Origin of the sequence: Eubacterium sp. ER2, assembly GCF_000765215.1 — a bacterium.
Taxonomy (GTDB): domain Bacteria; phylum Bacillota; class Clostridia; order Lachnospirales; family Lachnospiraceae; genus Claveliimonas; species Claveliimonas intestinigallinarum.
In genome coordinates this window covers 1-56,617 of record NZ_JPJE01000025.1, presented here as the reverse complement: position 1 = coordinate 56,617, position 56,617 = coordinate 1, and the positions used below count along the sequence as shown (strand labels likewise).

The window sequence follows — 56,617 nt, the reverse complement described above, 5'->3', positions numbered from 1 at the left end:
ATCTTACACAAACTTAACACACCGGCAAAGGTTCCCTGTTGAATTATAAAAAAAAATGCGTTATAATAGCTTCGGTTTCGTAGAGCTGATTACTCTACGAAAAAAGCCATTGCCTGACAGATGAAGAGTTACTCTTCACCGGCCAGGCAATGGCTTTTTGCTTTAGTACAGCACCTGAAGTCTGCCCATATTCTCCCGCTTGCGCTCCATGGAGGAGTGGACATACCTGTTCAGGGTGATATTTACGTTGGCATGCCCCAGGATCTCGCTGAGCGTCTTCACATCAAATCCACTCTCAATGCACCGGGTGGCAAAGGTGTGCCGGAGGGCATGGTAGTTGATGTCCGGCATGTGACATTCTCTCAGGTATCGCTTAAACACATTTTCCATTGTCCTGGGCTCTATGAACCGATCCGGCCGCCCGGTAAGGACATAGGCGTTGTCCGGTACATCTTCTGAAAGAGCGAGAAGCCTTCCAAAAAGCGGCTGCGGGATGGGGATGTCCCGCAGGGATTTACCGCTCTTTGGAGCTGTCACTATGATCTTGGTCCTTTTCCCGCCGGGCGCCTCCGGATCCTGGATGCGCTGCATGGTAAGCCGCACCTGGATCACCGCCTCCTCATAGCGGATGTGCTCCCGCCTGAGGGCGCAGACCTCCCCGATCCGCAGCCCCATGTAGAGGCTGAGAAGAACCCCTGTCTTTAAAAGCCCCTCATCCTGGAAGAGAAAGGCTCCCAGCGCTCTCTGCTCCTCCCTGTCCAGTATCCGGATCTGTCCCTCCCTCTGGCGCAGCCGTATCAGCTCAAACCGGCAGGGAATCTCATAGCCCAGCTGCACGGCAAAGCCGCATACCTCCTTCAGGACCGCCAGTATATCCTTCACGGTCTTCTCGGTCAGGCCGCCCCTGTGATCCTTGCGCCCTTCCAGCAGCTTGCTCCGGACAAAGTGGTCCACCCGCTCTGTGGAGATCTCTGTGACATACAGTTCTCCAAGCTCCGGTAAAATGTGATTTTTAAGCAGGTTCCCGTACTTGATGTAGGAGGATTCCTTGATCCTCTTCCTGACATTTTCCAGCCAGAAGGCCGCTATGTGGGCCAGCTCCTGTCGGCGCAGCGCGCACATGTCTCTTTTGTTCTCCATTGATCTAACCGTCCTCTCGTTTTTGTAAAAATTATATCGGACGGTTTAGCGGGATTCTATTCCGTGTGTCTCTGTACGTTTTCAGCCCCGTTTTTCAATCATCCGCCTCTATCCAATTTTCTATCCAGATAGAGTTCAGAAGATCATTTGCCCCGTAGCCCAGCCGCAGCCTGTGCCCGTACTCTTCTCCCAAAAGGTGATAGGTATATTCTGTCTCATAATCTCCCAGCTCATTTATCTCATCCGGTCTCCCGTATTGCTCTGTCATCTGTTCTTTCCCGGACCAGGACAGGATCAGCTCTCCGGGAAGGAACACATCGATCCCCTCGTATTCCAGATTGTCATTGCTCAGGGAAATCACATCTGCCATGCAGTCCTGCGCAGGGGCCTCGTGGTCCGCCGTATTGCGGACAAATACTGTGATGGTCTGTCCGCTGTCGTTGACAAGGTGGATCAGGGGATGGTCTTCAAAGCGGCTCTCCCAGGGGGCGAAAATAGATGCGACCATTGTATTTGCCTCCTCCTGACTCACAAAATTCCAGCCCTTCTCCCGCAGCCTGCTGACTGCCACGGGCACTGTAAACACATCCTGTCCGATCTGGATCTGAAAGCTTTCAGGGTTGTCCGAGAGCTCCGGGCTGATCCTGTCCTGATAGGCCGCTCGGTCAAGATTTTCCTTGTAATCCAGTTCCATCACCACATCTGTGTGGGGAAGATAGTCAATTTTCATGATCACTCCCGGATTTTCCTCCAGCAGCTCTTTTCCTTGCCTGTACGTGGATCTGTTTACCTGAAAACGCACCTCTTTTCCCTCTGCGCTGATCCCTTCCACATAGTAATGATCTGTGTCTTCACCAGTGCTCACATCATAGCTGAGCTGGCGCACATAGGCGCCTTCCGGCGCCATCAGATAGGGAATGTCTCGTATAGGTGCCTGCAGCAGCCAGATCACCAGAAGCAGGCACACCGCCACTCCCAGGGCCATGAGGGCGGTGCGGACTATGCTCCGTCCCTTCTGCTTGTTTGCGTTCATCCCCCGAACAACAATGTACGCCGCTGCGGACAGAGCCGCAAAGGATACTCCCAGCCTCCAGGCCCAGGTGGAAATGTAACCGGAAATTCCCTCTTTTCCTCCCAGGAACCCCGAGACACCTGTGGAAAGTCCTGCTGCCAGGCACACGACGGTTATGATCAGTGCGATCAGGGCAACCGGGTGCTCTCTCATAAATCTGCTGTCTTTGTGCATAATAACCCTCCTGTCTGCTCTCATTATAGCAAGCAAACAGGAGGGTTATTGTTAAATCTGGGTAAATACTGTCTGTAGCTTCAGGCTGTTCTCTCCTAATCTCCATACAGAGCCTCTTCCATTGAATATTTTTGACACATGTGCCAAATTTATTAATTACAATATACTGTCAAGCAGTACTTTATGCCTGGAAGTATAAAAAAGGCAGAGCCACGCCCTGCCTGAAAATCTCTTTGTCTGTAGCCTGACCCGGCCCTTCCATCTACTCCGCCGAGTCATTGACCACCTGTATGCAGTTGTCCGCCAGCCACTCCTGCACGATCTGCTGGAGCACCATGTCCTTCAGGTCATCCTCTGAGGCCGCCTGCTTCAGCGCGTCCACATCCTCAAAGCCGTAGGACTCTGCCAGCTCCTGGAAATGCTCCTCGTACTCCTCATCTGTAGGCGTCAGCTTCTCCTTATCCGCGATGGCCTCGGCGACATACTTCTGCTTGATAGACTGCTGAGCTGCCTCCTCCGCCTGCTTTTCAAAGCTGGCCACATCCGTGTTCATCTGGCTTGAGATAAAGTCCTCGTAGGTCATGCCGTAGGACTCTGCCGCGTCCTTGTACTGCTGAATGAGCTGATCCTTGATCTCGTTCACCTCATCCTCCGGATACTTCTCTACCTCTGCCTTCTCAAGAACCGCGTCCCAGGCCTCTGCCTGCAGGCTGTAGTCGTAGTTGTCCTTTGCGGACTCCTCCAGAGTTTTCTTGACTTCCTCTCTGTACTCGTCCACTGTCGTTGACTCATCAGACACGGTCTTCACAAAGTCATCGTTTACCTCGGGAAGGGTGCTGATAGAGTTGACTGTGATGGTAAATGTCACCGGCTTGCCGGAGAAATCCGGGTTTCTAGTATAGGGATCCGGAAACTGACCATTCCAGTCAAAGGTCTCTCCCACATTGTGCCCGATAATGCTGTCCTCAAATCCATCGATAAACTGGCCGGAGCCGATGGTCAGATCATAGCCCTGACCGGAGCCGCCGTCGAACTCCTGTCCGTCCATCTTGCCCACAAAGTCAATGTTGGCAATGTCTCCCTCCTGGACAGGGCGGTCTGTCACCTCCTGGGCATTCTGCTGCTGAACAGAGGCTATATAGTTGTCAATATCCTCGTCTGTCACTTCCTCCTGATCTGCCACCTTGTCCACTTCTATCCCTTTGTAGCCGCCGACAGTCACATAGTCATTTGACGCCTGGTTGCTGCCGGAGCATCCTACCAGCGCGGCGGAGCATACCAGCATGCCGGCCAGTAAAAGCGCTGCTTTTCTTTTCATGTCTACACCTCTTAATCGTTTATGATTTCTTCCGTACCCTGTCTTTCATCTTTACCGGATACTCGTATCAGTATAGCACATCCCGCTTTTGAATAAAAGTAAGTTTATGCTTTTTTCATTGTCTTTCCCCGCAAAAGGCCAAATCTCTCCAAGAAAAACATTGCGCAACCCCCTAAACAATGTTAAAATATACTGTGCGATTATTACATAGTGAGGAGGTTTCCCCGTGAATACATTGACGATTGTTTTGTTAGTAATTCTGGTCGTTTTGATCATTGCGTGTATCGTGCTGTACTTCCTCGGCAGAAAGGCGGAGAGGAGACAGGCTGAGCAGCAGGAGCAGCTGGACGCCGCGGCACAGACAGTTACCATGCTTATCATTGACAAGCGTACCATGCGCCTGAGAGACGCAGGCTTTCCTTCCATCGTGCTGGAAAACACACCCAAGTATCTGCGCCGGTCCAAGGTGCCGGTTGTGAAGGCAAAGGTTGGGCCAAAGATCATGACGCTGATGTGCGACTCAAAGGTGTATCCCCTGATTCCCGTGAAAAAGGAAGTCAAGGCAACCGTGAGCGGCATCTATATCACAGCGGTGAGAGGCCTGCGCGGTCCTCTGGAAGCGCCCCCGAAGAAGAAGGGCTTTATCGCTAGGCTTCGGGACAAAATATAGTACGTATCATGTATAATGAGGCAAAAAAACTCCAGGCTGAAAGGCCTGGAGTTTTTTTCTGGTTTTATATCTGCTCCGGGGCAGAACCCTGCGCCGGCTGTGCCGGCTGCACCGGGCGGATGGTCACATCTATCTCACAGTCAGACAGGGGCTCGCTGTTGATGTCCAGGGCGTAGCTGATGTGTACGTCGATCCTGTCCTCTGACACCTCGGTGGTGATATCTCTCGTGTGGATGCCCACCATCATTTCCCCGTAAGGCGTCTCGTAGGCGGTCATGTTCATCCTGCCCTTCTCAAACACCATCCGGGCGTTGGCGATCCCGCTTTTGCGCACCTCGAACAGGCTGTCGCCTATGATCTTGATCGTATTTTTGACCGTGCCGGGCACGCCCTCCACAACCTCGTCGTAGAGTACGTAGTGCCTGTCATTCTTCAGATAATAGGCGGCCGGAGTGATGATCTCCACCGGCTCGCCCTCCCCGTTCTCCTCCCCTGCACCGAAGTGGAGTCCGGAAATACTGATCAATACATCCTTTGTCATTTACAGTGCCAGCTCTCTCGCGATCTCATACTGATAAGCAGGAATCTGTTTCTGCATATTCAGCGCCTCGTTGATATCAAAGTCCACATACTCGCCGCCTTTGTATCCAACTACGCGGTTGCTCTTGCCCTCAATCAGAAGATCTACCGCCTTCGCGCCCATGATGGAAGCGTACACACGGTCCTTACATGTGGGGCTTCCGCCGCGCTGCATGTGTCCCAGGATGGTGGCTCTTGTCTCCATGCCTGTGGCCGCCTCAATTCTCTTGGCCAGCTCAATGGAGCCGCCGATTCCCTCCGCGTTGATGATGATATAGTTCTTCTTTCCACGCTTTCTGCACTCCTGGATGTCCGCGATGATCGCGGCCTCATCAAAGTCGTGCTCCTCGGGAAGAAGGATCCTCTCAGCGCCGTTGGCGATACCGCACCACAGGGCCAGCCATCCGGCGTCTCTTCCCATAACCTCGATGATGGAGCATCTCTCGTGGGATGTGGAAGTATCTCTTACCTTGTCAATAGCCTCCATAGCTGTGTTTACAGCTGTGTCAAATCCAATCGTATATTCTGTACAGGCGATGTCCAGGTCGATGGTTCCCGGGATACCGATGGTGTTGATCCCCAGGTTTGCCAGCTTCTGAGCGCCCGCGAAGGAGCCGTCTCCTCCGATGACTACCAGGCCGTCAATGCCGTATTTCTTACAGATAGCCGCAGCCTTCTGCTGTCCCTCCTCTGTGCGCATCTCCTCACAGCGGGCTGTCTGCAGAATGGTGCCTCCTCTCTGGATCGTGTCGGATACATCTCTCGCAGTCAGGTCTATGATCTCTTCATCCAGAAGTCCCTGATATCCCTTGCGGATACCCCTTACCTTTAAGCCTTTCCCTAAAGCTGTCCTCACTACCGCACGGATCGCAGCGTTCATTCCAGGGGCGTCACCGCCGCTTGTCAAAACTCCGATCGTACGAATTACCTTCTTCTCTGCCATGATTTTTCCTCCATTTGTCGTGTATTCATAATCTGGATCTTTCTCTTATTCTTTACCATTCTACATTATCTACCTTATGCTTTCAATGGGTTTTTCTACAACTTTTACACAACTTTCTCCGAAATAATTCGTCAATCTGCTCAGTATTCCAGGCTCAATATAAATATTTTTTCCGGCCGGAAGACGCTTCACCGCCTTCTCCGCCCGGCAGTAAATAACCACCGAGTCGTCCCCGTCGGAGGCCCGGAGCATGTCAAAGAGATGCTCTTCGTCCTCCATGTAAGAGGCTTTGTCCTTATACTGGATCCACAGCTCCTTCTTCGTCTGCTCAAAAGGCACCACGCTCTCGCAGATGAGCTTGCTGGGGGCGTCGTCCTCCTCGGACACTCTGCCCCGGATAAACACCTTGTCATCCTGCCCCAGCATCCGCTGGTATTTCTCGTAATCCCGGGGAAATACGACGATCTCCACCGTGCCCGCCAGATCCTCCAGAGTTAGGAAGGCCATCATCTTATTGTTTTTCGTGTGCTTGATGGTCTTTGCCGTGATCATGCCGCCCACTGTCTCCCTGGCGCCGTCCCGGACCTTGGAGCGGCCGGTAGAGTCATCGATCTGAAAGTCCAGGGTGGTTCTGGAAATATTTTTCTTCCACTTCTCCTCGTAGTCCTCCAGGGGATGGCCGGTCAGATACACGCCACTGACCTCCTTCTCAAAGGCCAGCTTTGTCTCCTTGTCATACTCGCCCACGTCCGGGAGGGGAATGTCAAACTCCTTCTTCTGCTCATCATCCACCAGGTCAAAAAGGGACATCTGACCGGTCATGGAGTATTTTCTCTCCTGGTTCACCTGGTCCAGGATCTGCACGTAGATGGCCATGAACTGCCGCCTTGTGCCTCCCAGCCCGTCAAAGGCCCCCGCCTTGATGAAGTTCTCGATGGTGCGCCTGTTCACGTCCTTTCCAGACATTCTCTCGATGAAATCCTTCAGGCTGCGGAAGAGGCCGTTTTGTTCCCTCTCCTCGATGATGGAGTGGATCACCGGCTTCCCGATGCTCTTGATAGCTGCCAGGCCATACCGGATATTGCCTCCGTCCACAGAGAAATTGCCCTCGCCCTTGTTGATGTCAGGGGGCAGGATGTCAATGCCCATCTGGCGGCAGCTGTAAATATATTCTGCCACCTTGGATGGATTTTCAATCACGGATGTCATGAGAGCCGCCATAAATTCCACCGGGTAGTAGTACTTCAGCCAGGCGGTCTGGTAGGAGACCACCGCGTAGGCCGCCGCGTGGGACTTGTTGAAGGCGTATTTTGCGAAATCAATCATCTCGTCGTAAATCTTGTTGGCCGTCTTCTCATCTATGCCATTGTTCACACAGCCGGGCACTCCCTCCTCCGGGTTGCCATAGACAAAGTTCTGCCGCTCCTTCTGCATCACATCTCCCTTTTTCTTGGACATGGCGCGGCGCAGAAGGTCGCTTCGTCCCAGGGTGTAGCCGGCCAGATCCCGGACGATCTGCATAACCTGCTCCTGGTAGACAATGCACCCGTAGGTGGGTGCCAGGATCGGCTCCAGCTGGGGGCAGTCGTAGGTGATCAGCTCCGGGTTGTTTTTTCCCCTGATATACTGGGGGATAAAGTCCATGGGGCCGGGCCGGTACAGGGAAATCCCGGCAATGATATCCTCCAGACTCTGGGGCTTCAGCTCCTTCATGAAGCTCTTCATCCCGGTGCTCTCAAGCTGGAACACGCCGTCTGTCTTTCCCGTGCCGATGGAGTCCAGCACCTCCTTGTCATTGTAGTCGATGCTGTGTATATCAATCTCTTTTCCTGTGCTCTTCTGGGCCAGCTCCACCGCGTTCTGGATCACCGTCAGGGTCCGAAGGCCCAGGAAATCCATTTTCAGAAGCCCCAGCTCCTCCAGGGTGGTCATGGTAAACTGGGTGGTCACGGAGCCGTCAGAGCCAAGAGACAGGGGCACGTACTCGTCCACCGCCTTCTGGCTGATGACCACGCCGGCCGCGTGCATGGAGGTGTGCCTTGGCAGTCCCTCCAGCCTCTTGGACATGTCCACAAGCTCCCGCACCTGGCTGTCCTCCTCGTACAGCTTCTTCAGCTCCGGATTCATGGCAAGGGCCTTGTCCAGGGTGATGTTCAGCTCTGTGGGAACCATTTTCGCAATGGTGTCCACAAAGGCGTAGGGCAGATCCATGACCCTGCCCACATCCCTAAGGACGCCCCGGGCCGCCAGAGTACCGAAGGTGACGATCTGCACCACCCGGTCAGGGCCGTACTTGCGCACCACATAGTCGATGACCTCCTGCCTTCTCTCAAAGCAGAAGTCCACGTCAATATCCGGCATGGACACACGTTCCGGGTTGAGGAACCTCTCAAAGAGGAGCTGGTACCGGATGGGATCGATGCTGGTGATGCCCAGGCAGTAGGCCACAATGCTGCCGGCAGCGGACCCACGGCCGGGTCCCACCATAATGTCGTTGTCCCTGGCGTATTTGATAAAGTCCCACACAATGAGGAAATAGTCCACATAGCCCATGTCGTGGATGACGGACAGCTCGTATTTCAGCCGCTCCTTCAGCTCCTCTGTGACAGGGCTGTACCTCTCCTCCAGCCCTTTGTGGCACAGTTCATTTAAGTATTCCCAGGAGGTGTATCCCTCCGGCACATCGTACTTGGGCAGCTTGGTCACGCCGAACTCGATCTCCACATTGCACCGGTCCGCGATCTTCTGGGTGTTCTCCAGAGCCTCCAGGGCGTAGGGGAAGAGTTCCCTCATCTCCTCCTCGGACTTGATGTAGTACTGGCCGCCCTCGTAGCGCATCCGGTCCTCGTCCGCCAGCTTTTTTCCTGTCTGGAGGCAGAGGAGGATATCGTGGGGCTTCACGTCGTCCGCATAGGTGTAATGGACGTCGTTGGTAGCCACCAGCTGGATCCCCGTCTCCCGGCTCATGCGCACAAGAGCCTGGTTCACCATCTGCTGCTGGGACATGCCGTGATCCTGGAGCTCCAGGAAAAAATTGCCCTTTCCAAAGATTTTCTCATACCGCAGGGCCGCCTCCTTGGCCTCCTCATAGAGTCCCTGCACGATATTTCTGGCCACTTCCCCCGCCAGGCAGGCGCTGAGGGCGATAATCCCCTCGTGAAACTCCTGAAGGAGCTCCATGTCCACCCTGGGCTTGTAGTAGTAGCCCTCCGTAAATCCCCGGGAGACCAGCTTCATCAGGTTATGGTAGCCGGTGTCATTTTCCGCCAGCAGCACAAGGTGGTAGTACCTGCTCTCGCTGTTGCCTCTGGCCTCCTTGTCAAAGCGGGAGCCGGGGGCCACATACACCTCGCACCCAAGCACCGGCTTGATTCCAGCCGCCTTGGCCGCCTTGTAAAAGTCGATCACGCCGTACATGACGCCGTGGTCCGTGATGGCCACGCTGTCCATGCCCAGCTCCTTCACCCGGGAGATACATTCCTTTATTTTATTGGATCCGTCCAGCAGACTGTACTCTGTGTGGACGTGCAGATGCGCAAAACTCATATAAAAAGCCTCCCTTTCAGACGTGGTACTTGGAAATATTGTACTACGTTTGAAAGGGAGGCGCAAGAATTCTGTGTTTCACTACCCGTTGATCATAAAGCTTACCAGTCTGTCAATATCCTCTTTCTCGTATGCGATGATCTCCAGCTCCGGGATCTCGCCGTTGGAGAATATGTTGGCCATGGACACGTACTGAGACAGCTTGGACTTCAGATTCAGTCTGTCTCCCTCACCTGTCACCAGCTCCACTCTTCCCTTGCAGTCGTCAACGACCTTAAAAAACTTATCGATATCGGTAATATTCTGTACTTTCATGCTCTTTGTTCCTTTCTCTCAGATTCATATATGGGTACTGCCCGCAAGCGGACACCCCTGCTCACTCACCATTATAACCTCATCTCACCGGATTGCAATGGTTTTTTCTCGGATCTCGATTTTTCCCTCCTTGAGCAGGCGTCCCACCGCCCTCTTGAAGGCGTTCTTGCCAAAGCCGAACTCCGCCCGGATCAGCTCCGGATCCGCCTTGTCCGTGAAGGGGAGCTCCCCGCCGTTTGCCAACAGCTTTTCCATGACAGCCTCCGCGTCCCTGTCCATCTGGATAAAGGCCTTCTCCCGCAGGCTTAAGTCCAGCTTGCCGTCAGGCTTCACGTCCGTCACACGGGCCTCGACGCGGTCTCCCACTTTATATTTTCCCGCGGCCTCCCTCTTGGGGATGAGGGCGCAGTACCGGTCGTCCACAGCCACGAAAAGGCCGAAGTTCAGGCTCTTCTCGTAGATGATGCCAGTGACTCTGTCATCCTTTTTGTAGGGGGATCTCTTCTCCAGCTTATCGTACACCTTCATAGTGGCGCACAGCCTTCCGCTCTTGTCCACATAGAGACTGACAAGACAGGCGTCCCCCTTCCTCACCTTTGCCGTCTGCTGCTTAAAGGGGAGAAAGAGATCCTTCTCCAGCCCCCAGTCCAGAAAGGCCCCGATGGGAGCGGTATCCTTTACCGTCAGCAGCTTCACCTCACCGAGCTGGATCTTCGGTTCATGAGTGGTGGCAATGATCCGGTCCTGTGAGTCCCGGTAGAGAAATACCTCTATCTTGTCTCCCAGCCGGGTTCCTGCGGGCACCTGCTTTCTGGGAAGCAGCACCCTTTCCTCATCTGTCCCCAGATACACGCCGAACTCCGTCTGCTTCACCACAGTCAGCGTCTGTTTTTTCCCTAATTCTTTTTCTAACATCTCTTTTCTCCTGTCAGCTCCACAACTGCGTACGGCTTTCCCTCCGCACTGCACAGCTCCACAACTGTCCTTTCTTCTTCCCTTGCCGTCCTGGGACAGATCATGTCCCCCAGCACAGCTGATCTTTTGTATTCTACCCGCACCTGCCTCACAAGCATCTCCTCACGCAGCGCCTCCAGGGCCATCTGCACATACTGGCAGTTGTTGACATGCTCGTTTGTGTCAATGTGATATTTACGCACCGGGAACGCGCTTCCCTCCTCCAGCTTTTGTGGGAGCCGGATCTTCCTCGGCGCGTACTCCATCTCCAGAGGCGCCTCCGTGCCGTATTTTTCTATATCCTCCGGCTGGGGCTTCACCGGGCGCCCCTTCTCCAGATCCATAAAGGCCCAGATGGAGTTGGCGCAGGCTGCCCTCTCCCCCTTCTCGTCCCACATGCAGAAATTTCTGTAGCCGTACAGGCCGTTGAACTCCGTGGCCCAGGTGGCCACCCGGATGCGCTCGCCGATCCTTGGATACCGGTCCACAACGATCTGCCAGGATGTGAGCACCCAGGCTCTCTTCTTCTCTTTCAGATAGTCGATCCCAAGGCCCACATCCTCTGAGTGGAAAATACTGCAGTCCTGAAAATAATTGATGATCCCCGGAAGGGTAATGGTCTCGTGGTGGTCTGCCTCACTGAACCTCACCCTGCTGTCAAATGCATACATATTACTCGTCCTCTCCCTGTGCTATGTAGCTCTTTTCTGTAGTGATCACGCACTGATATCTGTGGTCGATCTGCTGGAGTGCTTTTCTCACCTTTTTTGTCAGTTCCTTTTCTTCTTCCTTCGTGTAGCGGTAGGGAACCACCATGTCGAAGATCACATTGGCTCTCTCCTTTCCCTCCACCACCCGAAGGTCATGGATGGAGACCTCCGGATCGATACTGCTCACCGTCTCCTGCACCTGCCTCTTCACGAGCAGGATCTTCTCGTCCTTCGTCTCCACCGGATCCATATGGATGACGAGGAAGACGCCCAGCTCTCTCACTGCGTCCCTCTCGATGCGGTCAATGATCTCATGGGAGGTCTCTATGTCCACATCGTTGGGCACCTCGGCGTGGATGGAAGCCATGTTCCGTCCGGGGCCGTAGTTATGTACGATCAGGTCATGGCTTCCCACGATCCCGTCATAGCTCTCCACAAAGCCGGATATCTTCTTGTAGTCCGCCGGGTCGATGGCCTCCCCCAGGAGGGGCTTCAGGGTATCCCGGGCAATGCCGATGCCGGCCCACATGACGACAAGGGACACGCACAGTCCGATGAAGCCGTCAATGTTCCACCCTGTAAAGCTGAAGAACAGGAGGGAAAAGACCGTGGCCGACGTGGTGATGACATCCCCGATGGCGTCCGCCGCCGTGGCCAGCATCACCTTGGAGTCGATCCGTTTTCCCAGCTTCCTGTTAAAGAAGCTCATCCACAGCTTGACGCAGATGGACAGCAGCAGGATCAGCACGGACACCATGCTGAACTCCATGTGCTGGGGCTCCCGTATCCTGCCGATGGCGTCCTTGAAAAAGGTAAAGCCCACTTCAATGACAAGGAAGGAGACTACCAGAGCCGTTATGTACTCCATCCGCCCGTGGCCGAAGGGGTGTTCGCTGTCCGCCGGCTTTCCCGCCATCTTCACGCCGATCAGGCCGATAACCGATGAGGCCGCGTCGGACAGGTTGTTGAAGGCGTCCGCTGTGACGGAGATGCTGTGCATCAGAAGGCCGATCACAGCCTTGGCCGCAAATAGCAGCACATTGCAGAAGATGCCCACCACCGACGCCAGCGTGCCATACTGGGTGCGGACGGACACCTTCTCTGTCTGCTCATAGTCTTTTACAAAATGTCTGATCAAAAATTCTGTCATGTCTTTTTCCTCTCAAGTATGCTCTTTTGTGCGCCGCGTCTGTCCCGCGATCCAAAGGTCTGCCGCTCTAGTCCCGGTCTCCGAAGAAGAACCATCTGATCCTGAAATCTGAGTACGCCGTGATCATGTCGTACTCGTCTTCCCCCAGGACGCGGCCCAGCTCCTCCTTCTCCTCCTCGGGCACATGGGCTGTCACCGCATCCGTAAAGCAGAGAGACGGGTAGAGGCAGCACCACCAGTTGTGCCCCTGTCCCGCTCCGATGAGGATCCGAAGCGCCGTGTACTCCCCAGCCGGAAAGGTAACGTCCCCGTAGGTCTTCTCCGGGAAATAATCCCGGACAAGCTCAGCCCGGACAGGGTCAGAGCACCCCTCCTCCCGGAGCCTCTCCTCCGCGGTCTGCTCCAGGCTGTCCAGGTTCTCCCGGACCCAGGAGCAGGTCTCCTCCAGGTCCGCATCCAGGGGCATGGCCTCTTCCATGTAAGCAAGGAGCGCCTCCTTCACCTCCAGCTTCCTCTGCTGATCCTCCGGGCTGTCGCTGTCAGCCAGCACGTGGAAGCGGAGCACCTCCCGGCTCAGCTCCTGTCCCGCTCTCCGGGCCCTGGCCTCCACCAGCATCCCCCTCTGCACAAGAAGGAGCCCTGTCAGCAGAGCCCCGCATATGAGGGCAATGCCAAGACAGATGGCCTCCTTCTTTCTTCTATTCCGGTTCCTGTTTCTCATACTATGTACCTCCTGACTGTCCCCTCGGGGATCTATCAGGAGTCTTCACAGTTTTTTTGGTCTTTATGCAGGGCTCCTCTATTTTTTCGTCCGGATGGTATCCATCACGGCCTCCACCTGATTGTCCACGTGCTGGCACACCACCTGCACCGCCCGGTCCTTCTGGCCGCTCTCAATGGTCTCGATGATCTCCTCGTGCTCGTCGATGAGCTGCTGATGGAAATCCGACCGCTTCAGATACTCCACTCTGTACCGGTACATCTGCTCTCTCAGGTTATTCAGGAGCTGGATCAGCTTCTGATTGTCTGTAGCCATGTAGATGACGTCGTGAAACTTCACGTCTGCCTCTGCAATGCGGGTGATATCCCCGTCCTTCAAGGACTCCTTAAACTCCTCCGCGGCATCCTTCAGATCCTGGATCTGCTCGTCTGTGATCTTCTCGCACACCAGCTCCACTGCCAGCTCCTCCAGAGCCCGGCGCACCTCCAGCACATCCCGCAGGCTCTTCTCTGTGATCTCGGCCACCTCAGCCCCCTTCCTGGGGATCATCAGCACAAGTCCCTCCAGCTCCAGCTTCCGGATGGCCTCGCGGATGGGGGTCCGGCTGACCCCCAGCTTGTTGGCGAGCTGGATCTCCATGAGCCTTTCCCCGGGCTTGAGCTCCCCCCGCAAAATGGCCTGCCGCAGTGTGTTGAATACCACGTCCCGCAGCGGCAGGTACTCATTCATACTGACTTCAAAATTCGGTTCCTTCATTTATTTCCTCCTGACATTGTGTACATTTGTGACATAGGCCTGCTTCACAGGCGTCTGTCTCTTCAGTCTGGCCGCCGCTGCCCTGGCCCTGCCCCGGGAAGTAAAGATCCCGAATACAGTGGGGCCGCTTCCGCTCATCATGGCGTTCAGGGCGCCGGCCCCGATCATCACGTCCTTGATCCTTTGCAGCACCGGATGCTCCTCCAGCATGACCTGCTCCAGCACATTTCCCATGCTGCCGGCCACCTGCTGCAGATCCCCCTCCTGAAGTCCCGCAAGGATCCCGTCGATATCCGGATGGCTCTTAATGCCCTCTCTGTCAATCTTCTCGTACACGGTCCTGGTGGACGCCGAGAGGGGCGGCTTGGCGATCAACACGTAGCATTTGGGCAGAGGGGGAAGGGGCGTCAGGATCTCACCGATCCCCTCCGCAAGGACTGTCCCCCGCATAATGCAGTAGGGCACATCTGCCCCCAGCGTCACGCCTCTCTCCTTCAGTCCCTCCTCGGAGAGTCCCAGGCCAAACATCCGGTTCATGCCGAAAAGCACCGCCGCCGCGTTGGAGCTTCCCCCCGCCATTCCGGCCGCCACCGGGATGTGCTTCTCCAGGGTGATCCGGATCCCCTCCCGGATCCCAAACTCGCCGCGCAGGAGCTCCGCCGCCTTGTAGGCGATATTGTTTTCATTGACCGGCAGATAGGACAGATTTGTAGAAATTTCAATGCCCGGCTCCCGCGTCTTCTCCAGGGTCACACGGTCGTAGAGATAGACCGTCTGCATGACCATCCTGACATCGTGGTAGCCGTTTTCCCTCCGGCCCAGAATGTCAAGTCCCAGATTGATCTTCCCCAGTGCTTTCAACTCCAGTTTATCCATTGTACTCTCCTTGTATCTTGTATACAGTGTACTTACAGTATACCCATGTTTGCCTTAAAAATCAATAACCTCTCTCCCGCTCTCAGGGTCCCGTCCTTCAGGTCGTTGACCTCCCTTATGCCATCCTCCGTAGTGTTGTACCGCCGTGCCAGATCCCACAGCGTATCCCCTTCCTTCACAATATAGCCCACGATGCCGGGCGCGTTTTCCAGCTCCTTCGGATCCACCGGCTGCTCGCTCACATCCAGGATGTTCTCCACTTTCTCGGGCCTTCGCAGGAATACCTGGAAGGACAGGGCCGCCTTTACCTCCGCCTCCCCGCTTCCCAGCAGGCTGACAGAGAGCTGCTCCAGGCTGCCCTCTATGTCGCAGCGCATCTCATCCGACGCGCCGCCGCACTCGATGGAGTGGGAGAAGGGCACCATGCCCTGCCAGATTCCAAAGGGCTGCTCGTCGTCCGCCCGCACGTAGAGGAAGGTGACGTTCAGCACCCCCTCCGCAAGGATCTCCCCGCCCTGCATCTGGGCCGGCTCCATCTGCAGAAAGCCGCTGCTGTGGCAGATCTGGAGCGTCCCCTCCCGGATCTCCGGCAGGCTCAGCTGCTCCGTCAGCCTGCACTTTGAGTGATTCTGCATGACCAGGCTCTCCAGAGCCGTCTCCTCCCGCTCGGGAATCAGCCGCCGCCCCGGCGCGTACAGATCCTCCAGGATCCGGATCTTCTCCTCCCGGTAGACGCAACAGCGCACCTCCAGGGACGCCTCCACCCCGAAGATGCGCACCTCCCCGTCCTCGTCCAGCCTGGCCTCGATGCTGTCCTCCCCCAGGGCGGCGTACACGCAGTGGTACATCTCCTCCTCCGCCCCGTCGCAAGACAGCCGCCCCTCGAAGGGCACGCTCTGCTCCACCCACTCAGTCTTCATATTCTGGGACTCGTAGAGGCAGAAGATCTGCAGCTCTCCCCGCAGCACAAGGCCTCCTTCCTCCAGCCTGGTATCCAGCTTCCTAAGGGCGCTCTCCCCCAGGAGGAGGCTGCCGATGTTCTCCTTGGCCGCGGGCAGGTGAATCTCCTCCTTGATGCGGTACACATCCTTCTGCACGCCGCACAGCTCCAAGATCTCCTTCTCCGAGAACTTTTTGTAGAGAGGAGACTCATCCTCCATGTCCGTGGTGATCTGCTCCTCAGACACCCCCTCAGACCCGATCTCCAGTTCCACGGAGGCCTTCAGGTTCATTTTCCGGGAATTGATCAGGGTCACGCTGACCTCCGCCATAGCTCCCCTGGCAAAAAGCTGGTCCTGGGGCTCCTCCTCCATGTAGACCATCTCCTCAAAGGGCAGCCTGCCAGCCAGAGAGGAGAGCTGATCCGCCCCTCCCTCTGTCTCGTAGAGGATCTGGTAGGCCAGCCTGCCTGTCACTCTGGCGTAGTGCTCCGCCGGGCGTATCTCGTCCACATGGATCTGACCGCTGCTGTACACCACCCGGGAGGCGTCGTATTTGGCCTCCGGTATGTTGATATCCTCATCTACATAAAACTGATCTGTCACACCAGGTCCGATCCGGCCTGCCCGGACCGTCTTTTTGATCTGCTCCATTTTGCTCCTCCTTACATTTCCCACAAAATTCTTTTTTCCGTATAGCCTGTCGCCAATGCCGTCCAGGGGCAGTCCGCCTCCTGCGCCACCTCCTCCCCCTCATCCGGACCTGTCAGGCAGGTGCGGATGAAGACTGCGTCCTCCGTCTCATACACTTCCTCGATCTGAATACTGTAGCCAGCGCTCTCCTGCTCCCCATACCCCAGAGCTATGTACAGCCGCTGCCCGTCCCCGTATGCCGCGAGGAAAGGCTCTGCCTTCTCCTCCTCTATCTTCTGCCTCAGGGTCTCCGGAAGATCCGGGCCGCAGGCCGTCTCGTACTCCAGATCCCCCTTTTTGTCCATGTCTGCCCGCCGGGCGCCGCACCCGGAGAGCAGGAGGGCCGCCACGGCAAATATGCACAGTATCCTCCGTCCCTTCATATATTCACCATATAGATTTTCTCTCTATTATCATACACGCCACCCCTTTGAAAAATGACATTTTTATGGTAAGATGCTTATGGTATGATGCCAGAGTAGGATTGTAGAAATGCGCGGCACGGAACAATCCGCAGGCATCGCAGCTGGGGTTTTGGCCCCAGCATCATGATAGATACAAAATGATAGATACAAAGGAGAGGCTTCTGGATTATGATAAGATTTATTGCCATTGTGATCGTACTTTTCGTTTATCTCATCGTCGGCATACCGGTTCTCATCGTGGAACATTTTGTCGGTCTGGTGAACCGGAGGGCGAAGGATTACTCCTGCCTGCGGATGGTGCAGTGGACCTTCCGGCTGATGCTGAAGATCGCGGGCGTGAAGGTGACGGTTATCGGGGAGGAAAATGTGCCCGACGAGCCAGTCCTTTATATAGGAAACCACAGGAGCTATTTTGACATCCTGCTGACCTACTCCAGGTGCAGACGGCTGACCGGGTATGTGGCGAAAAAGGAGATGCTCCGCTACCCTCTCCTGCGGGACTGGATGAAAAATCTCTACTGCCTCTTCCTGGACAGGAGCACCCCCAAGGAGGGGCTCAAGACTATCCTGCAGGCCATCGACTATGTGAAGAACGGCATCTCCATCTGCATCTTCCCTGAGGGCACAAGGAACAAGGGGGCGGAGCTGTCCATGCTGCCCTTCAAGGACGGAGCCCTGAAGATTGCGGAGAAGACCGGCTGCGCCGTCATCCCCATGTCCATGAACAACACACAGGCCATCTTCGAGGGACACCTTCCCTTTGTGAGAAAGACCCATGTGGTGCTGGAGTACGGAAAGCCCATCTACCCGAACCAGCTTGATAAGCAGACGCGGCGGCATCTGGGGGACTACTGCCAGAACATCATTCAGGAGACCATCATAAAAAACCAGTCCCTCGTTTAATTTTTACTTTGTTTTTACTTTTTATGCCCGGGGTGCTATAATTGGGATAACTTTTTCAGATACAAATGCAAAGGAGTTTAAAAAAGAGAACAATGAGCAGACACGATTTGACCCTGCTGACGGACTTCTACGAGCTTACCATGATGCAGGGATATTACGAAAAAGGACAGAACGAGACCGTCATCTTCGATGTGTTCTTCCGCCAGAACCCCAACAACGGAGGCTACTCCATCTGCGCGGGCCTGGACCAGGTCATTGAGTACGTAAAAAATCTGAATTTCACATACGAGGACGTGGACTATCTGCGCAGCCTTGGCATGTTCAGCGAGGATTTCCTCCACTATTTGAGCGGCTTCCACTTTACGGGAGATATCTACGCCATCCCCGAGGGGACGGTCATCTTCCCCAAGGAGCCCATCCTGAAGGTGATTGCCCCCATCATGGAGGCCCAGCTTGTGGAGACAGCCATCCTCAACATTCTGAATCACCAGTGTCTCATCGCCACAAAGGCCTCCCGCGTCGTGTTCGCAGCGGGCGGAGACGGCATCATGGAATTCGGCCTGCGCCGGGCACAGGGCCCTGACGCAGGGCTCTACGGCGCCCGGGCTGCCATCATCGGCGGCTGTATCGGCACCTCCAACGTGCTGGCCGGCCAGCGCTTTGACGTGCCTGTTCTCGGCACTCACGCCCACAGCTGGATCATGAGCTTCCCGGACGAGTACACGGCCTTTAAGAATTACGCGCAGCTCTACCCGGACAACTGCATCCTCCTTGTGGACACCTACGACACATTGAAATCCGGCGTTCCCAACGCTATCCGCGTATTTACGGAGATGCGGGACGCGGGGATTTCCATGAAAAAGTACGGTATCCGCCTGGACAGCGGCGATCTGGCCTACCTGTCCAAGAAGGCCAGGACCATGCTGGACGAGGCGGGCTTTACAGACGCAGTGATCTCCGCGTCAAACGATCTGGATGAGTACCTGCTCCACGACCTGAAGATGCAGCAGGCGGCTATCACCTCCTGGGGTGTGGGCACCAACCTGATCACCTCAAAGGACTGCCCCTCCTTCGGCGGCGTCTACAAGCTGGCGGCCATCCAGGATGAATCCGGACAGTTTGTACCCAAGATCAAGATTTCCGAGAACACGGAGAAGATCACCAACCCGGGAAACAAGACGGTTCTGCGCATTTACGACAAGCCCACAGGGAAGGTCCGGGCAGACCTGATCTGCTTCGCGGACGAGACCTACGACACAGAAAAGGATCTTCTTATCTTCGACCCCATCGACACATGGAAGAAGACAAAGCTGCCGGGCGGCTCCTACACCATGCGGGAGATCCTTGTGCCCATTTTCCGAAATGGAGAGTGCGTGTACCAGTCACCCTCCGTCATGGAGATAGCGGAATACTGCAAGCAGGAGAAAAAGACCCTGTGGGAGGAGACAAAGCGTCTCTTCTACCCCCATCAGGTCTACGTGGATCTGTCTGACAGACTCTACGAGGTGAAGAAATCTCTGCTTGATCAGATGGATATGGATTAATTGGTTTTATTTTTAAGGAGGATTTATTTCTATGAATATTATTGTACTGGCAGGCGGCTACAGCAACGAGCGGGATGTGTCCTTAAGCTCCGGAGGCAGTATCTGCCGGGCGCTCCGGGAGAGAGGACACAACGCCTATCTTCTGGACGCTTTCCTTGGCCTTGAGAAGGCCCCCGAAAACCTGGAGGACGTATTCACACTCCCGGGAGGCGGCCTTGAGATCGCCACAGGTATCCAGACATCCGAGCCGGACCTTGATGCCCTCTGGGCCTCGCGCCCCGGGGATTCCCCCAGCTTCCTGGGCCCCAACGTGCTGGAGCTGTGCGGTCTGGCTGACATCACCTTCCTGGCCCTCCACGGGGGACTGGGCGAGAACGGCAAGCTGCAGGCTGCCTTTGACACACTGGGGATACGCTACACAGGGTCTGACTCTCTGGGCTGCGCCCTGTCCATGGATAAGGGCGTGACAAAGGATCTCTTCCACTCCGCCGGGGTTCCCACTCCCTACGGAACCCATGTTTCCAGGAGGAACAAGGACATCTCCCTTGAGACCCTTCAGATCCCCCTTCCCCTTGTGGTGAAGCCCTGCTCCGGCGGCTCCAGCATCGGAGTCCACTTTGTACATACGGAGGAGGAGTTCAGGGAGGCCATGCGCGTCTCCTTCGAGAAGGAGGACGAAGTGGTCATTGAGCCCTTCATCGACGGCCGGGAATATGCCTGCGGGATCTTTGACGGTCAGGCCCTGCCTCTCGTGGAGATCATCCCCGATGGCGGCGTATTCGACTATGTCCACAAATACCAGAGCGGCGGTGCCTCCGAGATCTGCCCCGCCACATCCGTGGACAAGGAGACTACAGAGGCCATCCAGAAGACCGGCGTGCTGGCCGCCCAGGCTCTACGCCTGAACGTGTACTGCAGGGCTGATTTTATCGTAGACAATCACACCGGACAGTTCTACTGCCTGGAGGTCAACTCTCTCCCCGGCATGACAAGCGCCAGCCTTTTGCCCAAGGCGGCAAAGGCGGCAGGATATGAGTACGGTGAATTCTGCGAACAGATCATCGAGAAATCTCTGGACGCCAGATACAGATAGGAGAAGAACATGAAAAATCTCACAATAGAAAATATGACAAAGGCCTGCAGGGGCATTTATCACGGCAGCGACAGCCTCCTTGGAAGGGAGGCTGCCCACGTGGTCATCGACAGCCGCAAGGCCGGCCCCGGCGATGTGTTCGTAGCCATCAAGGGCGAGCGGGTGGACGGCCACTCCTTCATCCCGGGTGTCATGGAAAAGGGCGCCCTTTGCGCTGTGTCCGAGCAGGATCTGGGGGAGACAGCCTTCCCCTATATCCAGGTGGAGTCAACGGCCCAGGCCCTTCTGGACATCGCAAAGCTATACCGGGACTCCTTTGACGTAAAGGTGGTAGGCATCTCCGGCAGCGTGGGAAAGACAAGCACAAAGGAGATGATCGCCTCTGTCCTGTCTCAGAAGTACAATGTCCACAAGACCCAGGGAAACTTAAACAGCGAGTCCGGACTCCCCCTGACTGTCTTTGACCTGAAGGAGGAAAATGAAGTGTCCGTCCTGGAAATGGGCATCAACCATTTCGGTGAAATGCGCAAGCTCTCCACCGTGGCCCAGCCCGATGTGTGCGTGATCACAAACATCGGTGTGGCCCACCTGGAATTTCTCAAGACACAGGAGGGCATCATGCAGGAGAAGACGCAGATGTTCCAGGACATGAAGCCGGGCGGTTCCATCGTCCTCAACGGGGACGATCCTCTTCTGTCCACTATCGGGCCCGTAAAAGGTGTGACTCCCCTCTTCTACGGAACATCCCCGGACTGCGACGTGTACGCCTCAGATGTGCAGTCCCAGGGGCTGAAGGGATCCTCCTGCGTCATCCACACCCCGGCCGGAGAGTTCTCCTGCCTGGTGCCCACCCCCGGCTCCCACATGGTGTCCAACGCCCTGGCCGGAGCGGCTGTAGGGTATGTGCTGGGCCTTGACAGCAGACAGATCAAAGACGGCATTGAAAATCTGCCCTTCATGGCTGGCAGGAACAATATCATACAGACCGACAGGATCATCATCCTGGACGACTGCTATAACGCCAATCCGGTTTCCATGAAGGCCGCCATCGATGTGCTGGATCTGGGCATCGGGCGCAGGGTGGCTATCCTGGGAAAGATGGGCGAGCTGGGCAGCAACGAAAAGGAGCTCCACTACGAGGTGGGCGCCTATCTGGCCGCCTCAGAGACCGATGTGGTGATCGCCGTGGACGAGCTGGCCAGGGAGATCATCCGGGGCATTGAAGATGCCGGCTCACACATAGAGACACACTGGTTCGCCACAAGAGAGGAACTGATCCCTCATCTGGGAGATCTGATACAGAAGGGGGACAATGTTCTTGTAAAAGCATCCAACAGCCTCGGCTTCAGCGGGATCGTACAGGCGCTGAGAGAGCTGTAGGGGATTTCACAAAGGAGAACAGAGCAGACCATGGATTATCAGGTTCTTGTCCTTGATCTGGACGGCACACTGACAAACTCAAAAAAAGAGATCACGCCGGAGACCCGGGAAGCGCTGATCGATATACAGGAGATGGGGAAAAAGGTGGTCCTGGCAAGCGGCCGCCCCACAAAGGGTGTGCTGCCCCTGGCCAAGCAGCTCCATCTGTCCGACTACGGGAGCTACATTCTCTCCTTTAACGGGGCGCGCATTACAGACTGCCGCAGCGGACAGATCATGTACAACCGCTATCTCCCCCAGGACGCCCCCGCCCCCGCCTTCCGGCTGGCCTCGTCCTTTGCCGGGGAGGGTGCGGATATCCTGACCTACACGGAGAACCACATTATCTCAGGGATACAGCCCAACCGGTACACGCTGCTGGAGTCCCGGATCAATCACATGCCGCTTCTGGAAAGCAGCGACTTTACAGCAGATATTCCCCGGCAGATCAATAAGCTCCTGGCCACCGGCGAGCCGGGGGTGATCAGCCGTATGAAGGATGTCATGACCACCCATTTCCGCTCTTATCTGAACATCTACTGCTCAGACCCTTTCTTCCTGGAGATCATGCCAAGGGGCGTGGACAAGGCCCACGCCCTCGTAAAGCTGCTGGGCAGCATCGGGCTCTCCACCCGGCAGATGATCTGCTGCGGGGACGGGTACAACGACATCACCATGATCGAGACCGCCGGGCTGGGAGTGGCCATGGCAAACGCCCAGCCCCCTGTGCGGGACAGCGCGGACTACATCACCAAGTCCAACGATGAGAACGGGGTTCTGCATGTGATCAATAAATTTATGAGATAGGACCGCTCCTGTCCTCACAAAAAAAGAGTTCCTCATTGGAACTCTTTTTTGTATCCCTACGCCGTCTTCCCCTTATTCTTCTCATGCCACAGGATCAGCCGCTTTCCAAATTTCCCCAGAGCCTCCACCACAAAGCTGAGGTAGCGGAACACCGGCTCCGCGGCGATGGAGAACACGATAAAGAGCATGATGCACTTGGTGGACATGGCCGTGATGGCAAACAGGTCACCCAGGTAGATGCTGGAGAGCACAAGGGCAATGCCGCAGCCTGACAGCACAGCGATCCGGATGGGGTTCATAGGCTGGCTGATCTTCCAGAGAACCATGAAGCCCACAATGGCCAGAAGGATGGTGGCCGCCGTGGCGATATCCGACTGTCCCACCTCAAAGGTCTGCCCGAAGATTACCAGCGCTCCCACGATCAGCACATCGGTCAGTCCGCCTGGCAGCGCCTTCAGGAAGACGTTGGGGAGGAAATGTCCCTGTATCCGGTTCTTGTTGGGCTCGAGCGCCAGGAAAAAGGCGGGCACGCCGATGGTAAACATGCTGATCAGCGAGACCTGGGCCGGCTCCAGCGGGTAGGTGATCATGAACACCGCCGAGAACACGGACAAAAGGAGGGAAAAGATATTCTTCACAAGGAACAGGCTTGCCGACCTCTGGATGTTGTTGACCACCCGGCGTCCCTCCATTACCACAGAGGGCATACAGGAGAAATCCGACTCCAGCAGCACCACCTGGGCCGCCTGGGAGGCGGCCTCGCTGCCCGACGCCATGGCGATGCTGCAGTCCGCGTCCTTCAGAGCCAGGATATCGTTGACGCCGTCCCCTGTCATAGCCACTGTGTTTCCCTGGTCCTTCAGCACATTCACAAACTGCCGCTTCTGATTTGGAGTCACACGGCCGAAGACCGTGTACTTCTTCATGGCCGCCGCCACGTCCTGGTCCGTCTTCAGCGTGCCCGCGTCCACATAGTTCTCCGCCCCCGCAATGCCGGCCCGGGAGGCCACCTCGGACACTGTCACCGGGTTGTCACCGGAGATGACCTTGATGTCCACGCCCTGCTCCGCAAAGTAGGCGAAGGTCTCCGGCGCATTCTGCCGGATGGGGTTGGAGAGCATCACATAGCCCAGGGGCGTGACCTTCTCCGTAAGGGGCTTTCCGTCTATCTGTCCCGCATATTTTCCGAACACGAGAACACGGTAGCCTTTCTTTGTAAACTGCTCGATTTCCGCCTCATAGAGGACATAATCGTCCCGCAGGACCATTTCCGGCGCTCCCAGCACATAGGCGCCGTCCTTGTAGGTGACGCTGCTGTATTTCACCGCGGAGGAAAATGAGGTCAGGCTCACCGGCTTTTTCCCCGTATTCTCCTGGAAATACTCCTTCAGAGCCGCCATGGTGATGTTGTCCTCGCTCATGGCCGCCGCGAAATCCCCCAGCATTTTCTCCAGAGGCGGATACTCCTCCTCCTTCTCCCGGTAGTCCAGCGTGGGCTCCACCCGGTTTACCGTCATGGTGTTTTCCGTGATGGTTCCCGTCTTATCCACACAGAGCACGTTGACTCTGGCCAATGTCTCGATGCTCTTCATGTCGTGGAGCAGCACCTTCTGGCTGGCCAGGCGCATGGCGCTCACCGCCAGGGCCACGCTGGCCAGCAGATATAGTCCCTCAGGGATCATACCGATGACCGCCGCCACCATGGAGGTGACGCTCTGGGAAAAGCCCTCATGGTTGAAGAAAAAGCTCTGGGAAAAGAGGATCAGGCCGATGGGGATGATGATAATGCCCACCCACTTGACCAGCTTGTCCAGAGAGCGGATCATCTCCGACTGCTCCTGGTCGTCCATGGCCTTGGCCTCCATGGTCAGACGGGAGATGTAGGAGTCCTCCCCCACCTTGTCCAGCCGGGCCCGGCACTCCCCGGACACCACAAAGCTGCCGGACATGAGCTTATCCCCCTTTCGCTTGGTGATCTCGTCGGACTCGCCTGTCAGCAGGGACTCGTTGACCTGTATCTCCCCTGCGGATACCACCGCGTCCGCGCAGATCTGATTGCCCGCGCTGAAGATGACGATGTCATCCAGCACCAGCTCCTCGGAATTCACCTTTCTCACCTTTCCGTCCCGGACCACCCTGGCGTGGGGCGCGTTCAGCATGCTCATCTTCTCCAGCACATTCTTGGACCGCACCTCCTGGACAATGCCGATCAGGGTGTTGACAATGACCACCGGGAGGAAGGTCAGGTTCCGGAAGGAGCCCACCAGGCAGAGCAGCACGCCCAGCACGACAAAGATCAGGTTGAAGTAGGTAAATACATTTTCATGTATGATCTCCTTTGTCGTCTTGGCAGGCGGATCCACCGAGATGTTGGTCCACCCGTGCATCCGGTGCTCCTGCACCTGCTGGGAGCTAAGCCCCTCCGCCGGGTCCGGGTCATACCGGGTCGTGCGGATCCGCCGGTTTCTCCTCTCACTGTGTTCCTCTACTTTTTTCTTCACATTTTTTTGTCTTTTCTTCATGTATATTTACGTCTCCTCTATATCTATCCTATTATATACCTCTCCTCTTAAGATTTCTATAAAGGTTCTCTAAAAATTCTCTTAAGCCCGCAAAGCGCCGGGGCGGGAACCTTCCTCTTAAGGATGCCCCGCCCCGCTCTTTTGTATGCTGTCAGCTCAGATCCGGATCACGCGGCCCGGCCTGCGCTCTTTGGCTGCCGGCTTCTCCCCGGCCGCATAGCCCAGCGCGCAGTGTCCGACGCCGGCATAGTTTTCTCCAAGCCCCCATTTTTCCAGGAGCCTTTTCCCCTCCTCGCTCTCAAACTCTTCCTTCGCCCTGTGGATCCAGCAGGAGCCAAGTCCCACCGCCTGGGCCGCATTCATCAGGTTGCCCATGGCCAGGCTTCCGTCCTCCACATAGGTGGGGCGCCCTGTGTCCGCCAGCACCACCACGATGGTGGGCGCTCCGTAGAAGGGATCTGTATCCGGATCCCCCATAATGGAAGCGTTCATTTTCCGGAGCTGTTCTCTCGTCTCCGGATCCTGCACGGCCACAAAGACAACCGGCTGCTGCCCCATACCGCTGGGCGCCCAGAGGCCGGCCTCCAGGATCCGCTCAAGCTCCTCGTCCCTGATCTGCTCCGCCTTATAGGCCCGGACGCTCCTTCTCTCCTTTAAATCCTTCAGTGTCTCTTTCATGTCCTTGTTCCTCCTTTGCTGCTTGTCTTTTCATTCGTTAGCACATCAGCCCAGGGCCACGTCCAGGATCATCATGAGGATAAATCCCACCGCGAAGCCCATCGTGCCAATATTGCTGTGCTCTCCCTCGTTGGCCTCCGGTATGAGCTCCTCCACCACCACGTACAGCATAGCTCCCGCCGCAAAGGCCAGGAGAAAGGGAAGCACCGGGGTGAGAAGCTCCGAGAGCAGAATAGTGACAAGAGCCGCGGCCGGCTCCACGATGCCGGACAGGGTCCCATACAGGAAGGCCCTGCCCCTGGTAGCCCCGCCCTCACTTCTAAGGGGCATGGAAATGATGGCGCCCTCCGGGAAATTCTGGATGGCAATACCGATGGAAAGGGCAAAGGCCCCCATGAGGGAGATCTGGGCGTTGTCCGCCAGAAGCCCGGCAAACACTACGCCCACTGCCATTCCCTCCGGTATATTGTGGAGGGTCACTGCCATGACCAGCATGGTAGAGCGGCGCCAGCTGCTTTTTGGCCCCTCCGGCTCCCTGTGATCCATGTGCTGGTGGGGCACCCTCTTATCCAGCAGAAGCAGAAAGAGCATACCCACTGCCACTCCCGCCGCCGCGGGGATAAATGCCAGCTTTCCCATATCCGCGGACATGTCCATGGCCGGGATGAGAAGGGACCACACGGAGGCCGCCACCATGACGCCGGAGGCGAACCCCAAAAGCACCTTCTGGACAAGGGGCGGCATACTCTCTCTCCGCATCAGAAAAACGCAGGCCGCGCCCAGTGTGGTGCCAAAAAACGGTATCAGAATACCGATCAGTACATTACTCATATACTCCTCCTCATATCCGTCTAGTTAAAATAGACCATCTCGTCCTGGGGAGCCTGTGCCTCCTCCACATATTCCGCCCTGATCACCGGGCCCTTCCGCCCGTAGGCGCGGGTATACTCATAGCCTACCGTCCCCCGCACCTTCACCCACTGTCCGGGCGTCAGCTTGGGGGCGTAAGGACTGCGGCATATATATCCCAGGAAGGTGGTGTCGTCGGCACAGCAGGTCATCGCCATCCGGCCCGCCACGAACTCCTTGGCCGGAAATCCTCTCGGCTTGAGTACCTTCGCCTTGTACTCCACTGTCTTCTTTAAGTATCTCTCGGGATGATCCATCATGTCCACGTACCAGATACCGTAGTCCATGTCATCGATCTGCACCACCGGAGCGTCCAGGTCATAGGGCATGGCGTCCTCAAAGATGTTGTCGATCTCCCCGTCCTCCCCCTCGAAAATGATCTGGGCGCTCTGGTTGACCACCTTCACATTCCGCCGGTAGGAGGCGAGAGGCATATCCTTTGTGCAGCGGTTGAACATGACAAGCTCCGCATTTCTCACCATATCCATAAAGAGGGGCTTCATGTTGGCGATGTAGGTCCCAAAGGTGGTGGCATCCACTGTCACCAGCTTCTGCACAAGCCCCCACCCGGAGGGCACGTCCATGGCCTCGATCCTGCTCACCGGGTACATGCCGTTGCACTCGATGATGACCCGCTCCGGATGATACTTCCGGTCCGCCTCCTGGAGCCACTCCAGGGTCATCTCCTCCGGGTCATCCACAGTAAGGAGGGTGGTGTTAGTCCGCTTCAGAAGCGCCTCGCCGTACTCCTCCTCCCCCTCCTCGCAGAGGATCAGCAGGGTATTCCCGTCAATCTCAAAATATTCCTGGCTCAAGGTGTACCGCAGGAAGCTGGTCTTCCCGCTCTCCAGGAAGCCCGCCATTAGGTACACCACCACTCTGGCATTGTCTACCATCTGCATAAGCTTTCGTCACCTGCCCTTTCTATTCTGCCGCGCCCGCAAAAAGTTCCTTCAGGGCGTCCTCTTTCAGCTTGGATCCGATCACGCAGATGCGTCCTGTGTAGTCCGGCTGTCCCTCCCGGAGCTCCACTTCCCCGGGCACCATGTCAAAGTAGATCCACGTTCCCTTGTCGCCTTCCACCATTCCCTTGGCCCGGAGCACCATGCCGTAGGTGTCCGCGTCGCCGAGGGCATCCAGGCGCACCTTCAGATCCTGGGCGCTGTACTTTTTCACCGTCTCCAGGCCCCAGCTTCCAAACACCTCATCCGCATGGTGATGGTGGTGGCCGTGATGATCGTGGTCATGCCCGTGATGGTGGTCGTGGCCGCACCCATCGTGGTCATGCTCGTGATGGTGGCCGTGATCATGCTCCTCATGGTCGTGATGGTGGTCGTGATCATGGTCATGGTGATGCTCTTCGCCGGGCCCGTGATGGCCGCCGCACACGTCGCATCTCGTCTCCTCCATCAGCTCCTCCTCCAGAGAGGGAGCGTGCTGCTCCATGATCTCAAAGAGCTTGGCCCCGTCGATCTGGTCCTCCGGGGTGGTGATAATGGGGGCGTCCGGGTTGAGGGTGCGGATCTGTGCCACTGCCTGCTCCACCTTGTCATCGTCCGCAATGTCGGTACGGCTCAGGATAATGGCTCCCGCCGACTCCACCTGGTTCTTGTAAAATTCTCCGAAATTTTTTAGATACATCTTGCACTTCTTCACATCCACCACTGTGGTCGCGCTGTTCAGCGCCACATCCGCATCTGTCTTCACACTCTCCACCGCCTTTTTTACATCAGAGAGCTTGCCCACGCCGGAGGGCTCGATGAGAATTCTGTCCGGATGGTAGGTCTCGATGACTTCCTTTAAGGAAGCGCCGAAGTCACCCACGAGAGAGCAGCAGATGCAGCCGGAGTTCATCTCCCGTATTTCGATGCCCGCCTCCTTGAGGAAGCCTCCGTCAATGCCGATCTCGCCGAACTCGTTTTCAATCAGGACCACCTGCTCTCCCTTGAAGGCCTCCCGGAGAAGCTTCTGGATAAGTGTGGTCTTCCCGGCTCCCAGAAAGCCGGAGATAATATCTATTTTTGTCATTTTATCCACTCCTGTTCTTTCTTATTTATTTTTCCGGACATTTGCGCATCATATCTGCGCACATCCAAAACTATTTTGTCACAGCCCGGCACAAATTTCAAGGAGGCAGAATAATCTTTCTTCTATGCCTTGCAGAAACTGTCCATCCATTTTATAATAGCCTTGTAATTGTAAAACACATTACAATCAACTATATCAGGAGGAAAAAATTATGCAGAAATATGTATGCGAACCTTGCGGCTATGTGTATGATCCGGAAATCGGCGATCCTGACAACGGCATCGCACCGGGTACAGCATTTGAAGATCTCCCGGAGGATTGGGTATGCCCCATCTGCGGAGTGGGCAAAGACATGTTTGTTGTGGAGGGCTAATCTCCGCCGCGCAGTCTGGCCTGAAAATCATCAGAATATTTCAGTTGGAGCTCTGCTGACGCAGGGCTCCTTTTACTTGACATTCCGCCCGGAAATTGGTACTATTTTCAAGATACCCTGATAATCGTTTTCATTTTTATATAAAAAGGAAGATCTGATCATGGAATTACTGGAACACATTTTCTTACACACAGCCGAGGACAGCGTCCGCATGCTGCCCTTCCTGTTTGCCGCCTTCCTGCTCCTGGAGGGTCTGGAGCACTATTCCAGCGCCTGGATCCGCCGGACGCTGACAAAGATCGAGAAGGCAGGCCCTGTAGTGGGCGCCCTCTTTGGCTGTATCCCCCAGTGCGGCTTCTCGGTCATGGCCGCCAACCTCTACTCCGGAGGCGTCATCTCCATGGGCACGCTGCTGTCCGTCTTTCTGGCCACCTCCGACGAGGCTGTGCTGATCCTCATCGGCCACCCGGGAAACGGGGGTGCTATTGCCGCTCTCCTGGCAGTTAAAATCATCATTGCCATCGCAGCCGGATACCTGGCGGACCTGTTCTTCGCCAAATTTATCTCCACCAAAAAGGAAATCGAGGATCTGTGCCACCACTGCGGCTGCCACGACCACCACGGCATCCTGCGCCCGGCCCTGAACCACACGGTCCGTCTGTTCGGCTATATTTTTATCTGCACCTTTGTCCTGAACGCCGTGATCGAGGGAGCCGGCCTTGAGTCAGTGTCCACCTTCCTATTAAATGGAAGCATCTTCCAGCCCTTTCTGGCGGCCCTTCTCGGGTTCATCCCCAACTGCGCCGCCTCCGTGCTGTTGACTGAGCTCTATCTCGGCAAAGCCCTCTCCTTCGCCTCCGTCATCGCCGGCCTGTGCACCAACGCGGGCGTCGGGCTGATCGTCCTTTTCAAGGTCAATCCGGACAAGCTGGAGTGCGTCAAATTCACCGGCCTTCTGTACGCCTGCGCGGTGATCGCCGGCATAATCCTGCACCTGGCCGGGTTTTAGCCCGGTTTTAGAGTGAAAAGAACGAGCGAAAAGAACATTGGTACAGCCCTGCATAGAAAAAAGCGATGAGGCCGGCGTGACCTGCATCGCTTTTTTGATAACTTAGAACTGACCCGAAAGACTATCTCTCCTGGTCGTATTTTACAAATGCGTCTACTTTCGGCTGAGAAGAGCATCCTGGAACGAATTCGTTTCCGAGGAAGGCGTCCACTAACAGCTCACGCACCTTGTTTCCCGTTGTAAACGCACCCATACATGCGATGTTGGCGTCATTGCTCAGGCGCGCTCTCTGCGCGGAGTATACATCGGATACAAGAGCTGCATAGGCGCCCTTTACTTTGTTGGCTGCAATAGATACGCCGATACCTGTGCCGCAGATCAGGATACCCCTGTCATACTCCTTGGAAGCCACAGCCTCGCCGACCTTAATGGCAACGTTGGCGTAGATAGGATCATCGCTTCCAAAATCTGTTACTTCCCCGTATCCTTTTGCCTCAATGTACTTGATGATCTCTTCTTTTGCTTCCTGGGCATTGGGATCACATCCAATTGCAATTTTCATTTTTTCTTCCTCCTTATAGTTATTTCTGTTTCGTTTTCTTCATTTTATCATTTCGTTATACTTTTGTCCACTTTCGTTTTGTTTCGTTTTTACTTTTTTACTTTATTCGTCTCTCTTTTCTATGTCCATGATCATATCGACCCTTCTCTGGTGCCTTCCGCCTTCAAATTCCGCGTTCAGCCACTCCTCTATGATCATCTTTGCCAGCTCAATTCCCACTACTCTTGCACCGAACGCAAGGATATTCGTGTTGTTGTGCTGTCTGGACAAACGGGCTGAATACGGCTCACTGCAGACTACCGCCCGAACGCCTTTCACTTTATTGGCCGCCAGGGAAATGCCTACGCCGGTACCGCAGATCAATATACCCAGATCCACTTCCTTCGCAACAACAGCGCGCCCGATTTTCTCCCCATACACCGGATAGTCACAGCTCTCTGTGGAATCTGTTCCATAATTGATCACTTCATAGCCCAGATCCTGCAGAAATTTCATGACTTCCTTTTTCATCTCCACCGCTGAGTGGTCGTTTCCTATTCCTATTCTCATACATCTGGTCTCCTTCTTTACTCAAAATTCATTTCTGGATATATTATAATCTTTTCATTTTTGAAAGGCAATGTCTATTCCACATTGTCTCGCCTACTTTTGATAAATAGAACGGCTGCAAAATACAATCTAATATATTTTGCAGCCGCTTTAGAATGCTTTTATGTTATTTTTTTCTTCGTACAACACGTCTTGCAGCAGATGCGATATCCTCCGGAGTTAATCCATATTTCTGGAGAAGGATCTGAGGAGAAGCCGAATGTCCAAACACATCCTTTACCCCTACCATTTCTACCGGCACGTTTTCATCAGATACTACAACTTCCGACACTGCACTTCCAAGTCCTCCTATTATATTGTGCTCCTCAGCCGTCACAATCGCACCCGTTTCTTTTGCAGCCTTTTGGATAATTTCTTTATCAATGGGCTTTATTGTATGCATATCAATAATGCGTGCGCTAATTCCCTCTTTTCGCAAAATTCTTTCTGCTTTTAAAGCCTCCTGTACCATAAGTCCGCATGCAATAATCGAAACATCCGCGCCATCCACTAACTGAATTCCCTTTCCCACTTCAAAATGATAGTTCTCGAATGTATCTGTCACACACTCTAAGGCACAACGTCCTGTTCTAAGGTAGCAAGGCCCCTTCATATCTAGTATTGCCCTTGTAGCCATACGTGTTTCATTTGCATCACATGGCACAATAACCGTCATTCCTGGAATAGTTCTCATCAAACTGATATCCTCTATACATTGATGAGTCGCTCCATCTTCTCCTACTGTTAGTCCTGCGTGGCTACCAATTATTTTTACATTTAGCCCTGGATAGGCAACACTATTACGAACCTGATCATATACACGTCCTGCCGCAAACATAGCAAAAGTATGCACTAATGCAGTAGCTCCGCACGTAGCAAAACCAGCAGCAATATCCACCATATTCGCCTCTGCAATACCAATGTTAAAAAAACGTTCCGGATATCTATCCGCAAAATACTGTGTCATTGTACAGCTCTTTAAATCTGCATCAAATACATAAATATCCTGTCTTCCCCCAAACTCTTCCAGAGACCGCCCATACGCAACTCTTGTAGATATATTTTCACCCATTTCTATCAGTCCTCCAATTCCGCAATTTTGGCATCTAATTCAGCAAAAGCTGTCTCAAACTCAGATTCTGTTGGTTTTCCGCCATGAAAACGAACCTGATTTTCAAAAACAGATACCCCTTTCCCTTTAACAGTATCCGCAATAATTACCGTGGGCTTTCCTTTCCAAACTTGCGCAAGAGCAATTGCGTCATGTATCTGTTCTATTTCATTTCCATCTATTTCCAGCACATTCCATCCGAATGCTTTAAATTTGTCTCCGATCGGATACGGCGACATAACTTCTTCCAGACTTCCATCTAACTGCAACTTATTATTATCTACAAATGCGATTAAGTGATCTGTCTTAAAATATCCTGCTGCCATAGCAGCTTCCCATATTTGCCCTTCTTGAATCTCTCCATCACCCATTATGCAGTATGTATAATACCCCATTTCACGATTTTTCCCATACATTGCCATTCCTAAAGCCACTGATAATCCCTGTCCCAGGGAGCCTGCTGACATGTCCACTCCCGGCACATGAATCTCCACATGCCCGGACAGATCACTATCGATTGTCCTAAATGTTTTCAAATGCTCTATTGGGAAAAATCCTCGCAAGGAAAGAGTCGCATACATTGCAGGCGAGCAATGCCCTTTCGACAAAACCAGTCTATCTCTATCTTTCCTATCTGGATGTTCCGGATCTATCCGCATTCTGTCAAAATAAAGAACTGCCAAGATCTCTGCTATAGAAAATGATCCTCCGATATGGCCTGAACCAGCATTTTTAATCGTTTCAAGCGCAGTTTTCCTTATTATATATGCCTGTCTCTGTAATTTTGTTTTTGTTTTACTGTCCATGCTCACTGGCCTCCCAAATATTTTTTATTTCTTACCCTGCTGCATTTTGCCTTTTCATCTTTACCATGTCAAAATAAACAGCCGCAATAATAATGACTCCTTTAAAAACATACTGCCAATATGAATTGACGTTCATCAAATTCAATCCGTTAGATATAACTCCGATTATAAGTACACCTATAATCAAGCCACCTACAGATCCTGTACCTCCAAAAAAGGATGTTCCTCCAAGTACTGCTGCCGCAATAGCATCTGTCTCATACCCTTCTCCTGTAGAAGGTTGTCCAGACGACATACGTGCGGCCATAACCACTCCACAAAATCCTGCTATAGCTCCACTAATTGTCCATACAAGTATTTTTATTTTTTTGACATTAATGCCTGAAAATCTCGCAGATATCTCGTTACCTCCAACAGCATAAATATGACGCCCTGTCCTTAATTTATTGAGGAGTATATAATCTAAAAAGAGAAAAATCGCCATATAAATAACAGGATAAGGAATCGGTCCAAGCATTCCTGTCCCCAGAGTCCCGAAATCCTGATTTGTTGTCGTCACCGGCGATCCGTTTGCAAACAGATATGCTGCACCACGGCAAATAGACTGCATAGCCAAAGTAACAACAAAGGGATGGATGCCTGTATACGTGATAACCAGTCCATTGATCATGCCAACTACAATTCCCACAATAATTCCCATGGCAATTCCCATATAGATAGGCAATCCGAAATTTTCAAATGTCATAACACAAAGGACTCCACTCAAGGCTGCTAACGCTCCACCTGTTAAATCAATACCTGCCAGTATAATCGCCATCTGGACTCCAATGGCAAGATAACAGTTAGCTGCACATGTGCGCAGCAAGTTTACCATATTAGTCTGTGTCAGGAAATTGTTTCCAAAAATCGAAAAGAAAATACACATTGCCAGAAAAGCAATTAAAATCCCCCAATTCTGCTTAAAATATTGACTGATCGGGCGGATTACTATATTATTAGATATTTTTTTCATTATTCGTCACCCCCATAGCATATTTCAATATTAATTCCTGAGAAAAATCTTCATGACTTAATTCACCCGTAATGTAACTCTCGCTCATCACTATTACTCTGTCACTCATGTTCATTACTTCAGGCATTTCCGAAGATATTAAAATAATCGCAAGGCCTTCTTTTGCCAAATTATTAATAATGGTATAGATTTCCGCTTTTGCTCCTACATCAATCCCCCTCGTAGGTTCATCCAGTATCAGGACTTTAGGATTAGTTGCCAGCCATTTAGCAAGCAGCACCTTCTGTTGATTTCCACCGGACAATGTAAGACAATTTACATTAGGAGAAGGTGCCTTAATCTGAAGAGAGTTTATCCCTTCATCTACAATCTCAGCTTCTTTCTTTAAGTCCACTCTTAAATGTTTCATAAAACGATCAAGAACAGGGAGCGAAATATTAAATGTTATTGACTGTTTCAGTAAAAGGCCCTCTGTCTTTCTGCTCTCGGGAACAAGTGCAACTCCTTTTTTTTGCATAAACAGCGGATTGGGATGTTTCACCAGCTCCCCATTCAAATATACCTCTCCAGATTTCATAGGATCTAACCCCATGACTGCCTTCATGAGTTCTGATCTTCCTGCTCCTACAAGACCGTAAAATCCTAAAATTTCTCCGCTTCGAACTGAGAAACTACAGTCAGTCACCCTATTACCAGCACATATATGTTTTGCCTCCAGGATGATCTTCCCCGGCTTGTTAAATGTTCTTGTGTAATAATTACCCAGATCACGTCCAACCATTAAAGAAATCAATTTGCTTTCTGAACATTCCGAAGCCTGAAGTTCTCCCATAAATTCTCCATCCCTCATAATAGTCACAGCATCACATAACTGAAAAACTTCTGCCATTTTGTGAGTAATAAAAATAATCCCCAGTCCCTGCTGTTTCAAATCTTTTATGGTTTTAAACAAAACATCTACTTCCTTCTCCGATAGAGAAGATGTCGGTTCATCCAATATCAGGATCTTAGCATTTAGCGAAAAAGATTTCGCTATTTCCACCATTTGCTGTTGTCCAATAGAAAGTTTCCCTACAAATTCATTAGGATCAACATTCAATCCCACCCTTTCAAGAAACGGTTTAGCGGCCTCTGCCATTTTATCCTTACTTACTAATCCTAATCTTCCTTTTTTCTCTCTACCAAGAAAAATGTTTTCAGCAATCGTGAGATATGGCTCCAACGCTAATTCCTGATGGATAAATGCTACTCCCAAGTTTTGAGACTCTTTCACGGAGTGTATGGATACTTTCTCTCCATCAATATAGATTTCTCCTGAATCTGCGGGAAATACTCCTCCCAATATATTCATGAGTGTAGATTTTCCGGCACCATTTTCCCCCATAAAACCCATAACTTCTCCCGCATGTACTGTAATCGCAGCATTATTTAATGCCTTAACCCCAGGAAAGGTCTTCACTATTTTTTCCATGCGTAAAAGCTCTTTTACCATCGTGCCACTCCTTTCTTTGTCTATCTTAAAAAAAGACGCATGAAACCAGACCCGGCCACCGCCAGGCTTTTATGCAAACTATTTTCACACACTGAATTATTTGATGCTCTGTCTAAAAGGAGAGCCATCCCTTCAAAAAAACGTTCTTATTTTGAACAAAGATTGCTCTCCTTCTCAACAGGCTAATAGACTTTAGATTTTCTCAGCTTGATAAAATCACTGCCAATCCGAAATATCAAACTCCGCAATATTATCAGCGGTAATAAATTCTACAGGTACCACAATCTCGTGCTCTACATCCTCACCACTAAGATAATCAATTGCCGCCTGCATTGCGTCAGCTCCTACTACAGATGGCTGCTGCGCAGCTGAACCTGTCGCAGATCCATCTTTTACATACCCCATAAAGTCAGGATTACCATCCACCCCATAAATCAAAATATCATCACGGCCAGCAGCAGCACATGCCTGAACACACCCCAGTGCTGCCATATCATTAATACAGAAAAATCCAGCCAATTCCGCATCTCCTGTTATGGCATCTTCGGCCACCGACAAACTCCTTGCTGTATCTCCAGATGTGTCAGTTGTACCAATTACCTCAAAGTAATCTCCAATAGTATCGAGGAAGCCCTGCTCTCTCTGAACGCATGCACTCCCTGAAGGCTGATTTAAAATATAAATTTTGGATCCCTCGTCCAGTTTAGACATCATATCCTCAGCACACTGTACGCCTGCTTCATAGTTATCAGATGCTATAACTGAAACAACCAGATCATCCCTATCTACTTTCGTATCTACATTTATAACTGGAATATTGGCATCTGCACATGCTTGAAGTGCTTCCGTACATGCCGTAGTATCCATTGGTGCCATAATAATTGCATCAACATCCTGATTGATCAAATCATAAATATAATTATTCATTGTTGCCTGATCACTATCAGAATCCACTGTCACAAGCTGTGAATCTGCATCCATTCCCAGCTCCTGCATTTTATCTTCAATTCCACCCATCATAGCTGTCCAAAAAGGATTGTTCATCGTAGTAGGTACATACGCAATAGTAAGATCCCCTACATCGATTTCTCCGCTTTCGCTAGCAGCCGCATTGTCAGTGTCATTGTCTTTGCTTGAAGAACCACAGCCCGCAAGACTTAATGTCATTGCAAATGACAATGTAGTAGCAAGCATGATCTTCCATACCCTGTTTTTCATAGTTACATATCCTCCTTGATTTTAATTATATATTTTCTGTCCTTTCCGATTTAAATCGTATCAGGACATAAATATCATGTTTATTAATAATAAACTTTGTTTATGCGTCTGCTATCCTAATTGATGTTATTCAACTGTTCTTTTTATACATTCAAGTATTTTGTTTTCCTTAAACAGTTTTTCTACAACCTGGTAATATCCTCCCAGCAATGTCGTATCCTCTTCCATCACCGAACACCTAATTGATACACTAGAAAGAATCGATGGATGAACAAATCGCTCTACCGATTCCTGTACTTTTCTAAGGAACTCTGGAGAATTGGGATAATCTTTTCCAAGGATAATACAATCTGGATTGATAATATAAATCAGATTTGCTATCCCATATCCTAGCATCCATGCCATTTTCTCAACAGCATATACAGCCAATGGATCTTTTTTTTCATACTCTTTTTCAATCTCTTTATATGTGCTCTGTTCTGTCAAATTACTATAAGGGAATTCATATAATCTTTCTTTCATATACCGTACCGCACTTTCAGTCCCTGCACAGTATTCATAAGTACTATCCCAGCTGCCATTCATTTGCTTCTTCCCATTATAATTAATTCCCATATGGCCTATTTCTCCGGCAATACCTAGTTTTCCCTGCACAATCTCTCCCTTGATTACGATGCCACATCCTATTCCAAATCCTATAGACTCTAAGGCTATGAGACTGGCATTTTCCTCCGCTTGTCTTTCTCTAGCATTCCGCCATTCTGCATAAGCCGCCAATTTTGCATCATGTTCTGAAAAAACGGGGATTCTAAGCACTTCTTCAAGTTCCTTATGCATATTAACAAAACTTAACTGTTCAAAATCTGATACAAGCATCAAGTCATTGCTTATATCCCCACTTTTCCGTATGTACGGTCCCGGAAGTCCTAAACTCACCCCTATGATTTTCTTCTTATCAAATTTTTCTAGCAACTCTGCCAAACTTGTCTTTAGGGACGCTACAATCTCATATATACTGTTTTCAGCACTGATCTTAACTTGTATTCGATCTAATGTTTTCCCTTGAAGTGAATAAACCTTAATACGGTAATTCTTACGATTAATTCTGATAGAAATAATATATATTTTTTCTAACCGCAAGCATAATTGTTCTCCGCGCCTTCCCGCGGCGGAATCGCCTTCATTTTCAACAATTCCAATTTCGCAAAAATCATTAATAATGTTTGTAATCGTAGCTTTCTGCAATCCCACCTTGGAAGCCAGCTCCGATCTCGTCATGCTCTTATTTTCTAATAATGTTTTAAGAACTAATGAACGATTTGCTTTTTGCATCTCTGTACTATTCATTCCCCGATTCATAATGTCCTCCATTCAGAATAGTTTTGTTCATTTAATTAACCAGACAACAGCAAATCGTATTTTTGTGTTTATTGATTTAGCTCTTTATAGTGTAACATTATCATTTTCTCTTTGTAATGTCAATATTTTTTGTGCATTTCGAGTATTATTTTTTAATATAAGTTTATTCAATAAACATTTTTTCAAAAATACGCTTTGCTCACACCTCCTTTCTTCATAGGTAAAAGCGGTATAAACGAGAAAAAAGGCCAAGAACTATCACCAGCTCCAGCCTTTCTCATCCCGCCTTATTTTCTATTATGCTATGTATTTTACCACATTATTCTACTAATTGTCATGTATTATGCCTTATCTTTCACCTCTTAATACTTCTAATTTCTTTACATATTTAGGCGTTGGCACTATAATAAACAGGATATTGTTATGAATGAACAACTAAAAGATGAGGAGTACCGTATATGATAAAATTGATCGCCAGCGACCTGGATGGGACGCTGCTCCAGAACGGAGCCCAGGAACTGGACCCCATTATATTTGACCAGATCCGCACACTGAAGGAAAATGGTATCCACTTTGCAGCGGCCAGTGGACGCCAGTATCCAAATCTGCGGAGACTGTTTGCCCCCGTGCAGGACGATATTTCCTATATAGCCGAAAACGGCTCTCTCTGCGTGCATGACGGGAAAGTGCTTTCCAGAGGGCTGATCCCACGGGATTTGGGCAACCGCATCGTTGATGCCATCCACCAATGCAGCGGATGCGAATGTATCATTTCGGGGGAAAAAGTGTGCTACAGCGACTCTGTAAACGAAGAGTTCAGATACCATATGCTGCATGTCATGAAAAATGACATGAAATTTGTGGACAGTATTGACGAGATTCAGGAACCTTACCTGAAGATAGCAGTCTGCAATTTCAACGGCACAAAAGACTGTCTGGCCTATTTTCAGAAATTGTTTTCCAGCGAGATCAAAGTCGTCACCTCAGGCAACATATGGGTAGACTTCATTGCCCCTGACGCCAACAAAGGGACTGCCCTTCACACCCTTCTGGATTATCTGCACATCCTTCCGGAAGAATGTGTTGCCTTTGGCGACCAGTACAATGATGTAGAAATGCTGCAGCTTGCAGGGATCAGTTATGCCATGTCAAGCGCAGCTCCCGGCATCTCCTTCTACTCCACCTATGTCACAGATTCCGTTTCCGATGTGCTTGACGATATAATCTCCTCCACCAGCATTTAACTCTCATAAAAGACCGGGCAGAACTTTTGTCTGCCCGGTCTTTCTATAATCCGTCCATTATCCTTTCACTTATACCAGTTTCCTGACAGCCTCCTGCTCAACGGAAAGCCCTGCCTTAAATCTTTCGATAAAGGCCTCGAAGCCATCCACATCACCGGCGTCAGGATCCATCTTTACGCCTTCCTCTCCGCCGAACACTCTGCTGTCCAGATAGGACTCCAACGCCTCTCCTTCCTCTTTGCGCAGAGCATAAGAAGCCAGAAGCGCGATCCCCCATGCGCCGCCCTCGCCGGCAGTCTCCATGACAGAGACAGGTGCCTGCATAGCTGCGGCCATGATCCGCTGTCCCACTCCGGGAGTCTTGAACAGACCTCCGTGTCCAAGTATCTTGTCAATCTGGATCTTCTCCTCTTTCACCAGGATATCCATGCCGATCTTCAGCGTTCCGAGGGCCGCATAGAGATGAGTTCGCATAAAGTTCGCCAGGTTGAAACAGCTGTCCGGCGTGCGCACAAACAGGGGTCTTCCCTCATCTACGGGGACAATACTCTCTCCTGAATAAAATCCGTAGGACAGAAGTCCTCCGCAGTCCGCATCACCCTCGAGAGCCTTGTTATACAGTGCGGAGAATATCTCATCCATATCAGCCTTTACTCCCATGGCCTCCCCGTATTCTCTAAAGAGGGACACCCATGCATTCAGATCCGAAGTACAGTTGTTGGCGTGGGCCATAGCCACAAGACTTCCGGTAGGTGTTGTCACCATATCGATTTCCCTGTGTACTTTGGAGAGCTCTTTTTCCAGAACGATCATGGCGAATACAGAAGTTCCGGCTGACACATTTCCCGTGCGCACTGCCACACTGTTAGTTGCAGCCATTCCGGTTCCCGCGTCGCCCTCGGGCGGGCATACGACAGCTCCCGCCTGCAGCACTCCTGATGGATCCAGAAGGGCGGCCCCCTCCTCCGTCATCGTCCCTGCATCTTCTCCTGCCAGCAGCACTTCCGGCATGATCTGGCGCAGTTTCCATGGATAGCCTCTCTCTGCCACAAGCTGGTCAAACTGGCCGATCATCCGCTCATCAAAGTCTTTCGTCCGGATATCGATGGGGAACATGCCCGAAGCGTCGCCTATGCCCAGCACCTTCCTGCCTGTCATGCGCCAGTGTATATAGCCGGCCAGAGTCGTAAAGTAAGCCACGTCTTTTACGTGCTCCTCTTTGTTCAGGATTGCCTGATATAAGTGGGCGATACTCCACCTTTCCGGGATATTATACTGAAACAGCTCTGTCAGTTCTTCCGCCGCCTGGCCTGTGATCGTATTTCTCCATGTCCGGAAGGGAACAAGGAGTCTGTCCTCCTTGTCAAAAGCCATGTATCCGTGCATCATGGCGCTGAAACCAATAGCCGCGATCTTTTTGACCTCTGTCCCGTAGGTCTCCTTTACATTCTTCACCATATCCTGATAGCTCCCCTGGAGTCCCTGCCAGATATCATCCAGGGTATAAGTCCAGATATGGCCGTCCAGCCTGTTCTCCCATGCATAGCTTCCGGAAGCGACAGGGATATGATCTTTATCGATCATGACTGTCTTGATCCTGGTAGATCCAAGCTCAATGCCGACAACAGCCTGCCCTTCCTCTATCATCTGTTTTACCTTTTCTGTGTTTGCGTTCATCTTCTCCTCCTTTTGCTGCTATGTCCGTTCTTCCTTCTGAGGACCGCCTCCTCTATATTGCCGGTGATGACATACAGGATACTTTCCTCATCAGGGTACACTTAATCTTCAGCCTTCTGGCCGTAGTACGCGTTTGCCCCGTGTTTCCGATAGTAGTGTTTGTCCTGCAGCGCCGGCGGAGCCGGCTCATTTCCAGGATTGATCATCTCGCACCGGGCCGCCATCTTGGCCACCTCTTCCAGCACCACCGCATTGTGTACCGCCTCATGAGCATCCTTCCCCCATGTAAACGGTCCGTGATTCTTGCAGAGTACCGCAGGAACAGCATTGTAATCCTTCTGCCGGATCTCAAATTCGTCTGCGATGAGAACGCCTGTATTTTTCTCATAGGCCTCCTCAATCTCCTCCTTCGTCAGATTGCGCACGCAGGGAACTTCCCCGTAGATGTAATCCGCATGGGTGGTACCATAACAGGGAATATCGCGCCCTGCCTGGGCCCAGCTTGTGGCCCATGGTGAGTGGGTGTGTACAATCCCTCCGATGTCCTTAAAACGGTTGTACAGAACTACATGGGTAGGCGTGTCAGAAGAGGGATTGTATCTTCCCTCTACCTTATTTCCCTCCAGATCCACGACTACCATATCATTCGGTGTCAGCTTGTCGTAGTCCACGCCGCTCGGCTTGATAACAAAGAGACCTTTTTCACGGTCAATGCCGCTCACATTTCCCCATGTAAATGTCACCAAATTGTACTTCGGGAGCAGCATATTTGCCTCATACACTTCTTTTTTCAGCTCTTCCAACATCTTTTTCTCCACCTTCCTCGTTTTTACTTTCTGTATACCAGCGCATTCCATTTCAACTCATTCTGGAACTGACGGATCGTTGTATCCTTGTCAATATACACCGCTTCTATTCCCATGCAGGCTGCCCAGTCGCCCATCTGCTCCGCAGTCAGATCGTAGGAGAAGGCCGTGTGGTGGGCTCCTCCTGCAAGGATCCAGGCCTCAGCTCCGGTCTGCAGGTTCGGCTCCGGTGTCCAGAACGCCGTCGCCACCGGGAGTTTAGGCATGGGCTTCTCCGTCTTTTTACAGTTTACGTCATTGATGATCAGACGGAAACGATCCCCCAGATCAATCAGCGATGTAGCGATGGCAGGTCCTGTCTTGGACGTAAATACAAGTCGGGCAGGATCCTCCCTGTCTCCCATAGAGAGGGGCTGACACTTGATAGCTATGGAGCCGTCCGCGATCGTAGGACACACTTCCAGCATATGCGCTTCCAGGATCCCCTCTTTCCCGGGGACAAGGTTGTAAGTGTAGTCCTCCATAAAGGAAGTGCCTTTGGCATCCGTCATCCCCTGGGTCATGATCTTCATAACGCGGACCATAGCCGCTGTCTTCCAGTCGCCCTCAGCGCCAAAACCGTAACCTTTCTCCATCAGGCGCTGGATGGCCAGTCCCGGAAGCTGCTTCAGGGATCCCAGATCTCCAAAATGTGTCACGATAGCCTGGTAATTTTTTTCCTGGAGAAATCGCTCAAATCCGATCTCAATGCCCGCCTGCACTGCTACATGCTCACGGAATTCTTTCTCATCCCTTCCCTCCAGGAGTATATCATATTTATCGTAATATTCTTCCACTAATGTGTCAATATCCCCTTTTGGCACTTCCTCAACAGCCTCTGCGATCTCATTGACGGGATAGGTATCCACTTCCCAGCCAAACCGGATCTGGGCTTCCACCTTATCTCCTTCTGTCACAGCTACGTTGCGCATATTATCCGCAATGCGCATGACACGCACGTGGCTGCTCTCGATCACGCCGACAGCGGTCTGCATCCAGGAGCCGATCCTTTTCTGGACCGCCTCATCTTCCCAGTATCCCATGACCACTTTGCGCTCCATCCCAAGCCGGGTGAAAATATGTCCGTATTCCCTGTCTCCGTGGGCTGCCTGGTTTTCATTCATAAAATCCATGTCAATAGTGTCATAGGGGATTTCCCGGTTAAACTGAGTGTGGAAGTGGAGCAGCGGTTTCCTGAATTCCTGGAGTCCCAGTATCCAGGATTTTGCAGGAGAGAAGGTGTGCATCCAGGTGATCACTCCCGCACAGGTGTCGTCCATGTTGGCTTCGTTGAACGTCTTCCGGATCAGCTCATTGGTGATGAGTGTCGGTTTCCACACAAGTTCGTAAGGGAGATTGCCCGATGCGTTCAGCACCTCCACCATTTTCCGGGAATGCTCAGCTACATGAGCCAGGCATTCATCTCCGTATAAATCCTGGGATCCCGTACAAAACCAAAATTTATACTGTTTCTGTTCCATAACAAATCCTCCTTTTTGCTGTATTTATGTTTATAACTATGCCGCATATTTCTCCGGCTGTATCTGCAACTTATTTTTGTTTTCTTTACAGGAAATTTTCGTTGTCTGTAAAAATATTGCAGCTACAGGTTATCCCATAGCCGCAACATTTAAAATCCATATGATATCCTGCCTATTTTTTCTTTTTGATATTTCCAAGGACCGCCTGCAGGATGATGAAGAAGCACAGCAGTGCAGAGAGCACGATGCGGACCCACCAGCTTGACAGTGTTCCCTGTGTCGTGATCAGGGACTGGATCGTACCCTTGATCAGCACTCCGAACAGTGTTCCGAAGGGCACGCCCACACCTCCGCTGAGCAGTGTACCTCCGATAACGGCCGAGGAAATGGCATCCATCTCAAGACCTTTCGCCTGCTCCACGAAGCCGGCACAGCTGTTCAGGCAGAACAGAAAGCCGCCAAGACCTGCCAGAAAACCGTCCAGGATATAGGCTTTGAACTTCGTCTTCTTTACATTCAGTCCCATCATCAGAGCGCTCTGGGAATTTCCTCCAATGGCGTATACGGAGCGTCCAAACTTGGAATACTTCATCACAAGGATGATGATGATCAGTACGAGGATTGCGATCACGACCGTCGGATAGATATAGGCCGGAATAAATTTTCCCCGTTTACTGTGGGATCCAATAGGAAGGTTGATCTTAAAGTTTGCCCAGGCCAGGAACAGCTCGTTCTTGATGGAGATCATTTCCGTGCTGATCACAGCAGTCATGCCGCGCCCAAAGAACATACCGGCCAGAGTGACGATAAATGGCTGGATCTCCAGATAGGACACAAGAAATCCCTGGATCACGCCGTAGGCAAGTCCAATAGCAAGCGCCGAAACCACTGCCACATAGGCACTCATGCCCATATTTTCCATCTCATACGCGGAAACCATGCAGACAAGAGCTGTCACAGATCCCACGGAAATGTCGATTCCTCCTGTGATCATGACAATGGTCTGTCCGAGGGCGATGACAAGAAGGCCCGCATTGGACACGAAAAGATTAAAAAACATCTGCGGTTTCGCAAAACCTTTATCCGAGAACACCACCATACCGGCCGCATACATGACAACAAAAAGCGCTATCGTGATGATAAGAAGGAAGCCAGTTGCACTGATCTTCTTTTTAGGCATAGCATTGATTTTCTTCTTTCCCATTACTGGTTACCTCCTTCCGCAGCAGGCGCTGCCGCCTGTCTTTTTGCTTTTCTGGTGGCAAGGAGCTTCTGGAATACAGGGCTCTGAAGAACGACAATGATGACAACGACGATAGCTTTGTACACCGGAAGCTGGTCGGAAGACACGTTCATTCCGTAAAGTACGGTTGTCAGCGCCTGGATCGTATAGGCCCCGATCACAGATCCCATCAGGCTGAACTTACCGCCGCCAAGGACATTGCCGCCGAGGGCAACTGCCAGGATGGCGTCCATCTCCAGGTTCAGTCCGATATTGTTTGCATCCGCCGAATAGATACGGCTGGAGGCCACAAAACCGGCAACACCTGCCAGGATGCCGCAAATGACATATGTCAGAAATTTGATCATAGTGGAGTTAAGTCCCACCAGTCTGGATGCCGTTCCATTGATTCCGACGCTCTCGATATAAAGTCCCAGAGCCGTCTTCTTCAGGATCAGATAAGTGATGATGACTACGACCACCGCTATGATCACCGGCGTGGGAATGGGAAATTTCCCGATATAACTTCCAAAGATCTGGTAAGAGTCCACGCGGATGTATGTGATCTGTCCGTTTGTGATAAGCTGCGCAATACCGCGTCCTGCTGTGTACAGGATCAGGGTGGCGACCATGGGCTGAATGTTCAGCTTCGCTACCAGGAAACCGTTAAAGGCGCCGCACAGAGCAGATGCTGCGATAGCCGCAAGGAATGCCAGGATGATGGGGGCGGCAAGTGAATTAACGGAGACCTCCCCTCCGGAGAGGATCTGGCAGCACACAGCCGCGGCCACCGCCATAACGGCTCCCACACTGATGTCCTGTCCACCGGAAGCAGCTGTGACAAGGGTCATGCCCACAGCCAGGATCACCAGCTCAGATGCCCTGTTGATCACGTCCACCGGATACCCGTAGGGCACTCCGTTCTGGAAAGTTATGCTCAAAAAGCCGGGTATGGTGATCGTCGCCACGATGATGATGACCAGCAGGCAAACGATCGGCATGAACAGCCGCATGGATGTCAGTTTTTTCAGTCCGGATTTCTGATTACTCATCTTCTCCACCTCCTGCAATCGCTTTCATAATGCCTTCCTGTGACAGCTCGTCACCGGAGAGCTCTCCCACCTTTTTCCCGTCGCGCAGGATCGCCATACGCGAACATGTGCGGAGCATCTCCTCTACCTCGGAAGAGATAAATGTCACTGCCATGCCCTGATCGGCAAGATCAAGCACCAGTTTCTGGATCTCTGTCTTTGTACCGATATCAATACCTCTCGTAGGCTCATCCAGGATCAGATAGTCCGGATCCGTCAGAAGCCAGCGCCCGATGATCACCTTCTGCTGGTTACCGCCTGAAAGGCTCTTGATAGGAGTCTCGCGGCTTGCCGTCTTGATCTGGAGCATATCGATATATTTGTCAGCTGCCTCCTCCATCTCTTTTCGGCTCATGGGGCGGAACATGCCTCTCTTGGCCTGAAGGGCGATGATGATGTTCTCCCTCACGGACAGGTCCGCGATGATACCGTCCTTCTTTCTGTCCTCCGGCAAATAGGCCATGCCAAGCTTCATGGCATCTATAGGGGCTTTTATCTTAACCTCTTTTCCCTTAACTTTCAGTGTACCGCTGTCCGCCTTGTCAGCGCCGTAGATCGTGCGCACCAGCTCGGAACGCCCGGATCCCAGCAGACCGGAAAGGCCTACAACCTCGCCTTTGTTGACTGTAAAGTCAAACGGCTTGATCGTTCCCTGATGTCCCAGTCCTTTCGCCTCCACTACGGGCACAAACTCCTTGAGTCCCTCATGTGCGCTCTTGATATCCGCAAGATCATCAAAATCCTTGCCCATCATCTTTGCCACGAGCTGAACTCTCGGAAGTTCTTTCACTTTATACTCTCCCACCAGTTCACCGTTCCGCAGCACAGTGATACGGTCGCACACCTCGTACACCTGCTCCAGGAAATGGGTAACAAAAATGATTCCCACCCCCTGGTCCTTCAGCCGGTTCATGAGTGTAAACAGCTTTGCCACCTCATCATCGTCCAGAGAAGATGTTGGCTCGTCGAGGATCAGGACCTTACACTGCATATCCACTGCACGGGCAATGGCGATCATCTGCTGTCTGGCCAGAGATACATCTTCCAGCTTGTCTGTCGCGTTGGCATCGATCTTCAGATCCCGGAGCAGCTCTGCGGACTTCCTGTTCATAGTCTTCCAGTCGATAAAGCCTGCCTTTCTCGGTTCCCTGCCGATGAAAAGGTTCTCTGCCACCGTCAGATTCGGGCAAAGATTGACTTCCTGGTACACAGTGCTGATCCCGTTTTTCTGCGCATCCTGAGGGGACTTATTAACGATTTTCTGTCCGTCCATAGTGATCTCACCTGTCTGGAGCTCATATACGCCCGTCAGGACTTTTATGAGTGTGGATTTGCCCGCTCCATTTTCACCCATAAGGGCATGGATCTCACCTTTGCGCAGTGTGAAATCAACATGCTGCAGTGCTTTTACGCCAGGAAATGTCTTGGATATATCCCTCATACTTAATACAACATTTTCTTCCATATAGCTCTCACCTGCTTTCTCTTATTCCACCTTACTCGATCTGTTTCCATTTTTTCATGAAGAAAGCGTAGCAGCATACCCGGAGTACCCCGTTTATTCCACTACGCCCCTTCTTTTTAGAATACAGCGCTATACCCGCTGCCTTTCTTTTTTAGTATGCACGTCCGTCGATGATTTCCTGTGTGATCACTGTAACTGCATAGTCGCCTTCCTCGTCCAGGCTGTTTGTAGCTGTAACGCTTGCTACTGTGTCGTCGTATGCGAAGATTTCCTCATCAACATAGTTCAGCTTCTCAACTTCCTCTCCTGCCTCAAGAGCTTTGATCAGCTCCTCTGCGCGAGGTCCGTGAAGCGGATTGCACTCAACGTCGCAGACGATCTTGCCTTCCAGAGTATCGGTAAGGCCTGCATTTGTTGTATCGAAGGAGAGTACAAGGATCTCACCGTTTGCGATATCAGTTCCGACTGTCTTGCCTGCTGCCTCGATAGCGTCGATTGCGCCGAATGCCTCGTTGTCATTCTCGCAGTATACTACGTTGATGTTGTCGTACTGTTTCAGCATGGACTCCATAACTTCCTGTCCCTTGGCCTGTGTGAACTCGCCGCACTGCTGAGCTACAAGGTTCCATCCATACTTCTCAACGCCTTCCTCAAGGCCCTGTGTACGTCCGATCTGAGCTGTGGATCCCATTGTTCCCTGGATGTGAGCAATGTTCAGTTCGCTTGCATCCCATCCCTTTGCTGTAGCGTAAGCGTTCAGCCACTCAGCTGCCTTGCGTCCCTCCAGCAGGGAGTCTGTTCCGATCCATGTTGTGTACAGATCGTCATTGGATACATCTACCATACGGTCAACGATAATGACCGGGATATCTGCATCGTATGCTTCCTGGAGAACTGTGTCCCATCCGGACTCTGTAACAGGTGCCAGAAGTATGTAGTCAACTTCCTGCTGGATGAAGTTACGGATGGCTGTGATCTGGTTCTCCTGCTTCTGCTGTGCATCGTCGAAGATCAGCTCATAACCGTTCTCCTCTGTAAATGTCTCCTGCATGGACTCTGTGTTGGCAGTACGCCAGTCAGACTCAGCACCTACCTGGGAGAAGCCGACTGTGATCACATCACCGCTGCCGCTGTCCTCGCCACTGTCTGAGGATGACCCTCCGTCACTGCTGCTTCCGCATCCTGCAACCATAGCCGCTGTCATGGCAACGCACAGAAGAATGCTCACTACACGCTTTTTCATACTTTTGTTCCTCCTTTTTTCTCGCGGGGTTTTGTCCGTCCCCTTAATTTGTATGTATATCATATCAGTAAAAAAGAAAGAAGAATACAGAATATCCTCCTTACTTTGTATTTTTTCTTATGAAATTATGAACTTTGTATGAACAATTGTATGTTTTTTTACGATTTTTGTTCAGATTTTTTTGCCGGTATGATCACCACCGCCTCTGTGCCCTTATTTTCTTCACTCTCAAAGAAAATACCGTACTCTTCCCCGTAGTACCGGTGGATCCTCTGATTCACATTTCCCAGACCGAAACTTTGTTTTCCGCCATCCTCGCAGCCGGCGATATATCTGCGCAGCTGCGCCAGCTCCCGTTCCGTCATTCCCTTTCCATTGTCTATGACCTTCAAAAGGATCTTGTTTCCTTCCATCTTCCCTCTGATCAGGATCGTTCCGCCGCCCCTCTTCTTCTTGATGCCGTGATAGAGGGCATTCTCCACAAGAGGCTGCAGCGTCAGCTTAGGCACAATATAATCCAGTATCTCCTCATCCATCTCTATCCGGTAATCCATGATATCCTGGTACCGGAACTGCTGGATCTGCAGATAGCTCTCCACGTGCCTCTTCTCCTCTTCCAGTGTGATATAGTCCTTCCCCTTGCTCAGCGTAGTCCGGAAAAACTCAGAAAGGTAGCTGGTCATCTTGACCACCTCCTCGTCTCTTCCGGCCTCTGCCAGCCACACGATGGTGTCCAGCGTGTTATAAAGGAAATGGGGATTGATCTGGGCCTGAAGCAGCTTGGACTCCATGATCCTTATGTTTTCCTGCTCCTCCTTGATCCGCTCCACCAGGCGCCCGATCTCCACGGTCATATCGTTGAAATTGTCCGCCAGCATCGCTATCTCGTCCCTGCTTTCCACATCGCTTCTGACCGTAAAATCACCCTTAGCCACAAGTTTTGATGCCTCGCACAGCTTTCTTACCGGCTGCACGACCCCCCTCTGTGTAACGTTGGAGATAACCGTGGTGAGGACAGCTACCACTGCCACGATCAGGATACTGCTCCGAAGCGTCTGATTGGTATTTCTCATCATCTCTTCTTTTATAGCAGTAAAGCTGGCATTCTCGTCATTGATATAATTCTGGATGTTCTCCTGGATCAGATCGGTCAGGTTCCTGACGTCGTCCAGCAGCTCCTCATTTTCATCATAATGGCCGCCCGCTCTCATATTATCCTCAATTTCCTCTATGATCTTTTCCAGAGAATTCAGCGTGTTGTCTATCCTCCTGGGAAGATACTGATTACTGTTCACCGTGGCAATATCCGACATCTCTGCGCACGCTGCCCGCATCTCCTCTATATAATCATAGGGATAGACAAGTTCCACTCCCCCCACAGAATAGATGCCCTCTCTCAGCTCACTGATGGGTTTATCCCAGATGATCGCATAATAGATACTGTAATCCATCCGCTCCTTGAACTCTGTCACATATCTGCTGGCATAATTCACGCTGGTCGCCACCTGGTCAAATGCCCGTACGGTAGCATACTGAGTGTACAGAAGAAATCCGATGAGCGCAGTCAGCGGCAGAAAACAGGACAGAGCGATCAGAAAGATCCTGGAACGCAGAGAGAAGCCTCCTACCTTTTTTTTCTTACCTTCGGCCATCCTACAGTTCTCCTTTTCTTGCCCGGTATTCTTTTGGCGAGCATCCCTGTGTCTTTTTGAAAATAAAACTGAAATAGTGGGAGTCCTTGTAACCCACGTCAAAACCTATCTCCGACGTCTTTTTATTGGAACACATGAGCAGCTCTTTCGCCTTATCCATCCGTATATCTGTCAGATACTCCACAAATGTTCTTCCTGTCTCCTGACTGAATATGGAACTGAAGTAACTGGAACTCATGCCCACACTTGACGCCACGCTGCCTAGGGAGATCTCATCTGACATGTAATGGCTGCGCATGTAGCTCTCCGCGGCTTCGATAATATCTTTGTACCTGTTTCCCGATGTCTCGTCCCTGAGCTTCAGTATGCCGCTGATCAGCTTGTCGATGTAAGAGAGCATCTCTTCGACAGAATGTATATGGCCGGAAGCCTCCCTGACGTCTCCGCACTCGCTCTCAAGGTCTTCCTCTTTGATCCCGATCTCCTGTCCGAAGGAGGCAACGCTGATATAAATATCCATCATGACATACTGTCTCATCATCATGGACCGGACATTCTCCCCCAGGATCTCCTCAAAGTATGTCCGCACAAAACTCTCCGCCTCCTCCAGGGTCCCATTGCGGAGGAACTTGCCGATCAGCTTTCTGTTCTCCTGCATGGAGCCCAGCCCTTTCACTTCCGGTTCGTCGCTGTTCCTCCCGTGAAGCTCCTCCCATGTAAGGATCTGATTCGTCTCAGACACAAATCTCCCGGCAAAGGCTCTCTCCGCCTCACGGAAGGAAGCCCTCAGTTCTCTGAGTCTGGACACGCCGGTGCCAATCCCTCCGAAGTACTCTACTTCAGGGAAGCTCTCCAGAGCATTATCCAGCTCCGTCTTGCACTTTTCCACCAATTCTCCCAATGCCTGCTCATCCTCGGCCATAAGAAGAAAGGCCAGCCCCTTTACATCTCTCTGAAAACAGTATACTCCTTTCAGCTTCTCCATGCAGGATCTGACTTCCATGTAGGCGGACACGAGCTGTTCCTGCAATTCCGGGACACCGTAATTGACCAGCTTGAAAAGTATAAAATCATACATACCGGCGCTCAGGTCCATTCCCAGCTTCCTTCCCTCATCCAGTATATTGGTCATGGACATGTTCTCCGTCAGTATCTTTGTAAGGAATTTCTGTTTCTCATATACGATATTTCCCTGGAGATCTTCTTCGTATTTATTCAGGAGTTCTCTTTCTTCTCTCTCCTTTTCTATCTTTACCGCCACTTCTCCCACTGCCTTCAGGAGCTCCCCCGAGGAAATCGGCTTCAGCAGATAGTTGGTGATGCCGATCTCAATCCCCTTCTTAGCAAACTCAAAATCGTTGTATCCGCTGAGGACAATGATCTTGATATCCGGGAGTTCTTTTTTTACCGCTGCGCTGAGTTCCAGCCCATCCATAAAGGGCATCTTGATGTCTGTCAGCAGGATATCCGGCTTTTCCTTAAGGATAAGAGGGTAGGCAAGCTCCCCGTCCCCGGCCTCTCCCACAAATTCATAGCCTTCTTTTTTCCAGTCTATACTGTTCTTGATACCATCACGGATGATCACTTCATCTTCAACCAGAAATATTTTTATCATATCGTGTTCTTTCCTCCCAGCCGTATCACATTCCAGGATGCTCTGTGCAGCACACTGGTCATGATGCCCCCGTCCAGAGAAGACCGCTGTACTTTTTGGGGACATACCCTCTCGCTCCCCGGCCCGTTGCACAGTTTCATATCACTGTTCTCAAGTACAATGTGCTCTGTCAGGTGATAGCCCTCCAGCCCCCGCACGTCTGCGACCAGCTCCACATCTTCCTCTATGTTGCGGTTTACCGCAAAAATGGTCACCTCATCCTTTTCCTCATTGTAGACAGCAACGCTCTCCACATCCGTCACATTTTCATGCTGTGCCGTGTCGTGCACTCCGGTGCTGATGACAGGCTGCAGCACAATGCCGCGGCCATATCGGGAAGCGTGCATAAAGGGGTAAAAGATGGTCTGCTTCCACGCCGGTCCTCCGCCCTTCTCTGTCATGATCGGAGCGATCACATTGACAAGCTGCGCCAGGCAGGCCATCTTTACCCTGTCCGCATGTTTCAGCAGAGTGATCAGCATCAGCCCCACAAGAAGGGCGTCCTCAAATGTGTAGATATCCTCCAGCAGGGAGGGCGCTGTCTGCCATGGCCTGTTCTCTGTGATGTCCATCTGCTCTTCCTTTGAGTGGAACCATACATTCCATTCGTCAAAACTCAGGTTGATATTTTTCCTTCCCCTCTTCTTTGCCTTCACATAATCGCATGTAGCAATGACTGTACGGATAAACTCGTCCATATCATCAGATTTTGCCAGAAAGTCTGCCGTGTCGCCGGCTTCATTTCCATAATACTGGTGGAGAGACACGTAGTCCACATAATCGTATGTTCGCTCCAGAGTAACGGCCTCCCACTCAGGAAATGTGTCCATCTCCCGGGAAGAGCTTCCGCAGGAGACGAGCTCAATACCGGGATCGATCAGCTTCATAGCCTTGGCTGTCTCCTCCGCCAGGCGGGCGTACTCGCCCATAGTCTTATGACCCACCTGCCAGTCCCCGTCCATCTCATTGCCAAGGCACCACACCTTGATATTGTGGGGTTCCTTCACTCCGTGGGCAATGCGCAGATCACTGTACTTTGTCCCGCCCGGATGGTTGCAGTACTCCAGAAGATTGCAGGCGTCGGCAATTCCCCTGGTTCCCAGGTTGACTGCCATCATGACATCAGAATTCACCTTCTTCGCCCATTTCGCGAACTCGTTAATGCCCACTTCATTGGGCTCCAGGCTGCGCCATGCCAGTTCCAGACGGCTGGGCCTTTGTTCCACAGGCCCCACACTGTCCTCCCAGACAAAACTGGAGACAAAATTTCCTCCCGGATAGCGGATAATGGGGACATCCAGTTCCCGCACCAGGTCAATGACATCCCTGCGGAAACCGTCGTCATCAGACAGCGGACTGCCTGGCTGATACAGACCGTCGTAGACCGCTCTGCCCAAATGTTCCACAAAGGAGCCGTAGATCCGCTTGTCCACTTCTCCGATCCTAAAATCCTTGTCGATCACCATTTTTGTCTGTTTTGCCATATCGCAGAAACCTCCTTTATCTGTCATTACACTGTTTTCCTGTCTACTCCTGGTCATTGGTCAGCTTCAGCCGGTCCAGGATGTAGAACACAAGGCTTAAAGCCATGCCGGTGATGCAGGCCAGCACCATGCCGGTGAGCTGAATATTGCCGATATTTACCGCAATGCCGGAAAAGCCTGTGACAAAGACCACGCTGGTCAGGGTCAGGTTCCTGGAGCGTCCATAATCCACTCTGGAGTCCACCAGGATGCGGATGCCGGATGCCCCGATCATGCCGTACAGAAGGAAGGAAATTCCCCCTATAACAGGCCCCGGTATGGTCTGGATCAGCATGGACAGCTTGCCCACAAAAGAGCAGATGATGGACAGCACGGCAGCTCCCGCGATGACCCGCACGCTGTACACTTTGGTCACTGCCATGACGCCGATGTTCTCCCCGTAGGTGGTGGTGGGCACAGAGCCGATCAGGCCGGAGATCATAGTGGACAGATTATCTCCCAAAAGGGAGCGGTGGAGTCCCGGATCCCTGAGCAGATCCCTGCCCACGATCTTGCTGGTAACCACCTGGTGCCCGATGTGCTCCGACGTGATGACAAGGAGTACCGGCAGGATGGTGACGATGGCCTCCACGCTGAACCTGGGCAGCATGAAATGGGGCAGAGCAAAGACAGAGGCCTCAGACACAGCCGTAAAGTCCACAATGCCGCACAGGATGGCCGCCACGTACCCGGCGATCACCGCGATCAGAATGGGGATCACAGACAGAAACCCTCTGAACAGGATATTCCCAAAGACAGCTACGCCCAGGGTAACCGCAAAGACAATGATATTTTTCGGATCGATCTGCTCGTCCAGAAGGCCTGCGTTGCTGGCGGCGGAGCTTGACAGCTCCAGTCCGATGAGGGCTACCACCGGACCCATGGCGGCCGGCGGCAGCACGATGTCAATCCAGTCACAGCCGAACTTGTAGATGATAAAGGCCAGGATACAGCCGCAAAATCCCACTGCCACAAAGCCTCCCAGGGCGTACTCGTAACCCATCTGGTCAATGATAATGCCGCCGGGAGCCAGAAAGGCAAAGCTGGAGCCCAGATAGGCCGGCGCCTTCCCCTTTGTGATGGCAATAAATAAAAGGGTACCCACTCCGTTCATGAACAGCACAATGGCCGGGCTGATGCCAAACATGAAGGGCACCAGCACAGAGGCGCCGAACATGGCGAACATGTGCTGGATGCTTAAGGGTACCAGTAATTTAAGGGGGACCTTGTCCTCCACCTGTATGATCTTTCTTCCTTCCATTCCTTTTCCTCCTCATTGTTCCAAGATGTGGTTATTATACCATTCTATCCCTCAGAGGAAAAGGGGAACCTCCCGCTTACGCCTGCATTTTGTCCAGGGCGTAGAGGGCCGCCCCGGCAGCGCCCACGATCTCCGGCTCCGGGCAGATGTAAAGCCTGGACTGGATCTTCTCCTCCACCGCCCGGACCACGCCCGGGTTCTTGGCCACGCCGCCAGTCATCATGAAGGTCTCCTCCATGCCCACCCGCTTCAGGAGGGAGTAGGCCTTGCCGGCGATGGCGCGGCAGACGCCGTTCGCGATGTCCGCCTTCTCCTTGTTGTTGGCGATGAGGGAGATGACCTCTGACTCGGCAAACACAGAGCACATGCTGGTGATCTCGATGTCCTCCGTGGACCGGAGGGCCTCAGGTCCCAGCTCGTCCACATCGATCTCCAGTGTGCGGGCGATCATCTCCAGGAAACGCCCGGTGCCGGCAGCGCACTTGTCGTTCATGACAAAGTCCGTCACCTCCCCGGCCTCGTTCAAATGGATGGCCTTGCTGTCCTGGCCGCCGATGTCCAGGATAGTGCGCACGCTGGGGTTGAAATAGTGGGCGCCCCGGCCGTGACAGCTGATCTCGGTCACATTCTCATCAGCGAAATCAATGCTGACCCGGCCGTATCCCGTGGACACGATCCAGGAGATGTCCTCCCTTTTAAGCCCTGCCTTCTCCAGGATCTCGCCCAAAATCCTCTGGGCGCTCTCGCCTGACTTGGCGCCTGTGCGCACCACCGATGACGCCACAATGTTTCTCTCCCCGTCCATGATCACCGCGTTGGTGGACGTGGAACCGCTGTCTATTCCCATTACATACATGTCTTTCTTCTCTCCTTTGGGGGCCGGACGCCTCTTTTCCTTTCCGGAATCCAGCGACTCCAGAAAAGCCTCGATCCTTGTCAGCACCTGGCCGTAGCTCTGTTTTGTATAGTCTGTCTCAAGCTGGAGCATGGGCGCGTCCAGCACCTTTTTCAGCCAGGCGTACTCGTAGGAGTAATTGTCACAGAACTGGACTGTATGGTAGATGATGCCGTCCACGCTCCGGGCATATTTCTCGATCAGCTCATCCCTTCCCGCTGCCGCCTCCATGCGCATGCAGGGGAACTGGCTTAAAAGCCCTCTCGTGTAGCCGGTCATCACCTGGTCCGGCTCCAGGAGGTATTTTCTCCGAAGTCCTGTGCAGGTGATATCAAAGGCCACGTTCGCCCCCTTCTCCTCCAGGATACGGGCGATATTTTCATTGGCCCTGGCCCCCACGATACCGATATTGAGCGCATGCTCTTTCAGAGAGATGGCCTGCTCTTTCTGTCTGGTCTTTAAAAGCTCCGCCAGCTTCTCCTCCTCAAAATGTTTCCCCGAAAATGCCTCGTACGCCCGGACCATCTTCCATATCCGCTTCTCATAGAGCGTGACCCCGGCGTCCTTTGTGATCCTGGGGGTGTCCAGGATGTAGATAAATTTGTCCGGCAGCTCCTCTGTCAGCACATCGTAGAGCCTGCGGATGCTGTCGCAGCAGGTGGTCAGGATGACGCCCTCGTAGTCCCCCGCCAGCACATCCTCCAGCACGCCCTTGGCGAAGCTGCATATATTGGGGTGCATCTTCATGTCCGCCTGGGTGAAATTCGTCACCTCCGGCTCGATCCGCTTCATCTCCACGCCCATAGACCGGAACACCTCTATAGGCGCGTATTTACAGATATATCCTAACATGCCTCTCTTCCTCCCTATATTGTCAAGTGATTTTCCTTTAAAATAAAGGTTTTTCAAGTTACTATCTCAGATGAATGAGCCATGGAGATGGGCATTTCT

General features: G+C 52.3%; 49 protein-coding genes. 9 read left to right on the top strand and 40 right to left on the bottom strand.

Annotated features, from left to right (window positions below):
- Positions 1 to 162: 162 nt before the first annotated feature.
- The 3 genes from NI21_RS0109635 to tig form a co-directional block, all read right to left on the bottom strand.
- Positions 163 to 1,140, bottom strand: a complete 978-nt coding sequence (locus NI21_RS0109635; protein ID WP_052084035.1) for a site-specific integrase — start codon at positions 1,138 to 1,140, stop codon at positions 163 to 165.
- Between the two features lie 94 nt (positions 1,141 to 1,234).
- On the bottom strand, positions 1,235 to 2,386 hold the full coding sequence (locus NI21_RS0109630) for a hypothetical protein (protein ID WP_033126029.1): 1,152 nt from the start codon (positions 2,384 to 2,386) through the stop codon (positions 1,235 to 1,237).
- A gap of 262 nt (positions 2,387 to 2,648) precedes the next feature.
- On the bottom strand, positions 2,649 to 3,704 hold the full coding sequence (gene tig, locus NI21_RS0109625; RefSeq protein WP_033126028.1) for a trigger factor: 1,056 nt from the start codon (positions 3,702 to 3,704) through the stop codon (positions 2,649 to 2,651).
- Between the two features lie 226 nt (positions 3,705 to 3,930).
- Here tig and NI21_RS0109620 point away from each other — a divergent pair, with 226 nt between their 5' ends.
- Positions 3,931 to 4,374 (top strand): hypothetical protein, encoded by a 444-nt coding sequence (locus NI21_RS0109620; RefSeq protein WP_033126027.1) that lies wholly within the window; start codon positions 3,931 to 3,933, stop codon positions 4,372 to 4,374.
- A 64-nt stretch (positions 4,375 to 4,438) separates the two neighbouring features.
- Here the strand turns inward: NI21_RS0109620 and NI21_RS0109615 are convergent, their stop codons facing one another.
- From NI21_RS0109615 to NI21_RS0109560, 12 genes are all read right to left on the bottom strand, one after another.
- On the bottom strand, positions 4,439 to 4,915 hold the full coding sequence (locus tag NI21_RS0109615; RefSeq protein ID WP_033126026.1) for a DUF1934 domain-containing protein: 477 nt from the start codon (positions 4,913 to 4,915) through the stop codon (positions 4,439 to 4,441).
- Positions 4,916 to 5,896 carry a 6-phosphofructokinase gene (pfkA, locus tag NI21_RS0109610; protein WP_033126025.1) on the bottom strand — a complete coding sequence of 327 codons (981 nt, stop codon included), beginning with the start codon at positions 5,894 to 5,896 and terminating at the stop codon, positions 4,916 to 4,918. It lies immediately after the preceding gene.
- A 69-nt stretch (positions 5,897 to 5,965) separates the two neighbouring features.
- Positions 5,966 to 9,442 (bottom strand): DNA polymerase III subunit alpha, encoded by a 3,477-nt coding sequence (locus NI21_RS0109605; protein ID WP_033126024.1) that lies wholly within the window; start codon positions 9,440 to 9,442, stop codon positions 5,966 to 5,968.
- A gap of 81 nt (positions 9,443 to 9,523) precedes the next feature.
- Positions 9,524 to 9,757, bottom strand: coding sequence for a hypothetical protein (locus tag NI21_RS0109600; protein ID WP_033126023.1), 234 nt, complete (start codon positions 9,755 to 9,757; stop codon positions 9,524 to 9,526).
- A gap of 84 nt (positions 9,758 to 9,841) precedes the next feature.
- Positions 9,842 to 10,672 (bottom strand): S1 RNA-binding domain-containing protein, encoded by an 831-nt coding sequence (locus tag NI21_RS0109595; protein ID WP_033126022.1) that lies wholly within the window; start codon positions 10,670 to 10,672, stop codon positions 9,842 to 9,844.
- Positions 10,666 to 11,382 carry an acyl-[acyl-carrier-protein] thioesterase gene (locus tag NI21_RS0109590; protein WP_033126021.1) on the bottom strand — a complete coding sequence of 239 codons (717 nt, stop codon included), beginning with the start codon at positions 11,380 to 11,382 and terminating at the stop codon, positions 10,666 to 10,668. The genes NI21_RS0109595 and NI21_RS0109590 overlap by 7 nt, the downstream gene beginning before the upstream one ends.
- A gap of 1 nt (position 11,383) precedes the next feature.
- Entirely contained in the window at positions 11,384 to 12,571 is a 1,188-nt protein-coding gene (locus tag NI21_RS0109585; RefSeq protein ID WP_033126020.1) for a cation diffusion facilitator family transporter, read from the bottom strand.
- Between the two features lie 67 nt (positions 12,572 to 12,638).
- The gene (gene spoIIR / locus NI21_RS0109580) at positions 12,639 to 13,292 is read right to left on the bottom strand and encodes a stage II sporulation protein R (RefSeq protein ID WP_033126019.1); all 654 of its coding nucleotides are present in this window, start codon (positions 13,290 to 13,292) and stop codon (positions 12,639 to 12,641) included.
- A 78-nt stretch (positions 13,293 to 13,370) separates the two neighbouring features.
- Positions 13,371 to 14,048 carry a GntR family transcriptional regulator gene (locus NI21_RS0109575; RefSeq protein WP_033126018.1) on the bottom strand — a complete coding sequence of 226 codons (678 nt, stop codon included), beginning with the start codon at positions 14,046 to 14,048 and terminating at the stop codon, positions 13,371 to 13,373.
- Positions 14,049 to 14,924, bottom strand: a complete 876-nt coding sequence (gene ispE / locus NI21_RS0109570; protein WP_033126017.1) for a 4-(cytidine 5'-diphospho)-2-C-methyl-D-erythritol kinase — start codon at positions 14,922 to 14,924, stop codon at positions 14,049 to 14,051.
- A 32-nt stretch (positions 14,925 to 14,956) separates the two neighbouring features.
- The gene (locus NI21_RS0109565) at positions 14,957 to 16,516 is read right to left on the bottom strand and encodes an SPOCS domain-containing protein (RefSeq protein WP_033126016.1); all 1,560 of its coding nucleotides are present in this window, start codon (positions 16,514 to 16,516) and stop codon (positions 14,957 to 14,959) included.
- Positions 16,517 to 16,527: 11 nt separating this feature from the next.
- On the bottom strand, positions 16,528 to 16,938 hold the full coding sequence (locus NI21_RS0109560) for a protease complex subunit PrcB family protein (RefSeq protein ID WP_052084034.1): 411 nt from the start codon (positions 16,936 to 16,938) through the stop codon (positions 16,528 to 16,530).
- A gap of 210 nt (positions 16,939 to 17,148) precedes the next feature.
- Between NI21_RS0109560 and NI21_RS0109555 the strand changes: the two genes are divergently transcribed.
- The 5 genes from NI21_RS0109555 (at position 17,149) to NI21_RS0109535 (ending at position 22,746) form a co-directional block, all read left to right on the top strand.
- Complete coding sequence (locus NI21_RS0109555) at positions 17,149 to 17,883, top strand: 1-acyl-sn-glycerol-3-phosphate acyltransferase (protein WP_033126015.1); 735 nt, start codon at positions 17,149 to 17,151, stop codon at positions 17,881 to 17,883.
- Between the two features lie 92 nt (positions 17,884 to 17,975).
- Positions 17,976 to 19,427 carry a nicotinate phosphoribosyltransferase gene (locus NI21_RS0109550; protein ID WP_033126014.1) on the top strand — a complete coding sequence of 484 codons (1,452 nt, stop codon included), beginning with the start codon at positions 17,976 to 17,978 and terminating at the stop codon, positions 19,425 to 19,427.
- 31 nt (positions 19,428 to 19,458) lie between these two features.
- Positions 19,459 to 20,520 (top strand): D-alanine--D-alanine ligase, encoded by a 1,062-nt coding sequence (locus NI21_RS0109545; protein ID WP_033126013.1) that lies wholly within the window; start codon positions 19,459 to 19,461, stop codon positions 20,518 to 20,520.
- Positions 20,521 to 20,529: 9 nt separating this feature from the next.
- Complete coding sequence (murF, locus tag NI21_RS0109540; RefSeq protein WP_033126012.1) at positions 20,530 to 21,900, top strand: UDP-N-acetylmuramoyl-tripeptide--D-alanyl-D-alanine ligase; 1,371 nt, start codon at positions 20,530 to 20,532, stop codon at positions 21,898 to 21,900.
- 30 nt (positions 21,901 to 21,930) lie between these two features.
- Complete coding sequence (locus NI21_RS0109535; protein WP_033126011.1) at positions 21,931 to 22,746, top strand: Cof-type HAD-IIB family hydrolase; 816 nt, start codon at positions 21,931 to 21,933, stop codon at positions 22,744 to 22,746.
- Positions 22,747 to 22,802: 56 nt separating this feature from the next.
- On the opposite strand, the gene NI21_RS0109530 is transcribed toward NI21_RS0109535, so the two are convergent.
- The 5 genes from NI21_RS0109530 to NI21_RS0109510 all read right to left on the bottom strand — a co-directional run bounded on the left by NI21_RS0109530 (position 22,803) and on the right by NI21_RS0109510 (position 28,883).
- Complete coding sequence (locus NI21_RS0109530) at positions 22,803 to 25,268, bottom strand: cation-translocating P-type ATPase (protein ID WP_033126010.1); 2,466 nt, start codon at positions 25,266 to 25,268, stop codon at positions 22,803 to 22,805.
- A gap of 156 nt (positions 25,269 to 25,424) precedes the next feature.
- Positions 25,425 to 25,946, bottom strand: a complete 522-nt coding sequence (locus tag NI21_RS0109525) for a nitroreductase (protein WP_033126009.1) — start codon at positions 25,944 to 25,946, stop codon at positions 25,425 to 25,427.
- Positions 25,947 to 25,991: 45 nt separating this feature from the next.
- A complete protein-coding gene (locus tag NI21_RS0109520; RefSeq protein ID WP_033126008.1) occupies positions 25,992 to 26,777 on the bottom strand; it encodes a ZIP family metal transporter in 786 nt (261 codons plus the stop codon).
- A 20-nt stretch (positions 26,778 to 26,797) separates the two neighbouring features.
- On the bottom strand, positions 26,798 to 27,757 hold the full coding sequence (locus NI21_RS0109515) for a GTP-binding protein (protein ID WP_242842837.1): 960 nt from the start codon (positions 27,755 to 27,757) through the stop codon (positions 26,798 to 26,800).
- A 22-nt stretch (positions 27,758 to 27,779) separates the two neighbouring features.
- Positions 27,780 to 28,883, bottom strand: coding sequence for a GTP-binding protein (locus NI21_RS0109510; RefSeq protein ID WP_033126007.1), 1,104 nt, complete (start codon positions 28,881 to 28,883; stop codon positions 27,780 to 27,782).
- A 211-nt stretch (positions 28,884 to 29,094) separates the two neighbouring features.
- Here NI21_RS0109510 and rd point away from each other — a divergent pair, with 211 nt between their 5' ends.
- A complete protein-coding gene (rd, locus tag NI21_RS0109505) occupies positions 29,095 to 29,256 on the top strand; it encodes a rubredoxin (protein WP_033126006.1) in 162 nt (53 codons plus the stop codon).
- Between the two features lie 160 nt (positions 29,257 to 29,416).
- Positions 29,417 to 30,265 (top strand): putative manganese transporter, encoded by an 849-nt coding sequence (locus NI21_RS0109500; protein WP_033126005.1) that lies wholly within the window; start codon positions 29,417 to 29,419, stop codon positions 30,263 to 30,265.
- Between the two features lie 121 nt (positions 30,266 to 30,386).
- On the opposite strand, the gene NI21_RS0109495 is transcribed toward NI21_RS0109500, so the two are convergent.
- The 8 genes from NI21_RS0109495 to NI21_RS0109460 all read right to left on the bottom strand — a co-directional run bounded on the left by NI21_RS0109495 (position 30,387) and on the right by NI21_RS0109460 (position 38,413).
- Complete coding sequence (locus NI21_RS0109495) at positions 30,387 to 30,827, bottom strand: RpiB/LacA/LacB family sugar-phosphate isomerase (protein WP_033126004.1); 441 nt, start codon at positions 30,825 to 30,827, stop codon at positions 30,387 to 30,389.
- Positions 30,828 to 30,929: 102 nt separating this feature from the next.
- Positions 30,930 to 31,376 (bottom strand): ribose 5-phosphate isomerase B, encoded by a 447-nt coding sequence (rpiB, locus tag NI21_RS0109490; RefSeq protein ID WP_033126003.1) that lies wholly within the window; start codon positions 31,374 to 31,376, stop codon positions 30,930 to 30,932.
- Positions 31,377 to 31,542: 166 nt separating this feature from the next.
- Positions 31,543 to 32,487, bottom strand: a complete 945-nt coding sequence (locus NI21_RS0109485; protein ID WP_033126002.1) for a transketolase family protein — start codon at positions 32,485 to 32,487, stop codon at positions 31,543 to 31,545.
- Between the two features lie 5 nt (positions 32,488 to 32,492).
- Positions 32,493 to 33,332: a transketolase gene (locus tag NI21_RS0109480; protein WP_033126001.1), complete on the bottom strand. Its 840-nt coding sequence runs from the start codon at positions 33,330 to 33,332 to the stop codon at positions 32,493 to 32,495.
- Between the two features lie 31 nt (positions 33,333 to 33,363).
- Positions 33,364 to 34,344: an ABC transporter permease gene (locus tag NI21_RS0109475; RefSeq protein ID WP_033126000.1), complete on the bottom strand. Its 981-nt coding sequence runs from the start codon at positions 34,342 to 34,344 to the stop codon at positions 33,364 to 33,366.
- Entirely contained in the window at positions 34,328 to 35,836 is a 1,509-nt protein-coding gene (locus NI21_RS0109470; RefSeq protein ID WP_033125999.1) for a sugar ABC transporter ATP-binding protein, read from the bottom strand. Before NI21_RS0109470 ends, NI21_RS0109475 begins: the two co-directional genes overlap by 17 nt.
- A gap of 216 nt (positions 35,837 to 36,052) precedes the next feature.
- Entirely contained in the window at positions 36,053 to 37,054 is a 1,002-nt protein-coding gene (locus tag NI21_RS0109465) for a substrate-binding domain-containing protein (RefSeq protein WP_033125998.1), read from the bottom strand.
- Between the two features lie 126 nt (positions 37,055 to 37,180).
- Positions 37,181 to 38,413, bottom strand: a complete 1,233-nt coding sequence (locus NI21_RS0109460) for an ROK family transcriptional regulator (protein ID WP_033125997.1) — start codon at positions 38,411 to 38,413, stop codon at positions 37,181 to 37,183.
- Positions 38,414 to 38,871: 458 nt separating this feature from the next.
- Here NI21_RS0109460 and NI21_RS0109455 point away from each other — a divergent pair, with 458 nt between their 5' ends.
- Positions 38,872 to 39,657: a Cof-type HAD-IIB family hydrolase gene (locus NI21_RS0109455; protein ID WP_033125996.1), complete on the top strand. Its 786-nt coding sequence runs from the start codon at positions 38,872 to 38,874 to the stop codon at positions 39,655 to 39,657.
- A gap of 69 nt (positions 39,658 to 39,726) precedes the next feature.
- Here NI21_RS0109455 and NI21_RS0109450 read toward each other — a convergent pair whose 3' ends face one another.
- The 12 genes from NI21_RS0109450 to NI21_RS0109395 all read right to left on the bottom strand — a co-directional run bounded on the left by NI21_RS0109450 (position 39,727) and on the right by NI21_RS0109395 (position 56,518).
- Positions 39,727 to 41,334, bottom strand: a complete 1,608-nt coding sequence (locus tag NI21_RS0109450; RefSeq protein ID WP_033125995.1) for a xylulokinase — start codon at positions 41,332 to 41,334, stop codon at positions 39,727 to 39,729.
- A 101-nt stretch (positions 41,335 to 41,435) separates the two neighbouring features.
- The gene (locus NI21_RS0109445) at positions 41,436 to 42,140 is read right to left on the bottom strand and encodes an L-ribulose-5-phosphate 4-epimerase (protein WP_033126032.1); all 705 of its coding nucleotides are present in this window, start codon (positions 42,138 to 42,140) and stop codon (positions 41,436 to 41,438) included.
- A 23-nt stretch (positions 42,141 to 42,163) separates the two neighbouring features.
- Positions 42,164 to 43,660 carry an L-arabinose isomerase gene (gene araA, locus NI21_RS0109440; RefSeq protein ID WP_033125994.1) on the bottom strand — a complete coding sequence of 499 codons (1,497 nt, stop codon included), beginning with the start codon at positions 43,658 to 43,660 and terminating at the stop codon, positions 42,164 to 42,166.
- A 172-nt stretch (positions 43,661 to 43,832) separates the two neighbouring features.
- The gene (locus NI21_RS0109435) at positions 43,833 to 44,864 is read right to left on the bottom strand and encodes a sugar ABC transporter permease YjfF (protein ID WP_242842836.1); all 1,032 of its coding nucleotides are present in this window, start codon (positions 44,862 to 44,864) and stop codon (positions 43,833 to 43,835) included.
- Positions 44,864 to 45,934 carry an ABC transporter permease gene (locus NI21_RS0109430; RefSeq protein ID WP_033125993.1) on the bottom strand — a complete coding sequence of 357 codons (1,071 nt, stop codon included), beginning with the start codon at positions 45,932 to 45,934 and terminating at the stop codon, positions 44,864 to 44,866. Before NI21_RS0109430 ends, NI21_RS0109435 begins: the two co-directional genes overlap by 1 nt.
- Positions 45,927 to 47,438, bottom strand: a complete 1,512-nt coding sequence (locus NI21_RS0109425; RefSeq protein ID WP_033125992.1) for a sugar ABC transporter ATP-binding protein — start codon at positions 47,436 to 47,438, stop codon at positions 45,927 to 45,929. The genes NI21_RS0109430 and NI21_RS0109425 overlap by 8 nt, the downstream gene beginning before the upstream one ends.
- Positions 47,439 to 47,589: 151 nt before the next feature.
- Positions 47,590 to 48,681: an ABC transporter substrate-binding protein gene (locus tag NI21_RS0109420; protein WP_033125991.1), complete on the bottom strand. Its 1,092-nt coding sequence runs from the start codon at positions 48,679 to 48,681 to the stop codon at positions 47,590 to 47,592.
- A gap of 158 nt (positions 48,682 to 48,839) precedes the next feature.
- Positions 48,840 to 50,333, bottom strand: a complete 1,494-nt coding sequence (locus tag NI21_RS0109415; protein WP_033125990.1) for a sensor histidine kinase — start codon at positions 50,331 to 50,333, stop codon at positions 48,840 to 48,842.
- 1 nt (position 50,334) lies between these two features.
- Positions 50,335 to 51,948 carry a response regulator gene (locus tag NI21_RS0109410; protein WP_033125989.1) on the bottom strand — a complete coding sequence of 538 codons (1,614 nt, stop codon included), beginning with the start codon at positions 51,946 to 51,948 and terminating at the stop codon, positions 50,335 to 50,337.
- Positions 51,945 to 53,471, bottom strand: a complete 1,527-nt coding sequence (locus NI21_RS0109405; RefSeq protein ID WP_033126030.1) for an alpha-N-arabinofuranosidase — start codon at positions 53,469 to 53,471, stop codon at positions 51,945 to 51,947. The genes NI21_RS0109410 and NI21_RS0109405 overlap by 4 nt, the downstream gene beginning before the upstream one ends.
- Positions 53,472 to 53,514: 43 nt before the next feature.
- A complete protein-coding gene (gene uraA / locus NI21_RS0109400; RefSeq protein ID WP_033125988.1) occupies positions 53,515 to 54,771 on the bottom strand; it encodes a uracil permease in 1,257 nt (418 codons plus the stop codon).
- A 76-nt stretch (positions 54,772 to 54,847) separates the two neighbouring features.
- A complete protein-coding gene (locus NI21_RS0109395) occupies positions 54,848 to 56,518 on the bottom strand; it encodes an acyl-CoA dehydratase activase (protein WP_033125987.1) in 1,671 nt (556 codons plus the stop codon).
- Positions 56,519 to 56,617 lie beyond the last annotated feature (99 nt).

Bases quoted from the DNA above. Each gene is read 5' to 3' on its own strand.
- araA (WP_033125994.1), bottom strand. From the start codon at position 43,660: ATGGAACAGAAACAGTATAAATTTTGGTTTTGTACGGGATCCCAGGAT.
- NI21_RS0109450 (WP_033125995.1), bottom strand. From the start codon at position 41,334: ATGAACGCAAACACAGAAAAGGTAAAACAGATGATAGAGGAAGGGCAG.
- NI21_RS0109475 (WP_033126000.1), bottom strand. From the start codon at position 34,344: ATGAAAAAAATATCTAATAATATAGTAATCCGCCCGATCAGTCAATAT.
- NI21_RS0109470 (WP_033125999.1), bottom strand. From the start codon at position 35,836: ATGGTAAAAGAGCTTTTACGCATGGAAAAAATAGTGAAGACCTTTCCT.
- NI21_RS0109560 (WP_052084034.1), bottom strand. From the start codon at position 16,938: ATGAAGGGACGGAGGATACTGTGCATATTTGCCGTGGCGGCCCTCCTG.
- NI21_RS0109520 (WP_033126008.1), bottom strand. From the start codon at position 26,777: ATGAGTAATGTACTGATCGGTATTCTGATACCGTTTTTTGGCACCACA.
- NI21_RS0109465 (WP_033125998.1), bottom strand. From the start codon at position 37,054: ATGAAAAACAGGGTATGGAAGATCATGCTTGCTACTACATTGTCATTT.
- NI21_RS0109600 (WP_033126023.1), bottom strand. From the start codon at position 9,757: ATGAAAGTACAGAATATTACCGATATCGATAAGTTTTTTAAGGTCGTT.
- NI21_RS0109535 (WP_033126011.1), top strand. From the start codon at position 21,931: ATGGATTATCAGGTTCTTGTCCTTGATCTGGACGGCACACTGACAAAC.
- NI21_RS0109430 (WP_033125993.1), bottom strand. From the start codon at position 45,934: ATGAGTAATCAGAAATCCGGACTGAAAAAACTGACATCCATGCGGCTG.
- murF (WP_033126012.1), top strand. From the start codon at position 20,530: ATGAAAAATCTCACAATAGAAAATATGACAAAGGCCTGCAGGGGCATT.
- NI21_RS0109445 (WP_033126032.1), bottom strand. From the start codon at position 42,140: ATGTTGGAAGAGCTGAAAAAAGAAGTGTATGAGGCAAATATGCTGCTC.
- NI21_RS0109515 (WP_242842837.1), bottom strand. From the start codon at position 27,757: ATGCAGATGGTAGACAATGCCAGAGTGGTGGTGTACCTAATGGCGGGC.
- NI21_RS0109405 (WP_033126030.1), bottom strand. From the start codon at position 53,471: ATGGCAAAACAGACAAAAATGGTGATCGACAAGGATTTTAGGATCGGA.
- ispE (WP_033126017.1), bottom strand. From the start codon at position 14,924: ATGGATAAACTGGAGTTGAAAGCACTGGGGAAGATCAATCTGGGACTT.
- NI21_RS0109435 (WP_242842836.1), bottom strand. From the start codon at position 44,864: ATGGGAAAGAAGAAAATCAATGCTATGCCTAAAAAGAAGATCAGTGCA.
- pfkA (WP_033126025.1), bottom strand. From the start codon at position 5,896: ATGGCAGAGAAGAAGGTAATTCGTACGATCGGAGTTTTGACAAGCGGC.
- NI21_RS0109635 (WP_052084035.1), bottom strand. From the start codon at position 1,140: ATGGAGAACAAAAGAGACATGTGCGCGCTGCGCCGACAGGAGCTGGCC.
- NI21_RS0109495 (WP_033126004.1), bottom strand. From the start codon at position 30,827: ATGAAAATTGCAATTGGATGTGATCCCAATGCCCAGGAAGCAAAAGAA.
- NI21_RS0109415 (WP_033125990.1), bottom strand. From the start codon at position 50,333: ATGGCCGAAGGTAAGAAAAAAAAGGTAGGAGGCTTCTCTCTGCGTTCC.
- NI21_RS0109545 (WP_033126013.1), top strand. From the start codon at position 19,459: ATGAATATTATTGTACTGGCAGGCGGCTACAGCAACGAGCGGGATGTG.
- NI21_RS0109460 (WP_033125997.1), bottom strand. From the start codon at position 38,413: ATGAATCGGGGAATGAATAGTACAGAGATGCAAAAAGCAAATCGTTCA.
- NI21_RS0109575 (WP_033126018.1), bottom strand. From the start codon at position 14,048: ATGAAGGAACCGAATTTTGAAGTCAGTATGAATGAGTACCTGCCGCTG.
- NI21_RS0109595 (WP_033126022.1), bottom strand. From the start codon at position 10,672: ATGTTAGAAAAAGAATTAGGGAAAAAACAGACGCTGACTGTGGTGAAG.
- rpiB (WP_033126003.1), bottom strand. From the start codon at position 31,376: ATGAGAATAGGAATAGGAAACGACCACTCAGCGGTGGAGATGAAAAAG.
- spoIIR (WP_033126019.1), bottom strand. From the start codon at position 13,292: ATGAGAAACAGGAACCGGAATAGAAGAAAGAAGGAGGCCATCTGTCTT.
- NI21_RS0109500 (WP_033126005.1), top strand. From the start codon at position 29,417: ATGGAATTACTGGAACACATTTTCTTACACACAGCCGAGGACAGCGTC.
- NI21_RS0109425 (WP_033125992.1), bottom strand. From the start codon at position 47,438: ATGGAAGAAAATGTTGTATTAAGTATGAGGGATATATCCAAGACATTT.
- tig (WP_033126028.1), bottom strand. From the start codon at position 3,704: ATGAAAAGAAAAGCAGCGCTTTTACTGGCCGGCATGCTGGTATGCTCC.
- NI21_RS0109605 (WP_033126024.1), bottom strand. From the start codon at position 9,442: ATGAGTTTTGCGCATCTGCACGTCCACACAGAGTACAGTCTGCTGGAC.
- NI21_RS0109630 (WP_033126029.1), bottom strand. From the start codon at position 2,386: ATGCACAAAGACAGCAGATTTATGAGAGAGCACCCGGTTGCCCTGATC.
- NI21_RS0109420 (WP_033125991.1), bottom strand. From the start codon at position 48,681: ATGAAAAAGCGTGTAGTGAGCATTCTTCTGTGCGTTGCCATGACAGCG.
- NI21_RS0109530 (WP_033126010.1), bottom strand. From the start codon at position 25,268: ATGAAGAAAAGACAAAAAAATGTGAAGAAAAAAGTAGAGGAACACAGT.
- NI21_RS0109480 (WP_033126001.1), bottom strand. From the start codon at position 33,332: ATGGACAGTAAAACAAAAACAAAATTACAGAGACAGGCATATATAATA.
- uraA (WP_033125988.1), bottom strand. From the start codon at position 54,771: ATGGAAGGAAGAAAGATCATACAGGTGGAGGACAAGGTCCCCCTTAAA.
- NI21_RS0109455 (WP_033125996.1), top strand. From the start codon at position 38,872: ATGATAAAATTGATCGCCAGCGACCTGGATGGGACGCTGCTCCAGAAC.
- NI21_RS0109395 (WP_033125987.1), bottom strand. From the start codon at position 56,518: ATGTTAGGATATATCTGTAAATACGCGCCTATAGAGGTGTTCCGGTCT.
- NI21_RS0109565 (WP_033126016.1), bottom strand. From the start codon at position 16,516: ATGGAGCAGATCAAAAAGACGGTCCGGGCAGGCCGGATCGGACCTGGT.
- NI21_RS0109615 (WP_033126026.1), bottom strand. From the start codon at position 4,915: ATGACAAAGGATGTATTGATCAGTATTTCCGGACTCCACTTCGGTGCA.
- NI21_RS0109525 (WP_033126009.1), bottom strand. From the start codon at position 25,946: ATGAAAGAGACACTGAAGGATTTAAAGGAGAGAAGGAGCGTCCGGGCC.
- NI21_RS0109555 (WP_033126015.1), top strand. From the start codon at position 17,149: ATGATAAGATTTATTGCCATTGTGATCGTACTTTTCGTTTATCTCATC.
- NI21_RS0109410 (WP_033125989.1), bottom strand. From the start codon at position 51,948: ATGATAAAAATATTTCTGGTTGAAGATGAAGTGATCATCCGTGATGGT.
- rd (WP_033126006.1), top strand. From the start codon at position 29,095: ATGCAGAAATATGTATGCGAACCTTGCGGCTATGTGTATGATCCGGAA.
- NI21_RS0109485 (WP_033126002.1), bottom strand. From the start codon at position 32,487: ATGGGTGAAAATATATCTACAAGAGTTGCGTATGGGCGGTCTCTGGAA.
- NI21_RS0109510 (WP_033126007.1), bottom strand. From the start codon at position 28,883: ATGACAAAAATAGATATTATCTCCGGCTTTCTGGGAGCCGGGAAGACC.
- NI21_RS0109585 (WP_033126020.1), bottom strand. From the start codon at position 12,571: ATGACAGAATTTTTGATCAGACATTTTGTAAAAGACTATGAGCAGACA.
- NI21_RS0109590 (WP_033126021.1), bottom strand. From the start codon at position 11,382: ATGTATGCATTTGACAGCAGGGTGAGGTTCAGTGAGGCAGACCACCAC.
- NI21_RS0109550 (WP_033126014.1), top strand. From the start codon at position 17,976: ATGAGCAGACACGATTTGACCCTGCTGACGGACTTCTACGAGCTTACC.